Here is a 49286-nt window from a genome sequence, read left to right on the forward strand (position 1 = left end):
GATCATATGGATTGGTATTTATATAAAATCAGACACTTAGTTGAGAATGCATTTTGTAGGTTAAAGCAGTTCAGAGGAATAGCAACACGATATGATAAGCTAAAGTGTAGCTATGAGGGGGCAGTTGTATTAGCTTGTATATTTATTTGGCTACCTTTATCGGGTAAATTCTATACTTGAAATGTCAACAGACCCTAATATTTAAAATTTTATCATTTGGTATATATTCTTGATTCTTATTAGGTTTTTCCTATAGATTCTAAAGAGAATTTTTTTAGATTTTTTCTTAAAATTTGTTTGAATTGAAGTGGTGGTGTTTCAAAAAGTATGCTGGGATTAAATGCAGCCATTATTGATGTGGAAGAAGGTTAAATCGAAAGCCTTAAAGTGGTTTTCTAACTTTTTCGAAAAATTACAGCTTCTCCTAAATCCACGCCTGAGCCGATGCCTGATTCTGCAATTATTACCTTCAATACCTACAGTAAAGAACTTACCAATCGATTGCTTATAATTTTAAAAGCAGTGACAAAACTGTCCCATAAATTACTCGAAATTCGCCTCCGACAAACCCGGTACGGTTCACTTACGTAAAAAGATTGAAGGGCACCTTTTTGTTCATCAGATTCGAGTGACTGCAAGTTTTGGGGCCGCCAAAATAGATGCAGAGTCCCAGTTAATGAGTGCTTTAGAAACCGCAGATCAACGTTTATACCAAGCTAAAAATAATGGCCGAAACAGAGTGTGTTTTAACTAACCTAAGTAGACTCCACTTTACTTATTTTCAGACAGCAACCAATCAAGAGCGTTCATTTTTACAATACCATTATAATTGGCTTCAGTCCCGATCGTGTCTAAGGTAAGTAAATACTTGGGATATGAATCAGAAATTTTCTGTAATGGACGTAACTCTCGGCTTAGTGTCTCCTCATTGAGGGTTTCTAATGCCACCTGATAATAAGTTAAATTCTGTAAAGTATCGACAGCAACAAAATCAATTTCATATTCATCAATCCGCCCTACATAGACCGTATAACCTCGTCTGACAAGCTCAAGATAAATCACATTTTCTAAGATATGACCTTGATCAGCATTAGCATCAGGCAACATAATGCGGCGCAATCCAACATCAACTAAATAGTATTTTTCAGAGGATTGTAATAACTCACGCCCACGTACTTTAAACTGTGCGGCGCTATAAAATAGCAAACTGTCCTGTAAGCCCCGAATATAGCGCTTCACTGTTTCAAATGAGATTTTAACCCCGCTTGAAACAAAGGTATTTTTAATTTTATTGATGGAAATGGGTGAGCCTGTCACGCTTGCCAAATATCTTGCGACACGCTCGAGAGAGTTAATATCGGCAGTATTTAAACGGGGAATAACATCTTTAAACATTACACTGGCATAGACTGCTTGCAAGTAATCATAGGTTTCCTGCTGGCTGGTCATGGCAAGCGTATAGGGGAAACTACTTCGCGTGTACATAGCATACAAATCACGATTGGATAATTGTTGGATGATCGGATTATTTTCAATATGCCACTGTTTAAACTCTTGGAATGACAAGGGTAAAACATGTTGCTCGATATAGCGTCCTGTGAGTAAAGTCGCAAGTTCTCCACTCAGAAAGAATGCATTTGAACCTGTAATATATAAATCGATATAATCCCGAACATATAAAGAGTCGACTACTTTTTCAAAATTGGTAACATGTTGTATTTCATCTAAAAAAACATAGTTTTTCTTGCTTTCATCAACTTTTGACAATACATAATCATGTAGTTTACGGTAATCGGTGAGTTCTTCAAATTCCATAAATTCAAAGTTGATGACAATGATGTTTTCGGCTTGTACCCCCTGTGCTTTTAGGTCTTGTTGAAACATCGCCAGCAAGGTAGATTTTCCAGAGCGACGTACACCCGAAAGCACTTTAATGACATCACGGTTTTGCCATGTATTCAGAAATTTTAAGTAGCCATCACGTCGAATATTAGCGCTTCTCATTGTTTACACTTGAAATCTAAAGTTTTAATTAATTCTATCAAAGTTTAGAACCTAGATGTAAAAATATTCAATTTTAAAAAAAGTTTAAAGTTTAAGTGAAACATTCAAAGCTACTGTTGAAGCATGCAAACAGTAGATCTGATAAAAATCCAAATTCTGTCTTTTTGATTATTTTCCATGTCATGTTATGTCATTGATGCTGCGACTTAACTGCTATATAAATTAAGTGAAAAGTAAAAGGAATTAATATGTTAACTAGAGTGGAACTCATTTTTGTGGTGCTGATGGTGTCAGGCTTAATCTTGATTGCTTATGAAATGCTAAAAGGTTTATTCTAGGGCATCTACACATGATTTTTGATCAAAAAAAATGCCCAGAGAGGGATCAATGGGCAAAACTAAGGACCTTGACGGTCATTCAGAAACTACAGCTAGCTTCTAGCTATGATTCTGCACTTAATTAAAAAAAGCTACACTGGCTGAATATATCAAAAGTTAAATCATGTGATTTATCATTAATTAACACACTTGAGAAAATGAGTTCATCACTCTGCTGATTAATACAGTAATTCACCAAACAAATCCGCTCTAATCTCTTCCAGGCTCAGATCTGATTTCATTCTATTACAGAGTGGATGAACCAGCAGACCATTCTCTAGCACCCCTTGGCCACCTGCGGCTTTGGCAATCCGATGATCCGATTCAGTAGAATCGAGATAGATTAATCCATCACAAATGGGGCAAAAGTTATGATTACCCACCAGAAAATTGTGCTTAAGCAAATTTTTGGTTAATGCTGAAAAGGCCTTGGGCTTTGATCGAGAGATCGGGCTAATCGATTCAACATATCCGACTACATGCTCTACAACCCCATCATCATAATTACCCAAAAATCTTTCAGAATAAAACTCATTAAAGTTGATGTACTTGAAAGCCTTTGACATCGACAAAATAAAGGTGTTCAGGCATTCTTCATCTTCAAAATCGACATCCATTTCCAGGCTTAAACAGATAAAGGCTTTATAAACGATTTGTAGCCGATCATAGCCTTTAATCCCACTGCCGAACTTACCGACCGTTTCAGTGGTCGCCACTGGAAAATTGGCAATCAAGAACTCAATACTACGGCGGACACGTGTAAACTCTTTAAAGCTAATCGTTCGATGATGAATCTGCATGAGGCTTTCATGAATTTCATACACAATTGAAAACCATGCAAGAAAAGAAGTAATCTGAAAACGCTGGTCCTTATAAAAATATAAGTATGGATGAAAGCCCAAACTCGGAACCCCAGTATTTTTTACAGGAGTGGCCATTCTGCAAAGGACCGTAAACAGATGTGACATGATCTTTTCAACGCGTTCACCCTGATTCAGGCTCATGATATTATGAATCTGATCACCCGCGATGATATTCATGAGCTCATTGACCAAGCCAATTTTTTTGCCATGACTCATTTCAGTATCTAATAATATGGTAGAGAAAAGCAGCTGATGGATCTTCTCCCCCAACTCGATCAGCGAATTTAAACGTGTATATTGGAGCTCTTCCAAGTTAGATTTATTGTCATTGATATAACAACAGGCATAGATCGCATAATAGGCGTCACTCCCGCGACTTCTGAGATGATATTCCTCATATTTATCTAGACGTTTAGTATCTGAGTTAATCGATTGAAATACCCGTCGCGCATCTTCTGGAGTCCCCAGTACCTGCCGGAAACTGATTTTAATATCGCCTAATTTCGATTTTTTTTCTGCAAATTCGGCATCAGTACAAATTTTTTGAAAATCAGCAAGATCTCCTAAATAATTGCGGAGGTAACGAATATCTTGTTTTTGTTGATCATTGAAATTAGGTGCTTGAGGGACTTGCTCATCCGCAAAATATCTATTGATCCATGCATAAATACAGGAAAGACGATGTGCCCCATCAATAATGTAAATATTGCCGTGTATATCTTTCCAATACAAAATGCATAAATTGATGTTTTGATCTTCTGTGCAATCCTCAATAAAGTTTGCAATTTCTTGCACGCTCCAACATTCCGTAGAACGCTGGTTATCCGCCTTAAATAAACATTTGATGATTGGATGCTTTTCAAAATCAGTCAGTGCAACTTCAAAATTGTCACGCTGCATTGAAGGTGACATTTCTTCTGGCAACATGACTTTACGCTGAATAATATTGGTCAATAATCGTGTTGGACCCATTTTTATTTTCTCCAGACAACACTGTCCTACTTTCGCTCAAGTACGAAATTTGAAAGTGTATATAGTTCGATTTGGTTAAAGCGATGAATTAAATGACCGTCAATATTCAGTCAGCGCTAACAAAAGAGACCTAAGAGAAATGGGGGGATTAGATAATAAAATCTTCATGTTTAGTACCTGTAGTTTAGAGTTGACTATCTACAACCATCTTTTCCACGAGATGGAGGTAGACCAAACAGGGGTGGAAATACCGCACTACAGAAGACGGCCAGTCATAGACTGCCCTGCCTGGCCTACCATAATGGCAAACTAAGCATAATAAGCACAAAAAACCGCTAAAGCGGTTTTAATGCTTCTGTAGTAATTTTCAGGTTTCCACGCCCGATTACAGATTTTGCTGTAATGTAATTATCATATGGGTATCTTTTTCTTTGGTCAAACCGAATTAGAATTTTTTTATTCATTTTTAAATAAAAAAATATAAATCGATAACATATGGATCAAATTGAAAGCAAAGAACAAATCAAAGTCGCTGATTCCTAGGCCCCTTAGGTTGAACGATATATGCTTAGGCTATTTGCACAAGGAAGGATGCTATACGGCTTCTAGCAGCATATTAAATGCAAGGTATGATGTAGTCAGGTAAATGATATTTATGCACACGTAGCTGTCTTGAACAAATTCACAGAATTTGGCTGCACTTATACCCAAATTGTCACTTGAATTTAGCTCAATTAGGGTAGCGCTGTCTTTCAAAACTTTATGTAATAAAGCGTGCGTAAGTCATATTTACTTAAATTCTGATATGATCTCTAATCACCAAATATCGTACACTCAACCATGCTAGTACCCATCGCACGGCGCTTAATGACACTTGTTGAGACATAATTCTAAAATAATCATATTTATTATGTTTCATCACTATCGGAAAAAACTGATGTTCTGTAAGGATTGAAAGCATAGGTTCATCCTCTGCCGTAAAATGCATCAATACTTTTGTTACATTACTTTCATACAACCATTTTTTTATTAACCAATTATAAGTTTCTGATTGGTTTTGTTCTAAATAATCAAATCGCTCTAAAATCTCTTGTGCAGAATTAAAATCTACAGCACTGAGTAATTCAGGCAAACGTGCTAACTTTCCTTGTGTCGATAATGGATGTCTTCCTATATTTGAACCACGTTTACCTGACGGAATGTTTGCCATCGTAATTAAAGCTCTCTTCCAGGACTCAATATCTAATCGTGGCTGCCCCTGCCCAGAAATAAGATACCGCTCAATATTTTCAAAGTTTTTAAATAGGTCATGTTTAATTACATTGCCAATCGAATTCCCTCTTTTTTGAGCATAGATTACCCAGTTCTGGCTTTTTCTTTCTTGGAGCACATGTTTTTCAATAATATCTCTCAACTCATATTTTAGATTACCATTCTGTTGATGAATTGCTTGGAAATGCCTGAATAAATTACTCCGACTCATGACTCGCTTAAAAAAAGCAGTATGTAAATTGGGTTGCTGTTGTTGCATACTATAGGCATACGTAGCCAAAAATAAGATATGAATATAATGCTTTAATGTTGTCGATTCATGTAAATGGCCAAGCACTTGACTAATCGCCTTAATCCCTTGTCCAACCTGTCCTTCATTACCTACTAGCGTATTGAATTGCTCATTCGATGGCATCCAATTTTGTAGCCATGGTAGTTCCATCTTAAGCGCTTGAAAATCTACCGTTGTTTGTAAACACTTTAAAGTATACGCACTTGCAAATGTATGTCTTAAATGATGTAAGCTGAGATCAACATCTCCTGTGACTTGCTTTAATATTTGAGATATTTGACCAAAAAAGGGCCTATTCCCCCTGTTTTCATCAGACATTAATATAGATTCTTTCTGATCTTTATAAATATCGTTCAATCCCTTTTGAATCATCGGGCTTAATAAACACATCGGGACAACACGTTCAGATCCAACTGTTTTTAACCGATGCACGCCATAAGGGCGAATTCGCAGCATATCCTCATCAATATCTAAAGGTCGTAAATGAAGTGTCTCTGAACGGCGTACCCCCATCGCTGCGGATAAACGAAAGTGACGCTGAATCTCTAGACGTAAAGCAGCATCATTCACCCCAGACTCTACAGATTGTAAGATTTGAACGATCTGCTGCACTTCATTTTTTGAAAAGACTTTAGCACTTGCTTGATGTGCTGCACGCTTGTGTAACTTTATCCGATCATCATTTAACTGAATTAAAAAATCTCTAAAGCGATTCCAAGCCGCAAGATGCTTGCGGTGTGGAAAATGCTCTTGCGTCAACTCCATCCATTTTTGGAATACATCTTCATCAATTTGGCTATCTTTTGTTAAGTCTTCTGAAAATCCCAATATACCTGCACTAACGATGGCCAAATGTAGGTGAATCATATTTCGATTCTGTTGACTTAACTCTTCTGCTTCACAGCGTCGAATCAACCATTGCACAAAGTTCGTTAATAAATTGACTGAGTCGTGATTCGTTTTAATATTGGCGAGCTGTTTAAGCCAAATGCTTGATCTAGACTCATCTTTTAGCTGCTGAACTATCGCCAAAATATCAGACAAATGTAATTGCTCATCGTCTATGTCTATTTCAATTTCTGGCTCAGTACGATCTAAACCTATGGTTAATTTTTCATATCCAGATAAGCGTAATAATTCATTTATGGAAAGATCTTCAGTCAGAACTTGGCCTGATATATAACCTGCAATCAACGGAGTGCTATTGAGCATCACATTTTGCTGTAAAGCTTTCAACCATTGAGCTAACGATAGAGTTGACTTAAACCCGATTTGCTTTAAATATCTATTAAAACACTTTTGCCAAGCTGTTCTTTGTTGATTTCTTGACTTTCCTAAAATCTCATTTAATCGGGGCTGTAAATACTGTCGGTCTACTAAAATTAATGTCGAGACATAAGGACTTAACAGTACTGTCCGGCGTATCTTCGTCACAGATCGATCATTATTCACTGTCAGCTCAACGAGCCGACTATTCCCCATAGCGACTATATGTTGATCAGAAGCAATAAACTCCAACATCGCTTGTAAATGGCTTACTCGGCACAGTTGCGAATACAGGGACAGTACAACCAGCAAACGTCCTATTTCAATATCACAATTTTGATATTCAGGTAAATGTTCTAAATCTCTCTGAATAAGAGCAAGTAAGTTCTGTTCAATATAACACCAGATACTAAAATTATTTTCAGATGTCAGCCATGTGCGATTCGCTTGTTGAGGAAGCTGAACGAATAAAGGAATTTTAGTTTTATCACGAATATAAGCACAATATGCCTTGATCGCTTGTGGCAAATCAATCTTTGAATTTTTAGCTAAATTAGAAGCCAATACATGTCCAAGCTCTAAAGATACTTGAGGCTCAGGATTTCCTTCAAAAATCAACTGACAATAGGGCTCATACTCAGAGTTTTTCAGCCATTCTTCCACGTCATTTTCTGAATATTGTATTCTCGGCTTCATCTCTGCCTGAACTGTTTTAGTTTCCTGGGTTAAAACAAATGTTGGAATATTCTGGGTTGCTAAAAAATCAAAAACATCAAGACATTCGAAACCTAACTGTTTTTGCAAGTTTTCTTGTACATCAAGCCACTGTTGTTTAAATGTTGATACAGGAAATACTGATAACATATCCCATGGATAACGACCGCGCACCCAGTGCCCAAGTCCAGCATCCTTGAACCGTCCAGATAACTGATTATCATCAGAGCGAACCAACTTCCGTGCCCAATTTCTAATTAAATCTTCAATCTGATGAGGATCATACAGTTGCACAGCATAAGATGATAAATCAACACGTAGCTCAATTTGCTCCCCCAACATTCCCATCAAACCACGTAAAATTTGAATCTGTCTGATCAACGCTCCCGTCAATGGCACATAGCGATCGGTTGATTCATCTGGACGATGTTTATCTTGAATCAATGCCCAACTTTGCTGACTGATCCACTTTGAAAATGGTTGCTTAATCCCTCTTCCTGCAGTGGCAAGATTCATCCATAATTCTGTATACAACGTTAAGTTATCAAAGAGCATCTGCCAATCTTTCTGTTCGGCAGCCTGATTTATCGTTGTTTTTATGCGTGTAATTTCATTTTGTATTTCAGCAATCTTGATCCCTGTCGGGCTACCCACCCGCTTATTGGAAGAGTATATATATTCAGGAATATTAATTTTTATCGTTCTTAAACAAGCAGCCCAGAGTTGCTCAAGTTGCCTCTGTTCAAAAGAGGCATAATGAATCAAGTTATCATAATTTCGACCTGATGCATTCGTCACTGCTTTAACGACAGCTAAATCACCTTGGCTATGATCATATAACAACCGTGGAAGAATATCTCGAATGCTTTTGAGGCTGATTTCTAGCTCTTTAGGTACACGGTTAATCAGTTCACTCGCGTCACGTTCAACTGCAATATGCTGTCTTGTAATCCCAAGATTTTTGACTTGACTCACCAAATCATTGAGTTCAATCGGTAAAATCAAATGTAACTCGTTGGTCCATGGCACGTGAAATTTAGATTTTTTTGGCTTTTTTTTGAGTATTGGTGTCCCAGCTAAAATACTCAATACATATGCAGATAAAGTATGATCATACTTAATAGTAATATTATTATGACCAGTAATATTATTATGACCAGTATTTTGACTAAAACTTGGCGCTTTAAATTCACCCACCGGACGTCCGGTGAGCAAGCTTAATATCAAAGCTAATTTTGCGCGTAACATCATGCTGGTATCTGTATGAGATGGTTGACAGAGTCTAAATACTTCTTGAATTGAATTTAAGGACAATCGCGATTTGGTCCAAACTAAACCAACATTTGCAGCTTCAATATGTTGAGAAGTCGACTTAGATGCATAAAACCCTCGAAGTAAATCGGATTGTTCTGCCAAAAAAAATCTAAACAAGGGCTCCAATGGTGTTTCATCTTCTTCAATCTCATCATGCTCAAATACATCTGAGACTAGACCACGATGAATTTCATCTACATCTTCTAAAGGTTGAATAGCAATACTTAATGAACCATATCGTTGCAGGATCAATTTTTTGTGCTTTATCCCTATACGGTGTAAAAACTCTCGACGTTTTTTGTTATTTTTTAGCCGATTATTTCGCCAGATTTGTGATAAAAATAGCTTTAATGCATAATAAATTTTATTTAATTGTTCATCATTATTATGAACAGACATTAACTGAATCAGTTGCTTCGGTGAATTTTGAAGCAGTGAAGCTTTTACATCTTCTAAAATCTGTGTATTACCAGCATCACCTAATAGCCTAATCGCTAAAAAGGCATTGTACACACGAGATCCTTTTTGGTCTTTCAGCTTTATGCTTCCATCACCCTTTAAATAACTACTATAAAGCTCAAGAGCATGTACCTTGTCTTGAAAATGAAAAATTTGCTCTAAAAACCAAATAATTACAGTATCAAAACTCTCATTATTATGATTTTCTCCTGCTTGAATCAATAGCAAATCACAAATTCCACTGTCTCCAGTGTATGGACGTAATGGCGTGGGTGTATGTCTGTTTCTATCTATTGTTTCTGAGAAAAAATGTGCATATTTCTTAGAATCCTGCAATCTACTAATGATCTTTAACGTATTAAGCTCATCACGAAATTCTGGTAATTCATCATCCCCAATCAATGTGAAGATTCGCTGACAAATGACAACGATACCGGCTAAGCTATAGTGTGCACGCAACAAAAATAATGCTTGGATCAGTTCTTTTTCTTCTATATTTTCATTCTGATTAATACATTCTAGGAGCTTCTTGAAATAACTTTTCATGAACTACTCCGAATACGATAGACTCTTGCCTTCTTCAAGTCTGTTAAAGCCAAAGCAACTTCTGCCATTGGTGCCACACGAACAATTTGCTGCTGATATTTTTGATAAAGTTCCTCCAGTCGAGGTAAAAATACAGAAAAGTTAGCTAAATGAAAATATGGTTGCACAGACTTGCCCAGCTCTTTCACTTTAATTCTTTCTAATGGCAAAAGCTTCTGGGCGATATAACCAGCTAAAACATTTTCGATTAAAAAATTACCACTCACCACCGGTGATGCCCAATTAACCAATTCTTGAACAAAGGAAATCGGCAGCTTTTTCAAAAAATGCTGTGTATTTAAAAATAAAATCATTTCTTCTGGATCTAAACTCTTTAGTCGAAGTTGGCCTGCAACCACCATCTTGTCCTGTGCTTTATCCACTTTAGCCCAGTGTCTTCTTTTCACACTATCCTTTAGAGTTTTTACCTTACATAAGTCCCTATCGACAGCAAGCAGTAACTTACGATATATCGCGAGCAGTAGTAATGCTTGATTTTTAATTTTTTCTGAAAACTCCCGGCTCATTTCCTCATTGAGTAACATCATTTTCAAAACTAAAACTGGGCATGGTTTTTCAAACCTGCCTTCAGAAATTGTTAATGCATCAATGAGCAATGGTGTCATCATTTTTTTCTGCACAGGTAAGTTATTTTTAGCGTCACAATAGTAGAATAACACAGTCCCAAAATTAACAAAATTAAATCAAATAAATTTTATATTTAATAAAAAAGTATTTGATTTATATAATTTATTTACTAACTTTATTTTTACACCAATCTAAGATATTTAGCTTATCATGTCAGCCTATTTGCAACAGTGCCAACAAATCGTTGGCTATAGCTTAAATGAGCGTATGACGTCACAGCTTGTTTGTAATGCACTGAGTATGGCTATTGGCAATCATGAGCCAACTGAAGGCTTGATCGTTCATTCAGATAGGGGTAGTCAATATTGCAGTCATGAATATCGGAATATACTTGAAAAATATGGATTTCAGGGTTCAATGACTAAACGCGGTGATTGTTACGATAATGCACCGATTGAGAGCTTTTGGGGAATATTAAAAAATGAATTGGTTCATCATCGCAACTATCAAACAAGAGAGGAAGCTAAAGCAGATATTACAAAATACATAGAGCTATTTTATAATCAGCAGAGAGTTCAGAAAGGACTGGATTTTAAAACACCAAATCAAACAGCAGAGGACTTTTTTAAATTGGCTGCATAGAATCTCCCAAGTCGAAGTGTCCTGTTTTTTCAGCACACATCAAAATGGGTAACTTCCTATTTTTCAAGAGCTATGTCCGATCAAGTCTGAATTAATACATCTAATCAACAGATTTTTCGATCTCTAAGAACTTTTTAAGGGAACATCATCGACTCAAATCTCTATTTGCAACAGTGCCAAAATTATAACTAAATCTTTTAATTTAATATTAAAACTAAATCCATATTTTTAACCTGATTACCCACACCCATTAAAACTTCCTGAACCACACAGTCCTGATCAGCTTTAATCACAATCTCCATTTTCATTGCTTCAATGGTAAATAAGGTTTCACCTTTCCTGACAGACTGACCAAGTTTTACAGGTACTGTACTAATCATGCCCGGCATCGAAGCACCGATATGTTTTGTATTCTTCGGGTCTGCCTTTGAATGAGCCGTCGATTCTTTTTGGCTTGCCTGTTTAATCTGAACCAGACGTAACTGGCCGTTCAGCTCTACAAACAGATCAATCACTCCATCCTTGGCTTCTGAGCGGCCCAACAGTTTTATTTCGAGTACTTTACCGCGTTCAAGTTCGATTTCGACTGGACTTTGCTCTTTTAGACCATAAAAGAACGCTGAAGATGGAATACTTGAGACCGTGCCATATTTCATTTCGTGCTGCATAAAGTCGGTAAAGACTTTTGGATACATCAGGTATGACGCCAATTCTTGTTCAGTGACTAGTTTCCCAAACATATTCTCAAGCATTGCTTTTTTACCCGCCAGATCGGCTGGTGGCATAACTGCACCAAGACGGTCATTTAACGGGGCTGCACCTTTTAATACCTTGTTCTGTAACTTTTCTGGAAAACCATGTACTGGTATGCCTAGCTCCCCCTTAAACAGGGAAACCACCGACTCAGGGAAATCAATTTCAAGTTCAGAATCTTCAATATCTTGTGGACTAAGATTGTTCGATACCATATATAAGGCCATATCACCCACCACTTTAGAGGTTGGAGTGACTTTAACAATGTCACCGAACAATAAGTTAACTTGTGCATAGGCATCAGATACTTCCGTCCAGCGCTCTTCAATACCCATTGAACGAGCTTGTTCACGCAAGTTAGTATATTGTCCACCCGGCATTTCATGATGATAGACATCAGCTGTACCAGCACGCATATCCGCCTCAAACGGCTTATAGATATGGCGCACACCTTCCCAGTATGTCGAAAGCTGTTGCAGGTTGTTAGGGTTAAGTCCTGTGTCCCGATCTGTATTTTGTAAGGCCGCAACCACAGAGCCCATGCTTGGTTGTGAAGTGAGACCGCTCATGGCATCCATGGCAGTATCAACAGCATCTACGCCTGCCTCAATTGCTGACAAAATACTGGCTGCTGCAATACCACTGGTGTCATGGGTATGAAAATGAACTGGCAGTCCGGTTTCTTCTTTCAATGCTTTGACCAGCTCACGTGCTGCGGCTGGTTTGCATATCCCCGCCATATCTTTAATAGCCAGGATATTGGCTCCTGCCTTTTGTAGCTGCTTTGCCATATCAACATAGTAGTTGAGGTTATATCTGCGGTTATTGTCAAAGATATCGCTGGTATAACAGATTGCTGTTTCACACAACATGCCCGACTCTCGAACCGCATCAATAGCAACCCGCATGTTATCAACTGCATTTAGCGAATCGAATACACGAAATAAATCGATTCCACCTTGTGCTGCCTGTGCAATAAAGTGGTGAACCACATTATCTGGATAGTTGGTATAACCCACGGCATTAGATGAGCGAAGCAACATTTGAAATAAAATGTTCGGCACTGCTTCACGAAGTCTAGCTAAACGTTCCCACGGATCTTCTTTTAAAAAACGCATCGACACATCAAAGGTTGCGCCCCCCCAGCACTCTAGTGAAAATAGCTCACTGGCCATCTGGGAGTAATAAGGTGCAATAGCCAACATATCTGCGGTCCGCATTCGTGTTGCAAATAAGGACTGGTGGGCATCACGCATAGTGGTATCAGTAACCAATACACGCTTTTGATCTAGCATCCAATTTGAGAACCCTTCTGCACCCAGTAATTTAAACTGGTCTCGGGTTCCGCTTGGAATATTCTGATTCAAGTTAAATATTGGTAACTGTGCTGGAGCTGGAACTGTCTCAGGAAGCGGACGTCCTTTAAGTTCAGGTTGCCCATTGACGGTAATGTCACCTAAAAACTCTAATAACTTTGTCGCACGGTCCTGCTTAGGTTTAAGGTTAAATAATTCAGGAGTGGTATCAATAAATCGGGTAGTACAGGTACCTTGTGTAAATAGAGGATGTGTCACCACATTTTCTAGAAATGCCAAATTATTTGAAACACCACGAATACGAAACTCTTGTAATGCTCGTAGCATACGGGCATTAGCTTCATCCGCACTTGCACCACGAACCGTTACCTTAGCCAGTAATGAATCATAATAAGGCGTAATGACTGCACCAGTATAGGCAGTACCACTGTCTACCCGTACCCCAAAACCAGTTGCGCTACGAAATGCGGTCAAACGTCCATAGTCCGGCATAAAGCCATTTTTAGGGTCTTCGGTGGTGAGACGGCATTGTAATGCATGGCCTAACAGTTTAATTTGCTCCTGGGGTGGAATAAAACTGCTACCATCTCCAATCGCGGCACCTTCAGTCACCCGAATTTGTGCTTTAACAATATCAATGCCAGTAATTTCTTCTGTGACTGTATGCTCCACCTGAATACGCGGGTTAACTTCAATAAAATAGAAGTTTTCTGTTTCAGCATCCATTAAGAACTCGACCGTACCGGCGTGAGTATAATTTACTGCGCGAGCCAATCTTAAAGCGGCCTCACATATTTTATTACGTTGGGCTTCGGACAAATAAGGTGCAGGCGCACGCTCAACCACCTTCTGATTACGTCGTTGGACAGTGCAATCTCGTTCAAATAGATGCACAATATTGCTATGGGTATCACCTAATATCTGCACTTCTACATGACGGGCATGGCGAATCAGTTTCTCTAGATAAACTTCGTCATTGCCAAACGCAGATTTGGCTTCACGACGTGCAACAGTAATTGCATCTTCGAGTTCCTTCTCATGTTCAACCACGCGCATGCCACGACCTCCACCGCCCCAGCTCGCTTTGAGCATGAGTGGATAGCCTACCTCAGCTGCCAGTAACTGACAGTCTTCAATGCATTCAGGTAGTGCTGCTGTAGCAGGAATAACTGGCACACATGCAACCATTGCAACCTTACGGGCCATCACTTTATTGCCTAACTGACGCATTACTTCTGGTTTTGGACCGATAAAGCGAATGCCAGCTTGGCTACAAGCCTCTGCAAACTCAGGGTTTTCAGACAGGAAGCCATAACCTGGGTGGATAGCATCTACCCCTGCCTCAACTGCAATACGGATAATATCTTCAATATCCAGATAGGCAGCGATTGGTTTTTTCCCTGCCCCTACCTGATAAGCTTCATCCGATTTAAAGCGATGCAGGGCAAATTTATCTTCTTCTGCATAAATTGCAACTGTACGGATGCCCATTTCTGAGGCAGCACGCATGACTCGAATCGCGATCTCGCCACGATTAGCAATAAGTATTTTCTGGATAGGCTTAATCATTTATATACCCATTTATTTCGTAATATATTCATAATCTTATTAAAGATATTCGTAGTTTGGCGCTAAATATTTTTTTAGCTAGTAAAGGAAAAGTTCGTATTTCAAAAGCTGAAATAACAATTCATTAATTTTTAAAAAATAATTTTCGAACTGAAGCCTAGTACTAAAGCGTTATTTATATAATTGGTTGCACCTGGATGGATGATGTACTGCATATTTGGTCGTAGCATTAACCATTTAACAGGGAAGTAGGAGTAATTAATTTCGAAATTATATTCAGCATCTTCATTAATATTTGAATAGTTTGCACGGAATCGGTCGCTAACACTTATTCTGTTTATTGCTAATCCAAAAATATCATTTGCATGGGTATCTAAAAGACCAATATATTTCAAACCAACTTGTTGCATATTTCCAATTTTATTCGTAGTTTTATTATGGAAACTGAAGTTCATGAATCCATATAATCCTTGATTTGGTAAATTCCTAGACGATAACTGCTGTTCTACTCCTCCCCATACTCCATATGTATTATCTTCAGACTCTCCTGTTACGATGTCCTTTTGATTATCGGCCTCATCAGAAGTATTATAAAATGCTCCTATACGATATATTCCAGGCAAGTCATTAACTGCGTTTTTAGGCTGCCATACCAACTCGACAGGAATATTAAAACCGTCTGCATCTTTTGTATCTAGATTCCATCCTTCGTTTTCTTCCAAGTTTTTTGGGTTATATTCGAATACACCAAATTGAATAAAAGCTTCAGGATTAAAACTATATTTAGACATTACTGCCCACTGGCTTACAGGTGCATTAATCCATTTATTGCCTTGCCATTTCCCCATTTGTGCACCACAAAAAGAATTATTTTGAAAGTCACAAGACATCACATTGAAATAGGTTCCCATGGCAAAACGCCCAACTCGAATACTGGTAACTGCGTTACTGAAATTCTTTTCAATCGACAGTTCTGCAAGCCTTGTACCCGAATTACCCCGACCATAATTTGCCTGTACATTGGCCAATTGCGGTGCTTGCGGATCGGAAATCTGCTCTACTGATACACTTTGCCCTTGTCTTGCCATAATTAATACTCTGACACTCACCCCGTCTACATTTATCAATTTTTCTAAATCTAAAGTTGAACCGAGTGAAAACTGGCTAACATATGTTGGGTCTTGTCGTGGGGCATATCCACCATCTGCTAAATAAGCAATATCGAGATTGGAACTAGCATCAAATTTGATTCCTTTATCTGCTAAAGCTGTTCGTTTGCCATCCCAATCCCCTGTTAAATTTGTCCGATTTACATCAAATAAGTTCTCAGCAAAACAAGCTGTATTTGTTCCAATAAGTACACTAATAAGACATAAAAAATTACTTTTTTTCATTGCACAATCCCTGCAAATTTTGAATATAAGTTTCCCTAAACAGCTAATTGAATAAGCTATTTTGAATGATTAAATTGGATTAAAAGTGGTGTGATAAAATTGCAGCATGGCGGGACTCCTGTCATACACCATGCTCAATTCACTAACAGAGTTGGACTCTCTTAGGTTAAGTGATTTTTAATTTTTGCTTTAACGGCTTCTGTAGAAATACCATAACGATCATGTAGTGTTGGTAATGCGCCTGCATCTAAAAATGCATCAGGTAAACCAATCATATCAAAACGTGGATGTTGCCCATTTCTTAATAGCAAGGTTCCAACTGCTTCACCTAAGCCTCCAACCACAGAATGATTCTCAGCAGTTAAAACTGGACGACCTCCTTTAGCTACTTCGTCTAAAATGGTCTGTTCATCTAATGGTTTAATCGTAGGTACATGTAATACAGAAACCTCTACCCCTTCTTTTTCTAGCTCTTCCGCTGCCTCAAGCGCACGCATGGTCAGTAATCCGGTAGAAATAATCAATAGGTCTTTACCAGGCTTAATGACTTGGGCCTTACCCAATTTAAATTGGTAGTTATATTTATCCAGTACCAATGGAACTTGACCACGCAACAAGCGCATATAAACAGGACCTTGATGAGCAGCAATCTGCGGAATAGCCTGTTCAATTTCCAAGGCATCACATGGATCAATGATCATTAGATTTGGCATTCCACGGAAAATGGCAATGTCTTCTGTTGCTTGGTGACTTGGTCCATATCCTGTAGTTAAACCAGGAAGGGCTGCTACAATTTTCACATTTAGATTATCTTCGGCAATCGCCATACAGATAAAATCGTAAGCTCGGCGTGAAGCAAAAACAGCATAAGTCGTGGCAAAAGGAACGAAACCTTCTCGAGCTAATCCAGCAGCAGCGCTCATCAAGAGTTGTTCGGCCATTCCCATTTGAAAGAACTTGTCTGGATTTTGATTCGCGAAAATATGTAAATCTGTATATTTGGATAGATCTGCTGATAATCCAACAATATCATCACGCTCTTTCGCTAGTGCATTTAAAGCATGTCCAAATGGTGCAGACTTGGTTGGTTGCCCTTCTGCAGCAATAGAAGCAATCATGGCAGACGTTTTTAATTTTTTCTTAGGAGAGTTCGCTAATTGGCTCATGGATCTAGACTCCTTATTTGCCGTAATGGGTTAATATATTTAAAGCTTCATCCCATTCACGTTCATCCACGCGAATAAAATGTGTTTTTTCACGGCTTTCTAAAAATGAAACACCTTTACCCATTTTGGTATCGCAAATAATGACCCTTGGGCATGTTCCTTCGTGACTTTTCGCTTGATCGAAAGCATCAAGTAAAGCTTCCATATTGTTGCCATCTACGCGTTGGGTATACCAACCAAAAGACTGCCAACGATCTACAATCGGTTCAAAAGCTAGAATTTCACTTGAATGCCCATCGGCTTGCTGATTATTCACATCAATAATTGCGATGAGATTATCTAATTTCCAATGTGAAGCTGACATGACAGCTTCCCATGTCGAGCCCTCATTCAGCTCACCGTCTGATAGGAAGTTATAAACAAAAGATTCTGATTTCTTTTGCTTTAATCCGAGGCAAGCACCTACCGCAATGCCTAAACCATGACCCAATGAACCACCTGTGATTTCCATACCAGGGGTATACGTTGCCATGCCTGACATAGGTAAACGACTGTCATCAGAACCATAAGTTTCTAGTTCTTGAAGTGGAATAACTTTTGCTTCGATCAAAGCTGCATATAAAGCAATTGCATAATGACCTATTGAAAGATAAAAGCGATCTCGTCCTTCCCACTCAGGATTCTCAGGCTGATATTTCATTGCATGAAAATAAGAAACTGCAAGTAGATCAGCTGCACCTAAGGCCTGCCCAACATAACCTTGGCCCTGTACTTGTCCCATACGTAACGCATGTTGACGAATGTTATAGGCACGTTGCTGTAGTTCAGCAATACGAGCTTCTTTATTAATATTTGACATGATTAACTTCTCTTATTAACGATTAACAAGTTTTGCTGGAACGCGCGTTACCAGTGTGGCACCGACAAGTAAAACTGCTGTGATTAAGAACATACCTATGGCATTAGAACCTGTATTAGTCGTAATCCAGCCGATGAGAAATGGAGAACAAAATCCAGCGAGATTGGCAAAACTATTGATTCCAGCAATACCAGCAGCGGCTGAAACACCACCTAAAAAGTTGGTTGGCAACATCCAAAACAAAGAAGATGCAGTGAGTACACCCGATGCCGCAATACATAAACAAATCAGCGATAGGGTTAGATTTGAGGCAAACAATGTTGCGAAGGTCAGTGCAATTGCACCAGCACACATAGGAATAATTAAATGCCAGCGACGCTCTCTAAAGTGATCTCCGCTACGGCCTGCTAACAGCATTACAACTATGGCACACATATAAGGCAGGCTGGTCAACAAGCCAATATGCCAGTTGTCACTAATACCCGAGTTACGAATTAATGTCGGCAACCAGAAAGTAATTGCATATTGTCCCATTACGACACAAAAGTAGATTCCAGCAAGTAACCACAAGCGTTTATCACTAATGAAGTCTTTAATACTGCTATGCCCTTCTTTCTGCTGATTATCTTGTGAAATTTCTTGTTGAACTAAATTCTTTTCAGCACTTGTTAACCAATGTGCATCTTGAACAGAATCTTTAAGAACTGCGAGGACTAACAAACCAACAACCACTGTAGGTATAGCTTCAAGTACAAACATCCATTGCCAACCATGCCACCCTTGCACATTGTTCATTTGGTCCATGATTAAGCCAGATAGAGGCCCACCGATCATTCCTGAAATTGGAATCGCAATAAACCAAAGCACAGTCATACGGGCCCGACGATAAGAGGGGAACCAATATGTAAGATAAAGTAATAGACCTGGCGCTAATCCAGCTTCAGCAACACCAAGTAAGAAGCGTAAGGTATAGAATTGCCACTCTGTTTCAACAAATGCAAAACAGCCTGACAAAATACCCCATGTAATCATGATGCGAGCAATCCATCGTCTGGCGCCTACTTTGTGTAATACAATATTGCTGGGTACTTCACATAAGAAATATCCAATAAAGAAAATACCTGCACCGAGGCCGTATACAGCTTCACTAAACTGTAAATCACTCATCATTTGAAGTTTGGCAAAGCCAACATTTACGCGATCTAGGTAGGCACAAAAATAACAAAGCATTAAAAATGGCATCAGCCGAAATGCAATTTTCCGATATGCTGATTTACGAATAGCATCCGTATTAGATGAAAGTACAGTATCCATCATGCGAGTCCCTTTACACTTGGCCACAATATCCTCTCGTGACCATGATGTTATTTTAAATGTTTAACACTGAACTTTAGTGAATAAGCATGCCGCCATTTACATCTAACGTTATACCCGTTAGATAAGTAGATAAATCACTGGCTAAAAAGAGTGCAGCATTTGCAACATCTTGGGCTTTGCCTAAACGCCCAAGTGGAATTCCAGCCAGAATGTCATGACGTCGGTCATCATTCATCAGTCCGCCAGTAATATCGGTATGTATAAGACCTGGCGTAAGTGAGTTCACACGAATGTTATCTGCACCAAATTCACGTGCCATTGCTTTTGCCAACCCTAGAACCCCAGCTTTAGCAGCACTGTAATGAGGGCCACCAAAAATACCACCGCCACGTTGTGCTGAAACTGAAGATAAGCAAACAATACTTCCACTACCATTTTCTTTCATAGATGGAATCACGGCTTGCGACATAATGAGTGTGCCACGTAGGCTAACATCTAAAATTCGATCGTAATCATTACGTTTAATATCAAGTGTTTTTACAGGTTGGGTAATACCTGCATTATTGACCAAAATATCTATCTTTCCATATTGCTGAAGTGCTTGCTGAACAGCTGCATGTGCCTGCTCTTCATTGGCTACATTTGCAGCAAGACCCAAATGCCCTTCACCTAGTGCTTTTGCTGCATTCTGACTTTGGACAAGATCTAAATCTACAATAATGACTTTTGCACCGTGTTGCGCAAAGATTTCTGCTGTTGCACGCCCGATACCACACTCAGATGCAGCACCTGTGATTAACGCTACTTTTCCTTGTAATAACATTTGTCGTTCTTCCTCATTCATTTATTTTCTTCCTAATTAGTCTCGCTGTTTTTATAAGTCGCAGCAATAAGGTTAAACTCAACTAGACATGAATAAAATTCATGTCTGTGATATTTTAGGTAGTGATTTAAAATAAAAATGGATTTTTATAGCATGAGTAGTGAAAAAAATTACAATCAGGTGCCTGCAATTAAAACCTTACAAGCTTTTGAACAAACTGCTCGATTAGGAAATGTGGCAAAAGCAGCAGAGGTTTTAAGTCTCACACCATCTGCTGTCAGTCATCAAATAGCAAAATTAGAAGAAATGATTGGTCAAAGTTTATTTATAAGAGGCGCACGAGGAGTTACTTTAACGCCTTCAGGTGAGCGTTATTATCAAGATGTAACGACTATCCTGCATAATTTGATGTTAGCAACTGAACAAGCATCAGATAAAAGCCCAAAAGATAGCTTATATATCCATTCTTCTCCTAGCTTTGGACTTCTGTGGCTATTGCCAAGATTGGAATCATTTAAAGAACAATATCCTCTTATTCAGGTGAATTTATCTTGCTCTTATGAAAACCTTCATTTTACGCGTGATAAAATTGATATTGATATTCGTCATGGTATTCCCAATTGGACAGGTGTCGAAATTAGAACCGTTCGAAGTGAAAAACTAGAAGTTCTTGCCTCCCCTAAACTACTTGAACGTAGTCCAGTAACTAAGCCTAAAGATTTATTAAAAAAAGAATTAATTTTATCAAAGTCTACTCTCGTGACATGGCCCCAATGGTTTGCTCACCAAGGATTAAGTGTTCCTGAATTTCCTTATACTTTTAGTTTTGATCGCTCTTACATGTCACTTGAAGCAGCCACACATGGACTCGGATTCGTCCTTGAAAGCAATTTACTTACCCAAAATTATTTAGAGTCAGGAAAACTTGTCAAAGTCTTCCCTGATGACTTATCCGTGCCCATATCCGCACACCACTTAGTTTATCCACGTACCCATGAGAACATTCTCAAAGTGAACCATTTTTTAAACTGGATTAATGAAGAAATTAACAAAAGTAGTGAATGGTAAAACTTTTAAAAGTATTGAAGTCATGCGTGCACTACGTAAAGGACAACCATCGTCATTCTATTATGGTCAGCCTCAGGGTGAAGTGTGTCTAATCAACAGGGTTTCCGGTCTCTAAGCACTTTTTAAAGGGAACATCATCGACTCAAATCTCTATTTGCAACAGTGCCTCTCCGACAATCTTGGTACAGTTCAACTTGATGATATATAAATTTTTACCATATGGTAAATTTTTATTTTAAATTAAATTTATTGAAACCAAAATCTAGGTGACTTTTATAAAATAAAAAATCTAAAAAAAGTGACCAAAACAACATTAAATGATCTAAATTGATCAAAACTTTAATTCATAAAGACTCATATACTACCTTTTAAATCATATGCTTATAATTATTATCACTTGATGTAATGAATCTCGGTGACCTTGCCAAGGTTGGGAAATATTAATTTCTTTGTACATCTGGATTTACGCTACCTGCGAATCCTTCGATTATTCAGATTACTCAAATTAACCCGTTATTTTGTCTCCCTGCAGATTTTATTGTGGGTGATCAAGCGCGAAAAAGGCTCATTTCAGGCAGTTATTTTTATCCTGCTGATCATGATCATCATTGCGGCGGCTGGGGTATATGTGGTTGAAAACAAGGCACAACCGGAAGTCTTTAGCTCCATCCCTGCGTCCATGTGGTGGGCGGTGGTGACGCTGACCACAGTCGGCTATGGCGATGTGACACCAATCACCCCCTTAGGCCGCTTTCTGGGGGCTTTAATTACCATTTTAGGGGTAGGTCTGGCAGCACTTCCTGCGGGTATTCTGGCCAATGAGCTGAGACAACGCAAACACAAGCTGGAATTAAGATTTCGTGAACTGCTTGATGACGCAGAAATTGACTTGATTGAAGATCAAGAAAAAATTGAAACTTTACGTAAAGAAGTCGGGCTGAGCACAGAGCAAATGCAGGATATCCTGTTAGAGCTTATTCATGAGCGCAAGAAAGAACAACTCGAGCAGGAAAAAAACAAGTTTCTTCTGCCCGCATTGTGGGCATAAGTTACCTGATTAAAAGGTAGCCAGATCATCGCGAGCATCAGACCATAGGATATGATACTTGTTGCAGGCAGATGCTATTCACTCAATTTTTTCGTTTGAAGCAGGATCAAGTCATTTCAATCTAAAAACGCAGCGATTTCATCGGCCACTGCCCTGGATGTCCGGGAAACTCCGACCAGCGTCGCCGAAGCAGCACCGGTCCATTCCCCATAACCGACCAGCCATAAATTCGGCAGCTGAACCGAGCGGCCATCCTTCACTGCGATGGTCTGGTCCTGCTGGATAATCCCGAGGCTGCTAAGATGATTCAGCGCCGCCTTAAATCCGGTACACCAGATCACTGCATCCACTTGCGCGGTGCTGCCATCTTCCCACATCACGCCATGTTCGGTAAAAGCCGAAAATGGACGCTTGCTCTGTAAAATGCCTCGCTCACGTGCCTCTTTGACTGAATCAATCATGACAATATCGCCCAGACCACCAATGGGCTGCTCGATCTTTCTACCTTGCTGCTGGGCTTTCAAACGCTCGGTCGCCCTTAAGAACAGGACACGGCCATCAACATCATCTGCCAGAAATTGCGGCGGTGTCTGGGTGATCCAAAGCGTTTCAGCTACCTGGGAAACCTCGGCCAGGATTTGCGCACCGGAGTTGCCACTACCCACGATCATGACTTTCTTGTTTTTAAATAACTCAGCATTTTTATAATCTGCTGAATGAAGTTGTATACCCTGAAAATGCTCACGACCTGCATACTCGGGAATAAATGGTTGGCTCCATGTCCCTGTAGCGCTTACCACCGCTTTGGCTTTCCAGGATTGTTCCCCGGCATAGACCTCTAAATATGTCCCTTTGTTTTCCACGCGCTCCACATGCACCGGACGAACTACAGGAAAGTGATAGCGCTGCTCATAGGCGGTCAAATAATCGATCACCTCATTGCGGGTCGGATAGGTCTGTTCGGTCGCCGGCATCATCCAGCCCGACAGCGAACTCCAGCTATTCGGGGAGAAAAGACGCAAGGACTCCCAGGCATGCTGCCAGGCACCTCCAGGCTGAGGCTGATCATCCAGGATGATAAACGGAATATTCTTGCGCTTTAAGAAATAAGCCGTGGACAAACCGGCCTGTCCAGCACCGATGATGATCACATCTGTTTCGATCTGTTTTATGTCCAAAGCCTTTTCCCCTTGCATTTTTCTGTCGTTCTTGATGCAGCATCCCGCTTTTTCAGCGGGTTTCTGCTGATTTCTCTGATTGACCGGACAGCCTGATCAAGCAAATTCAGTCTTACAAACTGCGCTGATTTACCCGTTTGGAAAGCTCTTCAGCCGATTCCTTGCGTTCTGAATAACGATCTGTCAGGTATTTGCTTTGACCACGAGTCAGCAAGGTAAATTTATACAGTTCTTCCATCACATCCACAATCCGGTCATAGAATGCTGATGGCTTCATTCGTCCATCTTCTTCAAATTCCAGGAATGCTTTTGGAATTGAAGACTGATTTGGAATCGTGATCATCCGCATCCAACGCCCCAAAACACGCATCTGGTTCAGACTGTTAAAGGACTGTGATCCCCCACTGACTTGCATCAAGGCAAGGGTTTTTCCTTGAGTGGCACGAATTGCGCCCCCTGCCAGTGGAATCCAGTCAATCTGGGATTTAAAGATGGAACTCATAGAACCATGTCGTTCCGGTGAACACCACACCATGCCTTCTGACCATGCTAAAAGTTCATGCAACTCTTTTACTTTTGGATGCTCAGTATCCGCATCTTCAGGTAAAGGAAGCCCTTTAGGATGAAAGATTTTTACTTCTGCCCCAAAATATTCAAGGATTCGACCAGCTTCAAGAACTGCAAGGCGACTGTAAGAACGTTCCCGATTAGACCCATAGAGCAGTAAAATCCGAGGAGGATGAGCTAGTTCTTTGGCTTGGACTTTTTCAAAGGTGGGTTGTTCAATAAGATTTGGATCTACGTTAGGCAGGTTCATCATATCAAGCCTCTTTAAAATATTTCTTTCTTAGCCACAGTGAAACACTCACTAAAGCAATTAACACAGGTACTTCAACCAATGGCCCAATAATCGTGGTAAAAGCAACCGGCGAAGCAATACCAAAAGTTGCAATGGCGACTGCAAGTGATAATTCAAAATTATTTCCAGCCGCAGTAAATGAGATTGCAGCAGTTTTTGGATAATCATTGCCCATCCATTTACTCATAAAGAAGCTAATAAAGAACATGGCCACAAAGTAAATGATTAAAGGAATCGCGATGCGTAAAACTTCCAGTGGAAGACTCACAACATCACCCCCTTTTAAGCTAAACATGGCCAAAATCGTAAACAGCAAAGCCATTAAACTCAGCGGGCTGATTTTTGGAATGAACCTGGTTTGATACCATTCCACGCCTTTTTGTTTCACCAAAATTAAGCGCGTTAAGAAACCCAATAAGAACGGAATTCCAAGATAAATCAGAACAGCATGGGTAATGGTCCAGAAGCTAACATTGATCACTTGAGCTTCAATACCAAAATATGGCGGAAGGAAGGTCAGGAATAACCAGGCGTAGGTACTGAAGAATAAAATCTGGAAAATACTGTTAAACGCCACCAATGCTGCAACATATTGGTTATCACCACAGGCCAGACCATTCCACACCAGTACCATGGCGATACATCGAGCTAAACCAATCAGGATCACGCCTGTCATATACTCTAGATAGCTATGCAAAAAAATCACAGCCAACGCAAACATCAGTACCGGAGCAATCAACCAGTTTTGAATTAAAGATAGCGTCAGGGTTTTTTTATCCTTAAACACTTGTGGCAAGGTCGCATAATCCACTTTTGCCAGGGGTGGATACATCATCAGAATCAGACCAATCGCGATTGGAATATTGACTGAATTAATACTGAATTGATCCAGAGCAACCGATGCTTGAGGAAAAAAGTTTCCTATTGCGATGCCTAACGCCATGGCAATAAAAATCCACAGCGTCAGGTTGCGATCTAAAAAGGACATGCGTTTTTCAGACATGTGACTTACTCAACATTCGAAATTTGATTAATCGCTGCAATCAATTGTGAGCGAGAAAGTTCATCTACGTTCAGTTTAAACAAAGTATCCAGGCGACGATTGATATGTTCAACAGTGTTCATAAAGGCTTGCATTTTTTCTTCTTTATCCACCTCTAAATGTGACGGATCAGACAGGCCCCAGTGCGCCTTGATCGCTCCGCCAAGATAAAGAGGACACGCTTCCTGTGCAGCCGCATCACAGACGGTAATCACCACGTCTGGCTGATACTGTTCACAGGCATCAATCGTCTTGCTGGATAAGCCTTTAGTCGACAAGCCCAGATTGTGCAGGGTTTCAAGCGTCAAGGGATGCACCTGACCGGAAGGTTTGCTGCCAGCACTGTAAGCGACCCAGCCTTCTGGCGCACGGCTATTGAACAACACTTCAGATAGAATGCTGCGGCAACTGTTCCCCGTGCATAAAAACAAAAATTTCATGAAAACTTACTCGCAATGGCTCTGAATCGATAGAGCGGAAGAATCAAATAAAACCGGAACGTCACTACGTTTCAGTACGTCCAGAATTTCAAAGCACCAGGCCGGTAATTGCGGATTGAGGCTGTAGTACACCCACTGGCTTTGCCGACGATCGTTGAGCAGACCGCAAGACCGCAACAAGGCCAAATGCCGTGAAATTTTTGGTTGGCTTAACTGCAGTTTATCGGTCAGATCACAGACGCATTGCTCTTTATTTTCCGCAATCAGCAGGACAATACTGAGACGTGTTTCATCAGATAAACATTTAAAAAACTGAACGTGGTCCATAGCTGCTCCCCTTCTATTATGCAAATATATACATATCCATATATATAGTAAATAGTACAAGTGAAAAATTATATCTGGATCAGGATATCACAGCCAGAAAGCGCTGGATTTAACAGTTTCCCTCTTCTTCCAATATAGAAAAACCAGCGACTTGAACCACTGGTTTTCTTCGCTACAACTTTAATTTTGAAGTTATTTATTTTTCTCGATCAGTTCCGCGATAGCCTGAGCTTCCAGAATTTTACCACTCGATACGATTTTACTGTCAATCATCAGACCCGGTGTGCTTAACAGTCCGGTTTCGGCAATCTGCATCATATCCGTGACATACTCAATGTCCGCTTTGACACCGGTGCTTTTCACTGCTTCTTCAGTTGCAGCCAACAGGGCCTTTTTCCAGTTAAAAATACTGGCCAATAAAATAATCGAAGCCAGATCGACTAAGGGAGATGAAATCAGAAAGGAAAAGGTCACCCCCACAGGCAGTCCGGCACGGGTAAAACCGATAAACAGCGGAATGGAAGAACAGGAACAAAATGGGGTAATGGTGCCGAGCAAGGCCCCCATGATATTGGCTTTGATCCCGGTCATGCGTCCCAGAATCTGCCGGGTGCGTTCAGGCGGAAAATTACTCTGGATATACGACAGGCTATAGATCAGGACTGAGAGCAGAATAAAGATCTTAAAAACATCATAAATAAAGAAGTGAATACTGCCACCGAGCCGGGTCACCACCGATAAACCGAAGACATTTTCGACCAGCCAGCGCACGCCTTCCGAGAGCCAGGTCATTTTAAGCAGCACATCATTCAGCCAGGCAAAAATCGCGATTATGCTTTCCATTTAAAGCTCCTGGTTTTAGGGGGATGAGATCAGGTCGATGCACTCATCGGCAGATTTTTGAACCATTGACCTGCGCAACAGTTTCCAGTCGGTAGCCTGTGTAAGATTTGAAAAATGGTACTCTCTGTCAAAACCTGATACGGGGAAACTGCCTGCTGATGATCCAATTCCTTTATCCTTCAAGAACCTATTTCATTCAGTATGTAAATGATATGGATCATCGTCCATGTGTTTTTCAGATAAAAAAGCTCCAATCAAGTTGAAGCTTTTTCGTAGGGGGGACACTTTATTTTACCCGATTGCCCTGTTGATCCACGATGATTTCACCGTCTTCTTTGGCAAAGGCTTTTAATTGTGGCGAAGGCAGAATATCCAGTACCACTTCCGATGGGCGGCATAATCGGGTTCCAAGCTCGGTAACCACCAACGGGCGGTTGATCAGGATCGGATGTTGCAGCATGGCATCAAGCAGTTTCTCATCGCTCCAGCCGGCATCATCTAGATTCAGCTCGGTATAGGGATCGACATTTTTACGGAGCGCATCTCTTACCGATAAACCTGCATCAGAAATCAGTTGAATCAGCTCATCACGAGAAGGAGGCGTAACTAGATATTCGATCACTTCAGGCTCAATTCCCGCATTGCGAATTAAAGCCAGCGTATTGCGTGAGGTACCACAGGCTGGATTATGATAAATTTGGACTTTTGGCATTTGATCCATGAGCTTTACTCTTATCAATGAATCATAGCTTTATATATGAATATACGCATATTCGCAATATAAAATATATGTGTTTTTCAGATGTAACCTGATATGAGAAGTCCAAAATCATTTGAAGCAGTTTCAAAATGAATAGTCTCTTCTAGCTCTAGATTATTGGATCACTTCACAGGCTGCTGTTAAAACCCCACATAAAACTTTTCAATCAGCTTTCGGGTCTTGACCAGCAGATTACTCAACACATTTTCCCGTTCAAACAGCTTCACTTTAAAGTTCAGCAAGTCTTTCAATTCTTCCTTACGTGGTAAACGTTTGGTGAACTCGTAATGTTCCAGAACTTGCTTCATTGCTTCTGGTTTCAGGTTTTCTTCTGTACAGAGGTACTGATAGGCCTGTTCTTTTTCAGCATCCCAGAACTGAGCAAAGGCCGTTTGTACGCTCTGGCCATTGATCATCTTGGGCAGGTTTTCTTCAATAAACTTCTGGATCAGCGCCTGCTTGTCATACAGGGTGATTTCATTGCCAATCAGGTCATAGACCTGAGCTTCATACTTCTTACGTTTGTCTTCATCATCACTATTCACAGCCAGTTGTAGCAGGTTGATGATATAACCAACATTGATCCGGTCACTGTGCAGTAAGTCCAGCTGAAAATCGACATCGTCCAGTACCGATACTTTTTCTTTTTTAGTGGTCTTGCGTACATCACGACATAGATCGGCATACTTGGACGCAAAGTTGGCAAAATGCTGTTTATCCAGTGCAGTCTGGTCCTGATCATATTCAATAAAGGTTTGCAGCTGGGCGTTGTAACGCATCACTTCTCGAAAGGCTTTAATGAACGCCAGCTGCTGATCTTCAGTGATGAGTTCGTCGACACTTTGATAATCAGGGGTAATATTTAGTAGCTTCTGTACTGCCACTTCATAGTCCTGCTGAATTTCTTCATAACTTGGCACCAGTACCACTTTTTGCGCTTCTTTATTGGAAAATAATGCCAGTGCTTCATCAGTGGCGCGTTTCAGGTTACGGAAACAGATGATGTTGCCGAAAGGTTTTTTGTCGTTAAAGACGCGGTTGGTTCGCGAGAAGGCCTGAATCAGGCCATGGTATTTCAGGTTCTTGTCGACATACAGGGTATTTAAGGGCTTGGAATCAAAACCGGTCAGAAACATATTCACCACAAGCAGGATATCAATCTGTTTCTTTTTGACCCGATCGGCAATGTCGCGGTAATAGGCATAGAACTGGTCGCCAGAATTGTAGTTGGTCTTAAACTGCTGGTTGTACTTGGCGATATAACGGTCCAGCTTGTCGCGACTGGACGGATTGATCTGGCTGGGAATATCGGCTGCTTCTTCATGGATCAGCCCGTTTTGCTCATCTACTGGGACTGCTTCATTGGCGGCATAGGAGAAAATCGTCGCAATCGTCAGCGGTTTGAACAGTCGGCCCTGCTCTTCATCCTGTTGCTGTTTCTCGGCCTGAACCTTTTCAAACACTTCATAGTACTGGGTCAGGGTATCGACCGAACTGACACAGAACATCGCGGTAAATTCACCATTGCGAGTTTTGGTCGGATGCGTATCGACAATATAGCGCGCAATCATTTCCAGGCGCTGTGGATTGTCGTAGAGCTCCCGGGTATCAATGCCTTCGACATCATCGTCATAGTCGAGGTTGTGCTGCATGCCCTTGGCCGTGTATTTACCCCGGTAATCAATCTGGAACTGCAACACGTTACGATCCCGGATCGCATCGACAATCACATACTGGTGCAGACACTGATTAAACAGATAATCCGTGGTGAGTTTGAGGCCGGCTTTAGACTGACTGTTTTCCTCAAAAATCGGCGTTCCGGTAAAACCAAACATCTGCGCATTGCTGAAGAACTTCTTGATATTCTGATGGGTCTCACCAAACTGGCTGCGGTGACATTCATCAAAGATAAACACCACTTTCTGGTCTTTGAGATAATCGATGTATTCCAGATAGCGATCCGTGCTGATGGCGCGATTGAGCTTTTGAATGGTGGTGACAATCAGTTTGTCATGGCGTTGATCCAGCTGCTTGACCAGAGTATGCGTGCTATCGGTGCTGTCGACACTTTCGGCTTTAAAGGCATTAAATTCGCGTGAGGTTTGCGTGTCCAGATCATTACGATCCACTACAAACAGGACTTTTTCCACATCCGGCATTTGCATGATGATCTGGCTGGCTTTAAACGAGGTCAGGGTTTTGCCTGAACCGGTGGTATGCCAGATATAGCCGTTCTGATCGGAGTTTTGCACATGCTGCACGATTTTCTGCACTGCATAAATCTGATAGGGACGTAGCACCATCAGGCTTTTCGTGGTTTCTAGCAGCACCATGTATTGGGTCAGCATTTGGGTCAGATGCTGCTGATTGAGAAAAGCTTCGGCAAAGTCGACAATTTCATTGATGTGTTTGTTATTGACATCGGCCCATGGAAAGGCAAACTCGATGCCTGTGGTGCCGTTAGAATAATAACGGGTATTGGCACCATTACTGATCACAAACAGCTGGATAAAACCAAACAGACCTTGTCCAGCCCAATACGCTTCACGGATATAACGTTGGGTTTGGTTAAAGGCTTCGGCAATTTCCATGCCACGCTTTTTCAGCTCGATCTGAACCAGTGGCAGACCATTGACCAACAGAGTCACATCAAAACGGCTGGTTCTGCCATTATAGTCGCGGTGATCAATGGTGATTTGATTGGTCACCTGATAGATGTTTTTGCTGGGGTCATCTGACAGGAAAAAGATGTGCTTACTTGAACCGTCATCAAATTTGACCGGGAACAGATCACGCAAATTCTTGGCCCGTTCAAATACCGTTCCGGTATTCAAAAAGCTGATGACCTGTTTCCATTCAGTTTCAGACAGTGGTGCAAGTCCATTAGCGCGTTCAATTTGAGTTTTCAGGTTAGACAGTAGCTGGCGTTCGTCCTTGAGCGTGACTGAGGCATAACTTAATTGCTGCAGCTGGCCAATCAGTTCGTTTTCAAGTTGGTATTCGCTTTGTACTGTCATTTCCTTCCCCTCTAAAATCTTAAATTATTCACTTCAATGTCTGTTTAATTAAACTCAAGATATATTCTAAATTTTCTGTATCTGACACGATCACCTCACAATCGCCATTGCCCCAATGTCCAATATTGGTCACATCTTTCGCGAGCTGTTTCGGGTCATCCAGTTGATTAAAAGGCATATTCAACCATATACGAATTTGCTTTGTCCCAATACTCATATAGACATAGTTGCGCTTACCCTTACGGAAGGCGATATACATTTTCTTAGGATGGATATCTAAATCGGTAGTTAAGCCCAGAATTGAGTCCCTGAATTGCTCATATAGCTCTTTGATGTCATCGGACTTATCCGCCAAGTGATAGGCTTCATCATATTGCTGAATTTCTTTGGCAATCTTTTGAATGTCTTCAGACTCAACCTTTTGCACTTGCTTTATTGAAGGCGCTGATTTGGCTTTCTGCAATGGATTGACAGAAACAATTCCACCCTGATAACGTTTGATTTCCCACAGCTCAATACCTAAATCTTTAAAGTTGGTGGACTGCTTTTGATAGTCGGTAAAGCTCGGTGAAACAAAGATGATTCGGCTTTGTGACCAGTCGACATCGTGACGTTTAAGCTGTTTGCTCTGGCTCTCGTTGTACTCCACGATAAAATCTGCCTTATAGTCGAGCATCAGATTCAGATAAGAAACGCCTTGATCAATCACGCTATAATTGCGTTCACGCTTGTATTCGATAATTACGAAGGCCTGACTTTCGGGATCGAAAGCCAGTGTATCAATACGGTTATTTTTAATGGTGAATTCAGACTTGATGAATTCCAGACCTGTAAAACTGTAAAGATTGTTTTCAAACAGGGTTTGAATTTCTCTTTCCAAACGAAAAGGATCTTCTGTAAGTTCTACTAATGACTGTGCTTGGGTTTGATAAAGCTGCATTAAAAATCTCGAATTATTTATTCTGCAAATGTTTGTCTAAGTGGATTACTCAAAGAAACGCTATATAAGAGTTTTAATCTCTTAATTGTCATTGGAATACCATTTTCGGTTTTATGGAGCATGGCATGACAGTTCGGGCATACAGGTCGAAGATCCTCTTTAGGATCTACTTCATACTCTTCGCCAATCGTGTGCAAAGGCTTAAGATGATGTATGTGGATGAAATCTTTAGCAAATGAGCCATACATATGTTCAAAGCTTAAGCCACAGACATAACAGCGTGTTCCATGAATTTCTATACATTTAGCCCTTGCTTCAGGATTACGCTCATATTTATTCACTAAAACCGTTTGCTTAGCTCCTTCAGGAAAGGTTTCATTTTCTAAACCTGCTTCATCGGGATAGTCGGTATTCACACTATCAGTTTTAAACTCATTAAAAATGTGAGTTAAAAAAATGCGGATTGGATCATTTGAAGCTTTATCTCGATCTGTGCGACGGCCTTGAATAGGAGCATCAGGAATTAAGTTTTCCTGTCTGAAATATTCAAAAGACAAAGTGGATTTATCCACTTTGTTTAACTTTTCAAAAATAGAGTATCCACCTAGATAACTTTCAATTTTCTTTTTATCCGACCAAAATACTTTCTGCGCTACTGGGTATTCTGAGTTTTCCGCATGCCCCAGAACTTTGAATTGATACATCACCTTTGAGATGGGTTGGGTCACATATACATGAACAATATCATTGATTTGTAACCCTTTACCTTCACTAGTGGCTGAATTCTTCCAATAAATCTGCGGCAAAGCATCATAAGCTGCTTCTAAATCAAACTCAGCATAATTCACGGTTACTAGCCAATTTGCCATAACTTTCCCCCTAGACAAACATCTGCTGCAACAAGCCTTTTTTCCACTGTTTCGCTTGTTCAATTTGCTGTGCCACAACTTCAATTTTTTGGTCAATGGCAGATAAGAAATTGGCGATTTTGGTTTGTTCTTCAAGGCAAGGAAATGGAAAAATTTCATTAGAAACAATGTCAGAATTTAGATTAACTTGAGTCCCTGACTGTCCATACTGATACCAATTCTTTTCAATGTACTCTAAATAATAATAGGTATATTCATGCCAAGCTTTTAGTTCACTGAATACAACGAAACCATCATGAATGCAGACATCAAAACCTGTATAAATTGGTTTACCAATCGTTGCACAGATACTCATAATAATATTACCTTTAGGAATAAATCTGCTTTTTTGAATTCCTTCATTTGATAAATATTGCTCTGTTTCTACGAGTATTTTTTTACTTTTCGAAACATCTGAAATGCGTACCCAACCTACTTTTGATTCTTCATCAAACCATTTGGCATCTGTAATTGGTCTAGGTGAAGCACCTCTTTTAATATTAGCAATTTCACCAATTATTTTTTCCTCCCACTCCCCAAACTCACTCCCATCATCTGCTTTAAAACGAATTTGCTGACTAAACAGCTTTTGCATCATGCCTTGTTTGTGTTGGCTCAGCAGCTCATGTTTTTGGGTGAGTTGGCTAATCTTTTCATCCACTGCGGAAAGAAAAGAAGCAATTTTGGTTTGTTCTTCTTTGGATGGGAGATAAATATCAACATTATTAATCGAGGTTGTATTTAAACTAGGCACACCAGTTGCTTCATTTAATCCAAGCCAGTTCACTTGCAAAGCGTGTTGATAAATGAATAAAGGATAAATATTCTGCTTAATTTCTGAATAAAAAAGAGTATCTACTGTCCAAAATTTTTCATTTACATATTTTGGTTGATCAATTGTACCTTTACGACCGATAAGAATACTTTCACCATCGTATAGGTATTGATTGACATAACGCATCACACCGCCTGTGCCGTAAACAGGTATTTCTCCATCCTCAAGTAATTTATGATCTTTACCATATTTAATAGTAAGTACATCTTTATATTTTTGCGCAGACCAATCCCCATCAAATTCTTTAAATCTTAACTTAGGCGCAGCCATTACTTCACCTCCGCAAAAGGTGAAACAATGCCTAGCTCTTTGCAAAAATCTGCAATGATGGCATCGGTTTTTTGGCTGTCGTGTTCCAAAGCTTGAAGCTGTTGGGCAATCGCATCTAAATCAATCTCGGCTTCCGCTTCAAAAGTATCCACATAACGCGGAATATTCAGGTTGTAATCGTTATCTTTCACTTCCTGCAAGGTCGCCACATGCGCATACTTTTCAATATTTTCACGCTGTTCAAATGCCGCAACAATCTTATCCAAATGCTCAGGCAATAACTTGTTTTGATTCTTCTGCTTTTCAAAATCATTGCTGGCATCAATAAACAGAATATTGCCGCTCTGCTCACGGTTTTTCTTCAACACCAAAATACAGGTCGGAATAGACGTGCCATAGAATATATTGGCGGGTAGACCAATAATCGCATCCACCACGTTCAACTGTTCAATCAAATACTGACGAATCACGCCCTCGCTCGAACCACGGAACAAGACGCCATGCGGTAACACCACCGCCATAGTGCCGTTGTCATCCAGTTGATACAGCATGTGCTGTACAAAAGCCATATCGGCTTTAGAACTTGGCGCCAGTTTGCCATACGCAGCAAAACGTTCATCTTGTAAAAATAACGGATCGGCAGACCATTTTGCAGAAAATGGCGGATTCGCCACCACCGCATCAAACTTTTTATCTAAATGTTGCGGACGGGTTAAAGTGTTTTCCTGCTTGATGTCGAACTTGGCAAAATGCACATCATGCAGAATCATGTTCATGCGCGCCAAGTTGTAAGTGGTACGGTTCATCTCCTGACCATAAATCATATCCACATCTTTGACTTCACGTTTTACCCGCAGCAACAAAGAACCTGAACCGCAAGTCGGGTCATAGACTGAACGTAAACGCTCCTTGCCTTGGGTGACAATCTTGGCCAGTAAAGTCGATACGGTTTGCGGGGTATAGAACTCACCAGCTTTCTTGCCCGCACCTGAGGCAAACTCACCAATCAGGTATTCGTAGGCATCCCCCAGTACATCGGCTTCGGTATTGGAAATATCAAAATCAATATCATCCAGATGACTGAGGACTTTCGCCACCAGTGCATTACGGTCGCTGGCATTGTTGCCGAGCTTGGTCGAATTCAGATCCAGATCTTCAAACAGATTGGCAAAGTCATCGGCAGAATCGGTACCTAAGGTACTTTGCTCAATCGATTTTAAGGTCGCAGTTAAATCATCCAGAATGAATTCGCCCTGACGGCCACGCTCAGCCAGGGTATGGAATAGTTGTTTTGGTGTGAGCGCATAACCGACTTCAGCAATGGCATTCTTTTTGATTTCTTTGATATAAGGCACATGCTCAGGATTGCTTTCATCCAGCTCAAGAAAGCTGACTTCTTCGCCATCCAGCAATTCATTAGCAAAATTAACCGACTTTTCCGACAAATACTTAAAGAAAATAAAACCCAGAATGTAATCACGGAATTCATCTGCCCCCATGGTGCCGCGCAAAGTATTGGCAATATTCCAGAGTTGTTTTTGTAGCTGTTGCAGTTGCACCTGGGTCATTGTTATAGAATTCCAAATAAGTAAATCATTAATAAAATGATTTTACCTAAAATTCTAAAACATGCAGCAGTAAAAAGGTGGAAAAGGACATGAATTGTCGTGCTTAATTCACTTTATTTATCCATTAAAGCTCCCCAGACAGACCAATATGCCAAATTTTACCAGTGCATGCTCGGGCACAGACTGAAGCTGATCTCGATTAAAGCTCATGTAACTCCGCAAGGTCACTGTGCTGAACATGCTTGAGCAGAAAAAGATTTAAAAAATCAAGCCTGTTTGTGCCGACATTTTACTTGGCTAATTTTTGCGTCATACGAACACAGTTCCGCCCATTATTTTTCGCTTCATACAGCTTATTATCTGCCATTTTAAAAACCTGTTTGACGCTTACTGAATCTCTCGGCCAGAATGCGATACCCACGGAAATGGTAACTTCTTTGATTCCTTCAATTTGACTCACTTGCATACTCGTTCTGAGACGTGCTGCTGCATTGAAAGCAACACGAATATCGGAGGTCATCATCAATACGATAAACTCTTCCCCACCAGTGCGACAGCAGAGATCATGACTTCTGAAATTTTTCTGCATTAAAAAAGCCAATCGCTTTAAAACCTCATCTCCGCGGTCATGTCCATAGCTATCGTTGATCTTTTTAAAGAAATCAATATCGATAGCGAGTACCGCAAAATGAGTACCCGTACTGATTAATTCATCCAGAAGATATTGCATGCCACGACGGTTATAAAGGCCAGTCAAGGGGTCAATATTGATATGTTGGCGTAATTCTGAGATCTTGTTATTAAATGTTTTGGAGCTCAAAAGTAGCGAGGCCCTAAACTTGAATACCTCAAAATACCAGGGATCAACCTGACTGATTTTATCCTGAATATCATTTCGATTTAACATACTGGCCATTTTCGCCAAACGATTCAGCGGCGAAGAAATAAATAGCGACATCCGCCAGACGATAAAGAAAATAAACAGATAAAAGATAAATATGCCAATAGAAACTTTTAAAATTAATTCATTGGCCTGTTTAAGAAGTTCATCCGTAGGTTGCTGTGAAACCACAATCCAGTTCACACTGGGAACATGTGCAAAACCGGCCAGGTTATCAATCCCCAAGCTATTCGTTAGACGGACGGATCCTTTCTTGTTTTCATTGATATAGTCAAGACCAGTATTATTTACAATTTTTTCGCCAATCCGACTCGAATCTGGATGGAAGATAATACGGTTCTGCTGATCAATCACATACATATAACTTTTTTTGAAATCAAATTGATTGAACAGCATTTCACTGATTAAATTATTCTTCTGCAGATAAATCGTACCGCTGATAAAGCCCTTATAATTTTGATTCACATCGTAAATAGGCTGTGATATCAACACAACCAGATTTTTTTTGCTTGACCAATAGGGTGCCGAAATATACGCCTTTTTGCTTTTAAGTGATCCAACAATACCCGCTGTATTATAGGGCGTGTGGAATTTTAGGTCTAATGATACTGGTGCATAAGCAAGTATCTGATTTTGCTGGCCCACCATAAAAACACTGTTAAAGTTATTCGACTGGTTTTTGAGCCGTTTGACTTCAGCCTGTCGCAGTGGCGTATTGTAAAAGTTTTGCCCTAATTGCTGAGCACTATACTGCAACTCCTGCAACATATTACTGACATCACGATTCACCCCCATCGCAATCTTGGCTGCGTATTTTTCATTTATAGAGAGTGAATTCTGAATTAGTTGCTGTTTAACCACATAATTCAGAATAAACAGGCTAATCACAAATAAAAAGGAAACGCTGAGGATCGTTGAAATCAGAATCAGCTTGCGTAAATTCAGATTCAAAGATAAAAGTATTTTATATAACAACTGAGCCCCCAGGTACCTTAGGTTGTATTACTCTATTTAATGTAACTTGAAATCCTCTCCGACCTAAATTGAAAAAAGCGCTGTAGCAAGTTGCTACAGCGCTTTAATTTTATTTTTTCAGCATTTTTTTCAGCAAATTTTCCAGCTCTTGTAAATTTTGCTCATCAAATTCACTCATTTTTAATGACACTTTTAAAATGTTGTGATCAAACTTGATATTCCCTGCGACTTTTCCATCATATTCAATTTTATGCACGATTGACGTTTTAATTGGCTCTTTGTTTTCTTTCGACTTTAAAATTTTTTCTGCCAATAAGGCCAGTTTTGTTTGCTCAACTTCTTTTTTCAGTAATTTCGCCCAAGCTTCTAGCAGTGCTTTTTTAGCATTACTGTAATTCTCTTCATAATCTGAAAGAAACTTTTTCACAGCTGTGGCGGCAGTGCGTGCCAACAATGTCGGTTGTTGTTCTAAATCGGCAATCAGTTCTTTCGGTAATTTTTCGAAAGATAGATATTTATACATATCCTCTCGATTCATGCCTAATGATTTTGCCAGCTTTTGCTTGTTCTTTTTTAATTTCTCATCCAGAGAACTCAGACCGACATAAATTTCATAATCTGTTAAGTCTTCCCGTTTTAAATTCTCAGCCAAGGTTAACAGTGCAACTTCTTCATCTGATGCATCGATGACAATCACTTCAATGGTGTTTTTATTGAGAATTTGATGCGCTTTCAAGCGTCGTTCACCTGCAATTAACTCATATTTGTCCTGTACTCGCCGAACTGCAATCGGCTGCAATAATCCAATCTCCTCAATCGAGGCTGCTAAATCTTCAATATCTTGCTGATTGAATATTTTTCGTGGCTGATTGGGACTAGGTTGAATGTCTGTAATTTGGACATTACGACGTAATTCTTTCACATCGTTGACATGCTCTTGCTGAGCTTGTTGATGCTTTTGAGTATTTTGCTGAAGACGTTGTGCCAACAATTCTTTTGTACTTACCATAGGATTCTCAGAGTGCCTTTATTCAACACGATTGATGATTTCTTTCGCTAAATCTTGGAACGCTTTACGAACTTTAGAATTTTTATCTACGCGCAACAATGGCTGTTGTAAAATTGCTGCTTGATTGACTTTCGTACTCATTGGAATGGTCGTTTTTAACAATTCGCCGACCTGGCTTAAAGCTTCATCTCGTATCAGTTTACAGACGTTTTGACGTTCATCATGTTTAATCAGCAAAGCACCTAACAGTTTCAATTCGGGATTGACCCGTCTTATTTTACTTAAATGGTTAATTAAGTCAGTGACACCATATAGGCCATATTGTGAACCGGATTCAATCGGCACCATAACATGGGTAGATGCAGCCAAGGCATTACTGGTCAGAAGTTTTAGGCTTGGAGGACAGTCAATCAGGATGAAATCATATAATCCGTTTAATAATTCCAACTTGTTAGAGAGCTCTTCAGAGGGTCTTGGGGCATCATCTTTAAGTTGGTCTTCTGTTTTACCTAAAGTAAGTGAACCATAAATTAAAGAAACATTTTTAAAATTGGTTTCTTCTTGTAAGGCATCAGACAATAGGTTCAAATCACCTACCAGTAATTCAGCAGAAGTGGTTTCAACCTCACTCGGATGTCTTAATCCGATATGTAAACTTGCATTGGCTTGTGGATCTAAATCAATCACCAATACTTTATGCCCCAAGTCTGCTAGCTCTGCAGCCAGATGAACAACCGTGGTGGTCTTCCCGCAACCACCTTTATGGTTTGCTACAGCAATAATTTTAGTCGATTTATTTGTCATATCAGACCCCATTCGAATGATCCTAATATAGTGGAACTTGTAGCAACTTGCTACACTTTATTTGAATGATATTAAAGTACGAATCAATATCGGCTAACAAAGAAAACAAATTAAAGTTTTATATAAAATATAGCTAGCTAATTATAATTAGTATTAATTAATATAATTAAGTAATTATAATTAGGACAATTTTTCCCTTTTTAAAACAATATCTTACGTCTTTAAAGGTGGAAGGTTTGTCACCGAAAAGTGGAAGGTTTGTCACTGAAAGGTGGAAGACTTGTCACTGAAAGGTGGAAGACTTGTCACTGAAAGGTGGAAGAGCTGTCACTGAAAGGTGGAAGACTTGTCACTATGGTGGAAGACTTGTCACTGGTTTAAAAAAAAACATGAAATTAAGTTATAAAAATATTTAAATTCAAAACTTTAATCTGTTGATAAGTATCATGATCTGACTTTAAAGGTGGAAGACTTGTCACGCTTATTTTTATACTTGTGGATAAGTTATGTTTTCCCTTTAAAAATTGCAAAAAAAAGTCCGATTTAGTACTTGATTCTCTCTAAAGGTGGAAGCTTTGTCACTGAAAAGTGCTAAACCAAATGATTTTTTCACTTATAACGGTATTTTTGGCCACAAAAAAATGCAAAGAAAACGATTTAAGCTCTTCTCAGTTGATAAAAGTGGAAAGCTTGTCACTAATAAGTGGAAATTTTTTCAAAGTTTCCACCTTTGGGTTAAGGATTAGGCTAAATCTAAAAAAATGATGACATGCTTTCCACTCTTGATCTTTAGCACATCCTTTTAAAGGGATAAGCACTTAAAGTGAATCTGTAAGGTGAAGATGTTGAATGTTATTCCACTTTTATGTATAAATAGGGGGAATAACTTTTAATTTTTCACTTATGAGCGATTTTAACGAAAAACAAGAAATAGAATATTTACCTTATTGTATCGGCAATATTCGACAGAATGGAGTGGTGAGTACCAGTAACCGCTTAATTCGCCCTATTGAATTGTCTTCTAATGAATATAAGGCACTGCTTTATGCAATGGCGGTTGCAAACTATGGTGAAAAAAATAACCAAGATCGTGAAATTACCGAGAAAACCTATATCTATCTGCATAAAGAAGATTTGGGGGAATTGTTAGGACTCAATAAGAAGAATTCCATTAATGTGGCTATTGACCGGATTTATAGGGAACTTTCATCTCGGGTTGCTCATTTTGTAATTGAAGAGCCTGTAGATGACGTCAAGCGTAAAGTAAAAAAAGTCCATTCTGTGGTACCGATTATCCGGGAACTGCGCTGGGAAGATGATGCCAAAAATGCCTTACAGATTCGCTTTACCAGTGAAGTGCTGCCTTACTTCACCCGTCTGGCCAGTGGGAATTTTACCACTTACCAGTTGAAAGATTTATTTGCTTTAGACTCTGTCACAAGTATGAGTCTATATTCTTATATTGTTAAAAATGAATTTAAGTATGCGAATCTCGACACCTATGAAGTTGAACTCACCTTAGAGAATTTAAAAGCGTTGATTGACATCGGTGAAAAAAAATATGACCGTTGGGTAGATTTTAGGCGTTATATTCTGGATAAAATTGTTGAAGAAATTAATACTAAAACCAGTTTGCAGCTAGAATATGACACTATTAAGAAAGGCCGTCCTATTGTGGGTGTGCGGTTTAAAATTATGAGTGGAGATACTGAAGCGGCTCTCCCGCAATTTAACGAAAAGACTCAAATCTATTTGGATGTAGATTTTGATGATAATGCCATCGTGAAAGAGTTGGGGGCAAAGTTTGATATGACCGTACGTTCCTGGTATATCTATGCCAATGATCCGAATTATACGCAGTTCAGCAAGTGGTTTAAGATCGAAGGCTGTTTAACCGATTCTCAGGCGAATGTTATTGTGAACGATATTATGTTTCAAATGGATTTTGCTGTGGCCGGTGCATCCATGAATGATTTCAAGAAAGAGATGAAATATAAGCTCAAAAATGATCCGACTTTTGTTCAGGAAAATCGCGAGCGTTTGAATGAGATTTTTGGTAAAGAAATTATTTAAAAAGTGTAGCAAATTGCTACAGCGCATTGAAAAACATTCCGAGTGAATGATTTTTTTTTGCATGTCTGACATTTTTCGCAAATAACTAGAATATTTCTGGTACATCTTTTTAGTGAGATTAGCGGGCGCTCATTGGGAAAATGTCGCAGTTCGGACTTGCTACATCTTGTCTAAAATACAAGTGAAAATACCTAAATTCTGAATATCTAAAAAGTGTAGTAAGTTGCTACACTTTTTTCTTGGGGTCAAAAACTTACTATTATTCACGCCATAATCCCACGAAAAACTATGTCTTTTGCCACCTTCTTACGATGGCATGATTGAAAATTTTAGGCGAAATCACTGGATTAATGAGTTCGTGATTTGGACTGTCATAATCATGCCCAGGTGCAACAGCTACAAAAAATCTGGAATATTGCCAATACCTTGACTGGCATCATAGAGGGAGAATTTGAAGCCAGAGACGATAAAAAATGTACTGGAATATTACGAGTTCTCCAAGCATTTGTTGCGCAAGGAAGAACTTAAAGACTCGCCAAATTATAAGGTGAAGCTATTTGAACGGGATAATGTGTTTAAACATCTGCTGATTAGAACACAGCAGTTGATTGAAAAGTTTTATGTGGAGTTTTAAAAACAGCCCGTGATGTGATCCGGGACAGGATGGGATCATGTTACAGCAGTGAATGATTATCTGGAGGCATCTCAGTTCATGGATTTAACTGAAGGTATCAGCGCTTATGTCAGTTGAAAGACTCCTTCGATTTACAGGAATTTTGCCAGCCATATAGTGTCTAAAAGCAATCGATTGACTTATGCCAACGGAAAAAGAAAGTAAATAGTAACAGCTCAAAGAGGCATGATGCCTCCTTATTTATTTTGTATGCTAAATAGCCTAAGTATGGCAGGCCATTACTCAAATAGAAGAAAAGATTTTAGCAGTGATTCAGTGCAATGACCGGGATTTATCATATAGAACGGAGCAAAAAGGGACTTGTGAAAGCGTACCAGTAATCACTTCTATTTTTTTGAGCTTATTTAACAACATCCTCAATTATTTTTTAAATTAAGTTGCACTCAGGTGGCAAGCTGACCATGCCAGAAATCTTTAGCTATCCGGCCTCACCGCATCTGGCATCTGAACTGGATCGGCGTTCAATCGATTTCGAAAAAATTTAGCAGGCAGCCACTATACTGGCCGAGCGTTATGACCGGGTTCTGCTTGAAGGAGCGGGTGGATTAATGGTGCCGCTGACCCGGGACATGCTGACGATCAATTATATTGCAGCGCATCACTACCCTGTCATTCTGGTGACTTCAGGCCGTCTGGGCAGTATTAATCATACTCTACTGAGTCTGGAGCTACTCAAACAACGTGAAGTCACGCTTTATGCTGTGGCATTTAACCATGCTGATGACCACCAGGATCAAACGATTGCGATGGATACCATTCAATATTTAAAGGAGTATCTGACCCGGTATTTTCCAACAGCCGTATGGCTGGATATCCCTAAGCTTGCATGTCACGCTTAGACACGCCGTACTTTATTTCAATGCTGAGCCCACCATAGGGTCGACGGGCATTGAAAGAGAGCTGATAGCCATATTGTTTTAACAGGTTAGCAGTTAATGCCAGTCCTAAACCATGGCCATGCTGCTGAGCAGATTTGCGCCAGAAGCGTTGTCCTAAATGTTGAATATCTTCTGCTGTAAGTTGCTGGCCATTATCTTCAATCACCAGGCAACCAGACTGCATGGAAATCCAAATCTGTTCAGCCTGTGCATGCAGCAGTGCATTCTCAAGCAGATTTTTCAGTACGGTATACAGCACAAATTCAGGTAGCTGAATTTCGCCTAGACTTTCCCATTTCACCTGTATTTTTTTGTTCATTTCTGGATAGCGTGTACCTAAGTCTGCAAGAACTTTCTCAAGTGTGGGGCGAAGCCAGATGGCCTCAGTCATTTCCTGGAGACTGTTTTCTGATTGGGTCAGCAATAAAAGCTGCTCGAGTAATAGTGTATAACGCCGGATACTCTCATTGGCCTGCTGCAAATTGTGCTGAATGGATTCAGGCAGGTTCTGCTGCTGACCGATCAGCTGTGCCAGTTGTACATGGGTTTTAATTGCGGTCAGGGGACTGCGTAATTCATGTGCAGCATAGGCACTAAAGGCTTTCTCCTGTTGCAGACTGTCATTGAGTTTCTGAATCAACTGCGTGGAATTGTTGACAAAAGGCTGTACTTCTTGGGGAATGCTTGCAGGCTTGAGCTGCATTAAAAAATCTGCCGCCTCTGAATAGCTAAGGTTTTTCTGGTTCAGGTATTGACTGAGCTGATCCAAAGACCGGAACTGTCTGCGGATAATAAAGATGATCAGGGCAATACAGATTAGCAGTGAGAAGACCAAGGGAACCAGTACGGACTGTAGAATCTGCTGTAGTAAGGTATCCCTCAAGAACATACGTTCTGCCGCCACCACCTGAATATCACCACGACGCAGGACATAACTGCGCCATTCCGTATCACCCTGCTGCCAGGTGCTGAATCCTTCTGGTCGCTGGCTTAAATTTTGGGGGGCACCGCGTGTTTTGGCAATGACCTGATTATCTAACGAGATGTCAGAGCTAAAAAGAGAGACTTCACAGGCAATTAACTGGTTTGCATCATCATTCTTGGCTAATTTGGATAAGGTTGCATCCCCCAGACTATCCAGCGGTAGCTGCTGAATCAGCCGGGCAACCATTTGCGCAGATGCCGATAGGCGTTGATCCAGCGTGTCTTGTAAACGTTGTTTCAGGTCAATATACAGCCATGAAAATACCGCACTCCACAGCACAATAAACACGGCCAAAAGACTCATGGCCAAACGCCATTTCAAGCTGTGCTTAAACATGACGATGCTCAAACGGTTTGAAAATATAGCCCACACCACGAACGGTCTGAATCAAGTCTGGATGTAGTTTTTGTCTCAGGTGATAAATGTGTACATTCAGGGCATTGCTCTCGATAGCGTCCTGAAAACCATAGAGCTTGTCAATAAGCTGTTCATTTTTCAGGATCTGGTTGGGGTGGCTCATCAGGGTTTCCAGCAGGCTGAATTCACGGCGAGATAAACTCACGGCCTGGTCTTGGTAGGTCACAGTCTGGGTATCCCGATTCAGAACCAGGTCATCAAATTGCAGTGTATTCGAGGCAAAGCCGCGGTGGCGACGGGTGAGGGCATGAATCCGGGCAATCAGTTCCTCCAGCTCAAAGGGTTTGGTCAGGTAGTCATCGGCACCGGCATTCAGGGCCTGAACACACTGATCGGTCCGCAGCCGTGCCGTCAATACCAGTACCGGGAGATCAATCTGGTCGCGTCGCCAGCTGTGCAGCAAGTCCAGGCCATCCTGATCCGGCAGGCCTAAATCCAGTAAACACAAATCGACAGCACTATGCCGGATAAAATAATCTGCAGCACGTGCGTGACTGACATGCTCCACTGAAATATTCAGATAGTTCAGAGCAGCACAAATGCTCTGTGCGATATAGGGATCATCCTCAACCAATACAATAAACATAGAACATCCTGATCAAACTGCCATTATTTTATAAATGATTTGGGCTGTTAATGTTGTCTTAATTTTAGTTTTTCAATAATGCAGTCCTAACAGGAGGAGATCAGCTGGATGTTGAAGTGGATATTGGGTGCCGTGATCGGCGGTGGAATCATGACGGGAACTGCACATGCAGACTTTTTACCACCGGATCAGGCTTTTCAGTTTCAGGTGGTTTCTACAAGTCAGGATCAGGCAGAGCTTAGCTGGAAAATCGCAGAGGGTTATTATCTGTATCATGACCAGCTTAAAGTGTCTCATCAGCAGACCCCAGTCAAGTTGGCATTGCCCAAACCTGAAGACAAAGATGATCCCAATTTCGGTTTGACTCAGGTGCATTATGGGCAAGTCAAAACCAATATGAATGTCCAGCCCAACCAGCAGTTTGCGGTGCAGTGGCAGGGCTGTGCAGAAAGCGGTTTATGTTATCCGGTGCAACGCACCACAGTAAAAACTGATGCAGATGGTTTATTTCCAGCGCAAAACTTGAGCAAGCCTCAAAAGCTGCTGGCCAGCACTACACAGCCAGAAGCAAACGAAAAGATTTTGACTACTCAGAAAGATGAGCTCCAAGCTATAGGGCAAACTCAAAGTACAGATCAAGCACTGGCTGAAGAAAAGGTGGAGAAAGTGCAAGTCGCTGCAGTTTCCGACCCTGTCGTGCAGCCTGAGGTGGAATTAACAGAGAAAAACGACCAGCTTATTACAGACCCTAAAAATCAAACTTCATCAGCAGGCATGAATGACCAGTGGAACAATGACCAGTATTTTTTAAGTTTGCTGTCGAAACAAGGTCTGTTGATTAATGCTCTGATTTTTCTCGGGCTTGGCATTCTGCTGGCATTTTTACCGTGTTCTTTACCTTTAATTCCAATTTTAACGGGAATTCTGGTTCAGCAGCACCGGGGCTACCGTGCTGCACTGATTGCGCTGGTCTTTGTTTTGGGTATGGCACTGGTCTATGCGGTCATAGGACTTGCTGTGGCACAGCTCGGTTACAGTTTTCAGCGCTGGTTTCAAAGTCCGATATTCATCAGTATTTTCAGCATTCTGTTTGTTTTGTTCGCGCTTAATCTGTTCGGAGTATTTCAGCTGTCCTTACCTCAAGGCATGTTACAGCGGCTGGATCAATGGCAGCAAAAGCAGAAGGGTGGCACGCTGATTGGTGCTGGTCTCATGGGCATGATCGCGGCACTGATTGTCGGGCCATGTATGAGTGCACCGTTGGCCGGTGCCTTAATCTATGTGTCTCAGCTTAATCAACCGATTTTGGGTGCCAGCTATCTGTTTGTCTTAGGCCTTGGGCTGGGCTTGCCACTATTTATCGCAGCTGTATTTGGGTCCCATCTTTTACCCAAACCTGGCATCTGGATGGATCGCCTGAAGTTTAGTTTTGGCTTTGTCATGCTGGCCCTGGCCTTGTATTTTGCCCGCCCCCTATTGCCCGGCATTTTATACCTGAGCCTTTTGGGTGTAGTACTGATCACCTGTTCAGGCTACTTCTTGTTCAAGATGCTGCCCCATGTGCATCGGTCTGTATCGAAAATAGTCCTGATGCTGCTCAGTGGTTTACTGGTCTTTGCAGGAGGCATGCAGCTCTATCATGTCTGGAGTCAGGTACAGGTCGCCCATGTGGAATCACGGCTTGAATGGCAGAAGGTCAGTACAGCCGCAGAATTGCAACAGGTTTTAGCCAAACATCCTGCACAGCCAGTGGTAATTGATGTGTATGCGGACTGGTGTGTGGCCTGTCAACCGATTGAAAAGGAAGTGATTCCACGTAGTGATGTCCAGACGGCTTTACAAAATGTGGTTCGTATCAAATTAGACCTGACCCACTATCATCCAAGTCAGGATGAGCTGCTAAAAGAATGGCAAATCCTCGGTCCACCCACCTTTATATTTTTAAATGCAGCGCATCAGGAGCAGCGTGAGTTGCGCTTGACCGGAAGCTTTAGTGCGGCACATTTACTAGGCACATTGCAGCAACTACAAGGGGAGCAACTATGATGATTTCCAGTGATGCGCTGCATCTGGGACCTTTGATGTTGCCCTGGACACTCATGATTGTTGCCACTGGCTTGATGCTGTTATCTGCCGTCCTGTTTGGATTAGCCAGAAAGTATTCATGGTCTAAACAGCTGCTTGGACAAAGTCAGGATTTGCTCTGGAGCAGTTTTCTGCTAGGGATGCTGGGTGCGCGTCTTGTTTTCGTTCTACTCAATGCCGAGCTGTATTTTGTAGCCCCCATCGACATACTGAAAATCCAGGACAAAGGTTTTCATTTATGGGGCGGGGTGCTGATAGGTACTTTATGGTATGTCATTCGCAACAGACAGTTGCAGACCCGATTCAAAGCCATCTTGCTGATCATCTTTGTACTCTGGGTCGGGCTTGGGCTCGCGTTCAAATCCAGTCTAAAAACTGAAGCAGCGTTTCCTGATCTAGCCTTTGCTGGACTAGAACAGGAACGTCTGGGTACAGATAAGATTCCACTCAGCCAATTCATTGGCCAGCCCACGGTAATTAATTTGTGGGCGAGCTGGTGTCCGCCGTGTCATCGCGAAATGCCGGTATTGGCCAAAGCAGCCAAGCAGCATCCTCAAGTGAATTTTGTCATGCTGAATCAGGGTGAGGAGGTAGCCACCGTAAATGCCTATTTAAGAAAACATCAGTTTCAATTTAAACATGTCCTGCTGGACCCATATGGTGAACTGCCACAGCAGCTGAATAGTTTTGGCCTGCCAACGACGCTGTTTTTTAATGCTCAAGGCCAGCTGGTCGAGCGGCATATGGGGGAACTCAGTCCGGCCATGTTGCAGCAATATTTAAACAGAATTTCAGATCAACCTTAAAAAAACGGAAGGACTTAGTATGAACAGAATTTACCGGGTACTGGGTGCAGGCATGTTCCTGATCATGAGCATGCACACGCAGGCGAATATTAAACAGAATATTGAAAAACAGGGTTTTGTGTTTGTAAAACAGATTCCGGCACCGCAAGGAATGACCGGTTGGGTGGGGCATGAAGACCAGTACTCCAATACAGTATTTATCTCCAACGATGACAAATATTATATCAAGGGCGAACTGTTTGATGCGCAAGGGAAAAGCCTGTCCAATGAGCAGATTGAAAAGCATATGAAAAAAGCGGTATTGGATGATGTCTGGAAAACCCTGGAAAAATCGACCTGGATTCAGGATGGCAAGCCGGATGCACCACGAGTGGTTTATGTCTTTTCCGATCCGAATTGTCCATATTGCTATAAATTCTGGCAGGCGGCTCGGCCTTGGGTCGAATCAGGCAAGGTACAGCTGCGTCATATTCAGGTCGGTGTGATCCGTGAAGAAAGCCGTGGTCAGGTGGCAACATTGTTAATGTCGAAAAATCCAGCAGCAGTTTTTAATGATATAAACAAGAATAAAGGCAAAAAGCAGCTCAAGAAAATGGCAAAGATTCCTGCAGAAATTGCTGCAAAAATTGATGCCAACCAGGCCCTAATGGGGAAATACGGCTTTTTCTCCACACCGTCGATGGCTTGGAAAAATAACCAGGGTGAATTTAAATCTACTCAAGGCCTGGCGATGGACGTCAAAGAAATTTTTGAACAATAAGATCGGATGAGATATGTCCACTTTGGATCATCCACGGGTATTGTTTGCTTTGGAATGAACCGCTCTGGCAGGGAACCGGAATGGTCTGACATTAATTGCATTTGGTTTTGTGATTGAAAAATCCAACCGGCTATTGTAATTAGTCGATCATGAACGTTATGCATAAAAAATAGCCTATGCACAGTGGATGGGGATTGCGGTGATTGTGTTTTGCATGTTGGTGAATATCGCCTCAATCCTGCAATATCGAGGGGGATGGACATCACTGGGACCGCCGGAATTTATTGAAGGTTATTATACCCAGCATCCTGTATGGCTAAACCTGTTTACTGCTTTTAGCGGGCTGCTTCTGATCATTTCTTTTTGGTTGCATTAAGAGGAGGGCTAGGCGCAATACAGCTCGTACAGCTTTTGCATCAGGCTCAAGACCTTGGGATCACTCAGACGATAGAAAATCTGCTTGCCCTCACGTCGGGTGCCAACCATGTTGGCCTTACGCAATACAGTCAGCTGTTGTGAAAGTGTAGGTTGATGAATGGGCACTGTTGCAAATAGTCGGTGGTGATAAACTTATCATCCCCTTTTGCTGATGGAGCTGCACATGAACCCATTCAAAGGCCGGCATTTTCAGCGTGACATCATTCTGTGGGCCGTACGCTGGTACT

Annotated in this window: 33 protein-coding genes and 10 pseudogenes; 13 read left to right on the forward strand and 30 right to left on the reverse strand. The window is 40.7% G+C overall.

Translation table 11 applies throughout. The features are described from left to right. Positions 1-180 (forward strand): annotated as a pseudogene (locus FTU44_RS13295) (IS5/IS1182 family transposase); the annotation flags it as partial. A 156-nt stretch (positions 181-336) separates the two neighbouring features. Here the strand turns inward: FTU44_RS13295 and FTU44_RS13300 are convergent. Continuing rightward, positions 337-557: pseudogene (locus FTU44_RS13300) on the reverse strand (IS1 family transposase); the annotation flags it as partial. Between the two features lie 65 nt (positions 558-622). Between FTU44_RS13300 and FTU44_RS13305 the strand changes: the two are divergent. Further along, positions 623-754, forward strand: a complete 132-nt coding sequence (locus FTU44_RS13305) for a diguanylate cyclase domain-containing protein (protein WP_289845708.1) — start codon at positions 623-625, stop codon at positions 752-754. A gap of 17 nt (positions 755-771) precedes the next feature. Here the strand turns inward: FTU44_RS13305 and FTU44_RS13310 are convergent, their stop codons facing one another. The 4 genes from FTU44_RS13310 to FTU44_RS13325 form a co-directional block, all read right to left on the reverse strand. Beyond that, on the reverse strand, positions 772-2004 hold the full coding sequence (locus FTU44_RS13310; RefSeq protein WP_159516662.1) for an ATP-binding protein: 1233 nt from the start codon (positions 2002-2004) through the stop codon (positions 772-774). Between the two features lie 556 nt (positions 2005-2560). Next, positions 2561-4216 carry an HNH endonuclease signature motif containing protein gene (locus FTU44_RS13315; RefSeq protein WP_159516663.1) on the reverse strand — a complete coding sequence of 552 codons (1656 nt, stop codon included), beginning with the start codon at positions 4214-4216 and terminating at the stop codon, positions 2561-2563. Positions 4217-5009: 793 nt separating this feature from the next. After that, on the reverse strand, positions 5010-10079 hold the full coding sequence (locus FTU44_RS13320; protein WP_180051098.1) for a tyrosine-type recombinase/integrase: 5070 nt from the start codon (positions 10077-10079) through the stop codon (positions 5010-5012). Next, a complete protein-coding gene (locus FTU44_RS13325; protein WP_005105953.1) occupies positions 10076-10747 on the reverse strand; it encodes a hypothetical protein in 672 nt (223 codons plus the stop codon). Before FTU44_RS13325 ends, FTU44_RS13320 begins: the two co-directional genes overlap by 4 nt. A gap of 193 nt (positions 10748-10940) precedes the next feature. On the opposite strand from FTU44_RS13325, the pseudogene FTU44_RS13330 reads away from it, so the two are divergent. Next, a pseudogene (locus FTU44_RS13330) lies at positions 10941-11348 on the forward strand (IS3 family transposase); the annotation flags it as partial. Between the two features lie 197 nt (positions 11349-11545). Here the strand turns inward: FTU44_RS13330 and FTU44_RS13335 are convergent. From FTU44_RS13335 to FTU44_RS13360, 6 genes are all read right to left on the reverse strand, one after another. After that, complete coding sequence (locus FTU44_RS13335; RefSeq protein ID WP_218944672.1) at positions 11546-14986, reverse strand: pyruvate carboxylase; 3441 nt, start codon at positions 14984-14986, stop codon at positions 11546-11548. A 131-nt stretch (positions 14987-15117) separates the two neighbouring features. Then, positions 15118-16380, reverse strand: coding sequence for a carbohydrate porin (locus FTU44_RS13340; RefSeq protein ID WP_100535579.1), 1263 nt, complete (start codon positions 16378-16380; stop codon positions 15118-15120). A gap of 161 nt (positions 16381-16541) precedes the next feature. Then, on the reverse strand, positions 16542-17546 hold the full coding sequence (locus FTU44_RS13345; protein WP_100535580.1) for a transketolase family protein: 1005 nt from the start codon (positions 17544-17546) through the stop codon (positions 16542-16544). Positions 17547-17559: 13 nt separating this feature from the next. Next, the gene (locus tag FTU44_RS13350; protein ID WP_100535581.1) at positions 17560-18405 is read right to left on the reverse strand and encodes a transketolase; all 846 of its coding nucleotides are present in this window, start codon (positions 18403-18405) and stop codon (positions 17560-17562) included. Positions 18406-18420: 15 nt separating this feature from the next. Beyond that, positions 18421-19719, reverse strand: coding sequence for an MFS transporter (locus FTU44_RS13355; RefSeq protein ID WP_180051107.1), 1299 nt, complete (start codon positions 19717-19719; stop codon positions 18421-18423). Positions 19720-19795: 76 nt separating this feature from the next. After that, positions 19796-20545: an SDR family NAD(P)-dependent oxidoreductase gene (locus FTU44_RS13360; protein WP_180051110.1), complete on the reverse strand. Its 750-nt coding sequence runs from the start codon at positions 20543-20545 to the stop codon at positions 19796-19798. A gap of 180 nt (positions 20546-20725) precedes the next feature. Here FTU44_RS13360 and FTU44_RS13365 point away from each other — a divergent pair, with 180 nt between their 5' ends. From FTU44_RS13365 to FTU44_RS13375, 3 genes and pseudogenes are all read left to right on the forward strand, one after another. Then, positions 20726-21613 carry a LysR substrate-binding domain-containing protein gene (locus FTU44_RS13365; protein WP_159516677.1) on the forward strand — a complete coding sequence of 296 codons (888 nt, stop codon included), beginning with the start codon at positions 20726-20728 and terminating at the stop codon, positions 21611-21613. 1 nt (position 21614) lies between these two features. After that, a pseudogene (locus FTU44_RS13370) lies at positions 21615-21728 on the forward strand (IS6 family transposase); the annotation flags it as partial. A 324-nt stretch (positions 21729-22052) separates the two neighbouring features. Next, positions 22053-22674: pseudogene (locus tag FTU44_RS13375) on the forward strand (potassium channel family protein); the annotation flags it as partial. 103 nt (positions 22675-22777) lie between these two features. On the opposite strand, the gene FTU44_RS13380 reads toward FTU44_RS13375, so the two are convergent. From FTU44_RS13380 to FTU44_RS13450, 16 genes and pseudogenes are all read right to left on the reverse strand, one after another. Then, entirely contained in the window at positions 22778-23857 is a 1080-nt protein-coding gene (locus FTU44_RS13380) for an ArsO family NAD(P)H-dependent flavin-containing monooxygenase (protein ID WP_180051101.1), read from the reverse strand. 94 nt (positions 23858-23951) lie between these two features. Continuing rightward, positions 23952-24656, reverse strand: coding sequence for an arsenical resistance protein ArsH (arsH, locus tag FTU44_RS13385; protein ID WP_035337425.1), 705 nt, complete (start codon positions 24654-24656; stop codon positions 23952-23954). Positions 24657-24660: 4 nt separating this feature from the next. Beyond that, entirely contained in the window at positions 24661-25701 is a 1041-nt protein-coding gene (gene arsB, locus FTU44_RS13390; RefSeq protein WP_180051104.1) for an ACR3 family arsenite efflux transporter, read from the reverse strand. A 5-nt stretch (positions 25702-25706) separates the two neighbouring features. Continuing rightward, complete coding sequence (locus FTU44_RS13395) at positions 25707-26180, reverse strand: arsenate reductase ArsC (protein ID WP_074382687.1); 474 nt, start codon at positions 26178-26180, stop codon at positions 25707-25709. Positions 26181-26186: 6 nt separating this feature from the next. After that, a complete protein-coding gene (locus tag FTU44_RS13400) occupies positions 26187-26507 on the reverse strand; it encodes a metalloregulator ArsR/SmtB family transcription factor (protein WP_005093699.1) in 321 nt (106 codons plus the stop codon). 192 nt (positions 26508-26699) lie between these two features. Further along, positions 26700-26891 carry a thioredoxin family protein gene (locus FTU44_RS15335; protein WP_354666952.1) on the reverse strand — a complete coding sequence of 64 codons (192 nt, stop codon included), beginning with the start codon at positions 26889-26891 and terminating at the stop codon, positions 26700-26702. Beyond that, positions 26889-27350: pseudogene (locus FTU44_RS13405) on the reverse strand (permease); the annotation flags it as partial. The gene FTU44_RS15335 and the pseudogene FTU44_RS13405, both read right to left, overlap by 3 nt. A 286-nt stretch (positions 27351-27636) precedes the next feature. Next, positions 27637-28071: an arsenate reductase (glutaredoxin) gene (arsC, locus tag FTU44_RS13410; RefSeq protein ID WP_005093706.1), complete on the reverse strand. Its 435-nt coding sequence runs from the start codon at positions 28069-28071 to the stop codon at positions 27637-27639. 179 nt (positions 28072-28250) lie between these two features. Beyond that, positions 28251-31127 carry a type I restriction endonuclease subunit R gene (locus FTU44_RS13415; RefSeq protein WP_159516668.1) on the reverse strand — a complete coding sequence of 959 codons (2877 nt, stop codon included), beginning with the start codon at positions 31125-31127 and terminating at the stop codon, positions 28251-28253. Between the two features lie 28 nt (positions 31128-31155). Next, complete coding sequence (locus tag FTU44_RS13420) at positions 31156-32067, reverse strand: DUF5655 domain-containing protein (protein ID WP_159516669.1); 912 nt, start codon at positions 32065-32067, stop codon at positions 31156-31158. Positions 32068-32084: 17 nt separating this feature from the next. Then, positions 32085-32936, reverse strand: a complete 852-nt coding sequence (locus tag FTU44_RS13425; RefSeq protein WP_159516670.1) for an HNH endonuclease — start codon at positions 32934-32936, stop codon at positions 32085-32087. A 10-nt stretch (positions 32937-32946) separates the two neighbouring features. After that, complete coding sequence (locus FTU44_RS13430; RefSeq protein WP_159516671.1) at positions 32947-34080, reverse strand: restriction endonuclease subunit S; 1134 nt, start codon at positions 34078-34080, stop codon at positions 32947-32949. Continuing rightward, positions 34080-35648, reverse strand: a complete 1569-nt coding sequence (locus tag FTU44_RS13435; protein WP_159516672.1) for a type I restriction-modification system subunit M — start codon at positions 35646-35648, stop codon at positions 34080-34082. Before FTU44_RS13435 ends, FTU44_RS13430 begins: the two co-directional genes overlap by 1 nt. Before the next feature lie 289 nt (positions 35649-35937). Next, positions 35938-37524 carry a sensor domain-containing diguanylate cyclase gene (locus FTU44_RS13440; protein ID WP_005093719.1) on the reverse strand — a complete coding sequence of 529 codons (1587 nt, stop codon included), beginning with the start codon at positions 37522-37524 and terminating at the stop codon, positions 35938-35940. 109 nt (positions 37525-37633) lie between these two features. Next, a complete protein-coding gene (locus FTU44_RS13445; RefSeq protein ID WP_005093722.1) occupies positions 37634-38533 on the reverse strand; it encodes a ParB/RepB/Spo0J family partition protein in 900 nt (299 codons plus the stop codon). A gap of 18 nt (positions 38534-38551) precedes the next feature. Further along, entirely contained in the window at positions 38552-39337 is a 786-nt protein-coding gene (locus FTU44_RS13450; RefSeq protein WP_035337428.1) for a ParA family protein, read from the reverse strand. Positions 39338-40240: 903 nt separating this feature from the next. Here FTU44_RS13450 and FTU44_RS13455 point away from each other — a divergent pair. The 3 genes and pseudogenes from FTU44_RS13455 to bioD form a co-directional block, all read left to right on the forward strand. Continuing rightward, on the forward strand, positions 40241-41410 hold the full coding sequence (locus FTU44_RS13455; RefSeq protein ID WP_005093725.1) for a replication initiation protein: 1170 nt from the start codon (positions 40241-40243) through the stop codon (positions 41408-41410). Positions 41411-41855: 445 nt separating this feature from the next. Continuing rightward, a pseudogene (locus tag FTU44_RS15240) lies at positions 41856-42044 on the forward strand (hypothetical protein); the annotation flags it as partial. A 452-nt stretch (positions 42045-42496) separates the two neighbouring features. Next, positions 42497-42943, forward strand: a pseudogene (gene bioD, locus FTU44_RS13460) (dethiobiotin synthase); the annotation flags it as partial. Here the strand turns inward: bioD and FTU44_RS13465 are convergent. Beyond that, complete coding sequence (locus FTU44_RS13465; protein ID WP_074382694.1) at positions 42921-44303, reverse strand: ATP-binding protein; 1383 nt, start codon at positions 44301-44303, stop codon at positions 42921-42923. The pseudogene bioD and the gene FTU44_RS13465 overlap by 23 nt on opposite strands. Continuing rightward, positions 44296-44970, reverse strand: a complete 675-nt coding sequence (locus FTU44_RS13470) for a response regulator transcription factor (RefSeq protein ID WP_005093734.1) — start codon at positions 44968-44970, stop codon at positions 44296-44298. The genes FTU44_RS13465 and FTU44_RS13470 overlap by 8 nt, the downstream gene beginning before the upstream one ends. 108 nt (positions 44971-45078) lie before the next feature. On the opposite strand from FTU44_RS13470, the gene dsbD reads away from it, so the two are divergent. From dsbD to FTU44_RS15305, 4 genes and pseudogenes are all read left to right on the forward strand, one after another. After that, positions 45079-47016 carry a protein-disulfide reductase DsbD gene (gene dsbD, locus FTU44_RS13475; RefSeq protein WP_074382695.1) on the forward strand — a complete coding sequence of 646 codons (1938 nt, stop codon included), beginning with the start codon at positions 45079-45081 and terminating at the stop codon, positions 47014-47016. Continuing rightward, positions 47013-47861, forward strand: coding sequence for a TlpA disulfide reductase family protein (locus FTU44_RS13480; protein ID WP_016659405.1), 849 nt, complete (start codon positions 47013-47015; stop codon positions 47859-47861). The genes dsbD and FTU44_RS13480 overlap by 4 nt, the downstream gene beginning before the upstream one ends. Positions 47862-47880: 19 nt before the next feature. After that, positions 47881-48621 (forward strand): thiol:disulfide interchange protein DsbG, encoded by a 741-nt coding sequence (dsbG, locus tag FTU44_RS13485; protein WP_016659404.1) that lies wholly within the window; start codon positions 47881-47883, stop codon positions 48619-48621. A 64-nt stretch (positions 48622-48685) separates the two neighbouring features. After that, positions 48686-48997 (forward strand): annotated as a pseudogene (locus FTU44_RS15305) (DUF202 domain-containing protein). Positions 48998-49005: 8 nt separating this feature from the next. On the opposite strand, the pseudogene FTU44_RS13495 reads toward FTU44_RS15305, so the two are convergent. Next, a pseudogene (locus tag FTU44_RS13495) lies at positions 49006-49158 on the reverse strand (transcriptional regulator); the annotation flags it as partial. Positions 49159-49286 lie beyond the last annotated feature (128 nt).

It is taken from the genome of Acinetobacter sp. YH12105, from assembly GCF_013419095.1.
GTDB classification, from domain to species: Bacteria; Pseudomonadota; Gammaproteobacteria; order Pseudomonadales; family Moraxellaceae; genus Acinetobacter; species Acinetobacter pseudolwoffii.

What these genes read in the sequence shown, in the direction of transcription:
- FTU44_RS13420 (WP_159516669.1), bottom strand. Translation starts at nt 32,067, where the DNA reads ATGCAGCTTTATCAAACCCAAGCACAGTCATTAGTAGAACTTACAGAA.
- FTU44_RS13380 (WP_180051101.1), bottom strand. Translation starts at nt 23,857, where the DNA reads ATGCAAGGGGAAAAGGCTTTGGACATAAAACAGATCGAAACAGATGTG.
- FTU44_RS13445 (WP_005093722.1), bottom strand. Translation starts at nt 38,533, where the DNA reads ATGGTAAGTACAAAAGAATTGTTGGCACAACGTCTTCAGCAAAATACT.
- FTU44_RS13470 (WP_005093734.1), bottom strand. Translation starts at nt 44,970, where the DNA reads ATGTTTATTGTATTGGTTGAGGATGATCCCTATATCGCACAGAGCATT.
- FTU44_RS13400 (WP_005093699.1), bottom strand. Translation starts at nt 26,507, where the DNA reads ATGGACCACGTTCAGTTTTTTAAATGTTTATCTGATGAAACACGTCTC.
- FTU44_RS13360 (WP_180051110.1), bottom strand. Translation starts at nt 20,545, where the DNA reads ATGTTATTACAAGGAAAAGTAGCGTTAATCACAGGTGCTGCATCTGAG.
- dsbG (WP_016659404.1), top strand. Translation starts at nt 47,881, where the DNA reads ATGAACAGAATTTACCGGGTACTGGGTGCAGGCATGTTCCTGATCATG.
- FTU44_RS13310 (WP_159516662.1), bottom strand. Translation starts at nt 2,004, where the DNA reads ATGAGAAGCGCTAATATTCGACGTGATGGCTACTTAAAATTTCTGAAT.
- FTU44_RS13340 (WP_100535579.1), bottom strand. Translation starts at nt 16,380, where the DNA reads ATGAAAAAAAGTAATTTTTTATGTCTTATTAGTGTACTTATTGGAACA.
- FTU44_RS13415 (WP_159516668.1), bottom strand. Translation starts at nt 31,127, where the DNA reads ATGACAGTACAAAGCGAATACCAACTTGAAAACGAACTGATTGGCCAG.
- FTU44_RS13425 (WP_159516670.1), bottom strand. Translation starts at nt 32,936, where the DNA reads ATGGCAAATTGGCTAGTAACCGTGAATTATGCTGAGTTTGATTTAGAA.
- FTU44_RS13325 (WP_005105953.1), bottom strand. Translation starts at nt 10,747, where the DNA reads ATGATGACACCATTGCTCATTGATGCATTAACAATTTCTGAAGGCAGG.
- dsbD (WP_074382695.1), top strand. Translation starts at nt 45,079, where the DNA reads ATGTTGAAGTGGATATTGGGTGCCGTGATCGGCGGTGGAATCATGACG.
- FTU44_RS13395 (WP_074382687.1), bottom strand. Translation starts at nt 26,180, where the DNA reads ATGAAATTTTTGTTTTTATGCACGGGGAACAGTTGCCGCAGCATTCTA.
- FTU44_RS13450 (WP_035337428.1), bottom strand. Translation starts at nt 39,337, where the DNA reads ATGACAAATAAATCGACTAAAATTATTGCTGTAGCAAACCATAAAGGT.
- FTU44_RS13465 (WP_074382694.1), bottom strand. Translation starts at nt 44,303, where the DNA reads ATGTTTAAGCACAGCTTGAAATGGCGTTTGGCCATGAGTCTTTTGGCC.
- arsH (WP_035337425.1), bottom strand. Translation starts at nt 24,656, where the DNA reads ATGAACCTGCCTAACGTAGATCCAAATCTTATTGAACAACCCACCTTT.
- FTU44_RS13435 (WP_159516672.1), bottom strand. Translation starts at nt 35,648, where the DNA reads ATGACCCAGGTGCAACTGCAACAGCTACAAAAACAACTCTGGAATATT.
- FTU44_RS13335 (WP_218944672.1), bottom strand. Translation starts at nt 14,986, where the DNA reads ATGATTAAGCCTATCCAGAAAATACTTATTGCTAATCGTGGCGAGATC.
- FTU44_RS13430 (WP_159516671.1), bottom strand. Translation starts at nt 34,080, where the DNA reads ATGGCTGCGCCTAAGTTAAGATTTAAAGAATTTGATGGGGATTGGTCT.
- FTU44_RS13320 (WP_180051098.1), bottom strand. Translation starts at nt 10,079, where the DNA reads ATGAAAAGTTATTTCAAGAAGCTCCTAGAATGTATTAATCAGAATGAA.
- FTU44_RS13315 (WP_159516663.1), bottom strand. Translation starts at nt 4,216, where the DNA reads ATGGGTCCAACACGATTATTGACCAATATTATTCAGCGTAAAGTCATG.
- FTU44_RS13345 (WP_100535580.1), bottom strand. Translation starts at nt 17,546, where the DNA reads ATGAGCCAATTAGCGAACTCTCCTAAGAAAAAATTAAAAACGTCTGCC.
- FTU44_RS13355 (WP_180051107.1), bottom strand. Translation starts at nt 19,719, where the DNA reads ATGGATACTGTACTTTCATCTAATACGGATGCTATTCGTAAATCAGCA.
- arsC (WP_005093706.1), bottom strand. Translation starts at nt 28,071, where the DNA reads ATGGATCAAATGCCAAAAGTCCAAATTTATCATAATCCAGCCTGTGGT.
- FTU44_RS13455 (WP_005093725.1), top strand. Translation starts at nt 40,241, where the DNA reads ATGAGCGATTTTAACGAAAAACAAGAAATAGAATATTTACCTTATTGT.
- FTU44_RS13480 (WP_016659405.1), top strand. Translation starts at nt 47,013, where the DNA reads ATGATGATTTCCAGTGATGCGCTGCATCTGGGACCTTTGATGTTGCCC.
- FTU44_RS13350 (WP_100535581.1), bottom strand. Translation starts at nt 18,405, where the DNA reads ATGTCAAATATTAATAAAGAAGCTCGTATTGCTGAACTACAGCAACGT.
- arsB (WP_180051104.1), bottom strand. Translation starts at nt 25,701, where the DNA reads ATGTCTGAAAAACGCATGTCCTTTTTAGATCGCAACCTGACGCTGTGG.